We start from the raw sequence: 56066 nt of genomic DNA, 5'->3' as shown, positions 1-56066 counted from the left end.
GGTGACCCTGCGCGGTGCGCCCGGCGTCCAATTCATGGCGGGCGCCGGGGTGGGTACGGTCACGCGTCCGGGTCTGGTGCTGGCACCGGGCGAACCGGCGATCAATCCGGTCCCGCGGCGCATGATGCAGGGCCACCTGGAGGCGCTCGCCGAGGCGACCGGTTACAGCGGGGGCTTTCGCGTCACGGTTGGCGTGGATGGCGGCGAACGGATTGCCGAACGGACCATGAACGCGCGCCTGGGCATCCTCGGGGGTCTCTCGATCCTGGGCACGACCGGGATCGTGCGGCCGTTTTCCTGTGCCGCCTATATCGCATCCATCCATCAGGCCATCGACGTGGCCCGCGCCAACGCGTCTCCGCGCGTGGCCTGTTGTACCGGCGGCACCAGCGAGGCGGCGGTGCGTGATCGCTACAGCCTGGACGACATGGCGCTGATCGAGATGGGGGATCTGTTCGGGGCGGCGCTGAAGTACCTGCGGCGCCACCCCCTGCCCGCGGTGGTGCTGGCCGCGGGTTTCGGCAAGCTCAGCAAGTTCGCGGCCGGGCACCTGGATGCCCATAGCCGCAAGTCGCGCATCGATCTCGACGCCCTGGCGGGGGAAGCCGCGGATCTGGGCGCCAGCCCGGACCTGGTGGCGCGCATCCGCGCGGCCAACACCAGTGCCCAGGCCCTTGCGGACTGCCTGGAACAGGGTGTGGCGCTGGCCGACCGGATCAGCGCGCGCGCCTGGCAGCGGGCCCGCGGGATGTTGCCGGAGACCACGGCGCTGGAGGTCTGCGCGGTGGATCGGGCGGGCCGCATCGTCGGGTTTGCGGATGGTGCCGAGGGGCTCGCGCCATGACGGCCGCGGCGATTGCCCTGCAGTCGGTGGCCAAGCGCTACGCCGGTGGCCGGGTGGGGCTGGCGAACGTGGATCTGGAGGTGCCGGCGGGCCGCTTCTTCGGCCTGCTGGGGCCGAACGGGGCCGGCAAGACCACCCTGGTGGGGTTGTTGACCACGCTGGTGCGGGCGGATCGGGGCTCGATCCGGGTCTGCGGGTACGACGTGGCCACGCAGGCGGTTGCGGCGAAGGCGTGCATGGGCGTGGTACCGCAGGAGGTCAACTTCAACAGCTTCGAACCGGTGGGTGAGATCGTCGAGGCCCAGGCGGCCTACTACGGGCTGTCCCCGAGGCGGGCGCGTGAGCGAACCGGCGAGGTGCTGCAACAGGCGGGTCTGCTGGACCGGCGCGAACAGTCGGCCTGGGGCCTGTCGGGGGGCATGAAGCGGCGGCTGATGATTGCCCGGGCCCTGGTGCACCGCCCTCGCGTCCTGCTCCTGGACGAGCCGACGGCGGGGGTGGACCTGGAGGGGCGCCATGCCACCTGGGAGCTGTTGCGTGGCTTGAACGCAGATGGCGTGACGATCCTCCTGACCACCCATTACCTGGAGGAGGCCGAGACCCTGTGCGACACCCTGGCGATCCTGGACCAGGGCGAGATCGTCGCGCGCGGTGATACGGGCGAACTGCTGCACGGGCTGAACGTGCAGACCCTGGTGCTGGAACTGAACGTGCCGCTGGAAGCGGCCCCGGCGCTGGAGGGGTTGGCGATGCGTCTGACCGATCGCTGGACCCTGGAGGTCGACCTGCCTCAGGGCATGGAGGTGAATGACCTGTTCGACCGCCTGGGCGCAAGGGGGGTGCGTGTCGCGGGGGTTCGCAACAAGCGCAACCGGCTCGAGTCGCTGTTCCTGCAGCGCATCGCGGAACGCGCTGCCGCACCGCCGGGGAGGGGGACATGAGACTCGCGGCTTACGGATTTGCCTACCGCGGGATGGTGGTCAAACAGGTGCGGCGTTTCCTGCGCGCCTGGGTGCAGAACCTCCTGCCATCGGTGGTGACGACGGTCCTGTTCCTGGTGATCTTCGGTCACCTGATCGGGCGTGAGCTCGGCACCATGCGGGGTGTCGATTACGCCGATTTCATCCTGCCCGGCCTGATCATCCTGGCGGTGGCCACCAATGCCTACAGCAATGTGACGCTGGCGTTCTACGGCGCACGGCTGCAGCGACATATCGAGGAACTGCTGGTCGCGCCGCTGCCTGCCTGGCTGATTGTGGCGGGCTTCGCCACCGGCGGTGTGATTCGCGGGCTGCTGGCGGGTGCGCTGGTGGCGCTGGTCGCGATTCCGTTTACCAATCTCCAGTTGCACCACCTGGCGGCCACGCTGGGGATTGCGCTGATCAGCGCCTTGCTGTTCGCCCTGGCCGGGCTTCTGAACGGCCTGTATGCGCGCAGCTTCGACCATACCTCCGTGGTGGCCACGTTCGTGCTGACCCCGCTGATCTACCTGGGAGGCTTGTTCTACCCGGTGGAACGGATGCCGGAGCCCTGGCAGTCCCTGGCGGTGTTGAACCCGCTGTATTACATGATCGAGGGGTTTCGCTACGGTCTTCTGGGGACCGGGTCCTTCGCTTGGGCCACGACCTTCTGGGTCCTCGTGGGGGTGACCCTCGTCGTCGGCGGGCTGGCCTGGGCCCTGGTGGCGCGTGGCGTGCGGATCCGGACATGAGCGCGGGCAGGGTGAAACCATGAGTACCGATCGTTCACGGGTGCGCCGGGCCTGTCCGGGGGTGGCCGCGCCGGTGAGCACCGGGGACGGTCTGCTGATGCGGGTGCGGCACCCGATCGGGGGGCTGGATGCGGGGCAGGCGCAGACCCTCGCGGAGGTGGCGCGGCATTTTGGTTCCGGTGCCCTGGAGCTGACCAGCCGCGGCAATCTGCAGTTGCGTGGTCTGGACACCGCGGGGCTGGAACCGGCTCGCGCCGAGCTGGAGAACGCGGGTCTGGCCGACCACGATCCCGTGGTGGAGGCGGTGCGCAATGTCCTGGTGGCCCCGGTGTCGGATATCGATCCGGAGGCAGCCATAGATGTGCAGCCCCTCGCACGGGCCCTCGAACGGGCCCTGGGGGAGTACCCGCGTCTGCGGGCACTGCCGCCGAAGGTGGGGGTGCTGGTAGAGGCCGGCGGCGATTTGCCGCTGGATAGAGTGCCGGCGGACCTGCGGCTGGAGGCCTGTACGGGGCTGGGAGGGGTGTGGTTTCGGGTGGCCGTGGGCGCGTCCAGTCGCACGGCCACGGTGCTTGGCTGGACGCGCCCGGAGAAGGTCGTGGACGTTGCCCTGGCGGTGCTCGAACGATTCGTCGCATTGCGCGTAGGCGATGTGGATCCGCCGGGGCGGCTGGCTGGCGCCGTGGCCCGGTTTGGCCCCGAGGCGTTGACGCCGCCGGGGCTGGAGCGGGTGCTCCCGGGCGGCGACTGGGTCGCGGCGCGGATCCCCGGATACGCGGATGCCGGGATTGGGATGTGTCTGAACGGGCGCGCCTTCGGGATCGTGTTTCCGTTCGGGGCCTTGCGCGCCGAGGCGCTGCAGGGGCTGGCCGAGCATATCCGGGCGCACGACGGACGCTTGCGGCTGACGCCGTGGCGCAGCCTGCTTCTGACCGGGGTACCTCCTGTGGAGCCGGACCGCGTCACCGAGTGGGGTGGCGTGACCGATCCGGACGACCCGCGCCTGGCGGTGAGTGCCTGTATCGGGCAGACGGGTTGCTCCGCGGGCAGTACCGCCACGCGGGCGGATGCAGAGGCAGCCGCTGCCTGCGGGCTGCTTGGGGGGGGCGGGCAGGTGCATGTGAGTGGCTGCGACAAGCACTGTGGGCGTCCCGCGAATGCGCAGGTCCTGCTCACGGCGCGGGAAGGCCGCTATGAGCTGGCGCTGCAACGCGCCCCCGTGCGATGGGAGACCGTCCTGACGAGGCTGGAGCCGGGGCAAGTCGAGCTGGCCCTCGCGGCCCTCGATGCTATCGCCCGCGAAGAGGGTGGCGGGAGTGAGTCGAGGATCGAGGCCCTGCAACGGCTGGAGGGAACAGTGCTGACGAGACGTATGAACGCGAAGATGAACAACGGAGATTCAGCATGACGCAGAGCGATACGGCCGGGGCCGTACCCGACTATATCCGCGACGGGGCGGCCATCTACCGGGAGTCCTTCGCGATTATCCGGTCCGAGGCGGAACTGGACCGCTTCCCACAGGAGCTGGTGCCTGCGGTGGTGCGCATGATCCATGCCTGCGGCATGACCGACCTGCCGCGGGACGTCGGGTTTTCGGCCGGCGTGGCCCGGGCGGCCATTGATGCGCTGGCCGCCGGCGCGCCGATCCTGTGCGACAGCAACATGGTGGCGCACGGGATCACGCGGGCCCGGCTTCCGGCGGACAACCCGGTGATCTGCAGCCTGCGGGAGGACGGGGTGGCGGCGGCCGCCGAGCGTCTGGGCACCACGCGTTCGGCCGCGGCGCTGGAATGGTGGCGACCGCACCTGGACGGCGCGGTCGTGGCCATTGGCAATGCACCTACGGCGCTGTTTCACCTGCTGGAGATGCTGCACCAGGGCGCGCCGCGGCCGGCCGCCGTGCTCGGTATCCCGGTGGGGTTTGTTGGCGCGGTGGAGAGCAAGGAGGCGCTGGCCGCCAGCCCGCTGAACCTCGATTACCTGACCATTTTCGGACGCCGGGGTGGCAGTGCCATGGCCGCGGCGGCCATCAACGCCTTCGCGAGTGACCGGATATGACGACATCCCCCAACCTGCATGAACCCGAGACCGCGGGTTGTCTGTACGGCGTGGGCACCGGGCCCGGTGATCCCGAATTGCTGACGCTGAAGGCCGCGCGGCTGATTGCCGAGAGCCCGGTGGTGGCCTACTTCTGTCGCCGAGGCGGTCGTGGCCAGGCGCGCGCCATCGTGGACGCCCACCTGGGTACGGGGCAGCAGGAGATGCCGCTGGAGTATCCAGTGACCAATGAGATCCCGCACGGCTCCGACGAGTATCGCCGCCGCATCGAGCAGTTTTTCGACGCTGCCGCCGAGCAGCTGGCCGCCGAATTGGCAGCCGGGCGTTCGGTGGTGGTGCTGAACGAGGGCGATCCGTTCTTCTACGGATCGTTCATGCACGTCTACCTGCGACTGAAGGATCGGTTTCCCACCCACGTGGTCCCTGGCGTGACCTCGATGATGGCCTCGGCTGCGCAATTGTCGACGCCGCTGACTATGCGGGATGACCTGCTCACCGTGATCCCCGGCACGATGCCGATCGACGATCTGCGCCAGGCCCTGCAGGGGACCGATGCGGCGGTCATCATGAAGGTCGGAACCCATCGCGATGCGGTGGTCGGTGTCCTTCAGGAGCTGGGGCTGGACGAGCGCGCCTGGTACGTGGAGCGCGCGAGTACGCCGGAGGAGCGGGTCCTGCCGTTGTCCGCGATCCCGGAGCAGGTGCCCTATTTCTCGATGATCGTGATTCCTGGGCGCGGGGTTCGGCGATGAGCGGGGATGGCGATCAGGCGGTTGGTCGGTTGAGTGTGGTCGGGGTGGGGCCAGCCGGGCCGGAATGGATTACGCCGGAGGTCGCTGCCCGTCTCGAAGCGGCGACCGATCTGGTGGGATACGGGCCGTACCTGGAACGGATTGCGAGCGCCCATCACCGTGTGCACGCTTCTGACAACCGCGAGGAACTGGCGCGCGCAACCCACGCCCTGGACATGGCTGCCGAGGGGCGGGACGTGGCGGTGGTTTCGGGCGGCGATCCGGGCGTGTTTGCGATGGCAGCGGCGGTCTTCGAGGCCCTGGAAGGGGCGCAAGCTCGGCGCTGGGGGGGCGTCGAGGTGGATGTGGCCCCCGGGGTTTCGGCGATGCAGGCGGCCGCCGCGCGACTGGGCGCACCGCTGGGGAACGATTTCTGCGTGATCTCGCTGTCGGACAATCTCAAACCCTGGTCGCTGATCCAGCGTCGGGTGCGGCTGGCGGCCGAGGCCGACTTCGCCATGGCCTTCTACAACCCGATCTCGCGCGCACGTCCCTGGCAGTTGGGCGAGGCACTGGGCATCGTACGCGAGGTGCAGGGGCCGAACACCCTGGTTGTGCTGGCCACCGCGGTGGGCCGCGGCGAACGCGAAGACGTGCAGATCTCCTCCCTGGGCGAAGTGGACCCGACCACGGCGAACATGAGCACGTTGGTGATCGTGGGTGCCGCGTCCACCCGGGTGGTGGAGCGTCCGTCGGGCCGGCGTCATGTGTACACCCCGCGTTATGTCGAGTCGGCGGAATGAGGCGGGAGCCGCGTTAGCCGTGTGCGTCCGGGAGATCCTCCAGCCAGTCGAGTACCGCCTGCGGGGCGTGGAATCGTGGCACCCCGGGGGCGTCCGGCGGGCGTTCGACCATCACGACCGGGATACCCCGTTCGCGAGCCGCCTGCAGCTTGGCGGCCGTGGCATCGCCGCCGCTGTCCTTGGTCACCAGAACGTCAATCGCGTGTTCCCGCAAGAGGCACGCCTCGTCCTCGGCCGTGAACGGGCCCCGGGCGTGGATCCAGGTGACCCGCGGCAGCGCCGGCGGCGGTTCGGGCGGGTCGATGGTGCGGATCACGTAGTCCAGCTCGGGCGCGGCCTCGAAGGCCTCTAGGTGCTGGCGGCCGGTGGTCAGCAGCACGCGTCGGCCGATATCCGGAAGGGCGCGGGCGGCGGCCGCGAGGTCGGGCACGCGGATCCAGCGGTCCTCCGGCCCGGCCTCCCACGACGGCCGGGTCAGTCGGGCCAGCGGGATGCCGGTGTTGCGTGCGGCTGTGACGGCGTTGGCCGAGATCTGCCGCGCGAACGGGTGGGTCGCGTCCACCAGTGCGTCAATCGCGTGTGCGTGCAGCCAGGCGGCCAGGCCGTCGGCGCCGCCGAACCCGCCGGTGCGCCGAGGCAGCCGCGACGGCCCCGGTTTTCGGGTGCGCCCGGCCAGCGAGACGGTGGCCTGCAGCCGCGGGTGCGCATCCAGCAGCGGCTCCAGCGCTGCGGCCTCGGTGGTGCCGCCCAGCAGCAGAACGTGCCGGGGGCGAGCTGCCCTGGGGCTGGAGTCAGGAGATGAACGGGAGCTCATGAGGATGACCAGTCTAGCCACGAACAGCGAACGAACGCCATGGCTGAACATTGTCGGTGTGGGCGCGGACGGCCTGTCCGGACTGGCAACGGAGGCCCGTGAGGCCGTTGCGCAGGCGACCACGGTGATCGGTGGGGCCCGGCATCTGGAGATGCTGCCGCCGCAGCCGGGGCAGGAACGTCTGCTGTGGCCCTCGCCGCTGGAGACTGCTCTCGACTGGATCGAGGCGCGAGCGGGGAAGCCGCTGTGCGTGCTCGCCAGCGGCGATCCGTTTTGGTTCGGGGTTGGCACGACATTGCTGCGGCGTTTCCCGGTGGAAGCCACCCGCGTGTTTCCGGTGCCATCGGCGTTCAGCCTGGCCGCCGCGCGCATGGGCTGGCCGCTACAGGAGACCCGCTGCCTGTCGGTCCACGGCCGGCCCATGGAGGCGCTGCGCCCGTGGCTGCACGACGGCGCGCGGCTGCTGATCCTCAGCCGCGACGGTGAGACGCCTGGCGAGTTGGCCCAGTGGCTCGATGAATTGGGTTTCGGGGCCTCGACCCTGACCGTTCTGGAACAACTGGACGGGGCCTCGGAGCGCGTAGAGGCCGCCACGGTGGCGGAATGGAGGACATGTGGGGTGGATCCGCTGAACACGATCGCCCTGGAATGCCGTGCGTCCTCGACGGCCTCCGTGATCGCGGCGAGCGCCGGCCGGCCGGAGGATCAATTCGAGCAGGACGGGCAGATTACCAAGCGCGAGGTGCGTGCGGTAACGCTGGCCCTGCTGGCGCCCGGGCGTGGCGAGTGCCTGTGGGACATTGGCGCCGGGTCGGGGTCTGTCGGTATCGAGTGGATGCTGGCGGATCCAGCGAACCGCGCCGTGGCCATCGAGCCGCGTGCGGAGCGGCTGGAGCGGGTCCGGCGCAATGCGCGTGCCCTAGGGGTCCCGGCCCTGCAATGTATCTCCGGGCGCGCGCCGGAGGCGCTGGATGATCTGTCTGCCCCCGACGCGATCTTCATCGGGGGTGGGCTGACGATGCCCGGGCTGGTGGAACACTGCGTGGAGAGCCTGCGCCCGGGGGGGCGCCTGGTCGCCAACAGCGTGACGGTGGAAGGCGATGCGGTGCTGGCGGCGACGCGCGAGCGCCATGGTGGCGAGCTGACACGGATCAATGTGAGTCGCTCGGAACCGCTGGGCGCGATGTCGGGCTGGAAACCGCTGCGGCCGGTGACCCTGTGGTCCCTGCACCGGAGTTGAACCAGGCGGGATCCTGGGTCGTGCCAGGCGTCGGCTTTGCCTCTGCCTGTACGACGCGGGAGCTGGAGGGTCTGATTCGTGCGGTTCTGGCCGAGGCCCGCGCCATGCCGGGAGTGGAGCGTGCCGGGGCGATCGGGGCCCGGCAGCTGGCGGCGCCGGCGCACAAGAGCGACAGCGCCATGCTGGCGACGGTGGCGTGCGAGCTGGAACTGGAACTCGTATTTCTGTCCGCGGCCGCGCTGGCGGACTGCGACGGCGTAGTGCTTACGGAGTCGCGGCGGGCACGTGCAACCGCCGATGTCGGGTCGGTGGCCGAGGCGGCGGCGCTGGCGGCAGCCGGCGCAGGCGCGCGTTTGCTGTTGCCGCGTCGTCTGTCAGCGCGGGCCAGCTGTGCGGTGGCCTGGGTCGATGCCCATCACCTATCCAAGGAGTCATCATGACGGTTCATTTTGTCGGAGCGGGGCCGGGTGCCGCGGACCTGCTGACCCTGCGCGGGCGCGATCGCATTGCGGCCTGTCCGGTATGCCTGTACGCGGGTTCACTGGTACCCGAGGCCGTGCTGGAGCATGCGCCGGAGGGGGCGCGTGTGATCAACACCGCGCCGTTGACGCTGGACGCGATCATGGACGAGATCCAGCGCGCGCATGCGGCCGGTGAGGATGTCGCACGACTGCATTCCGGCGATCTGTCGGTGTACAGCGCCCTGGGCGAACAGATCCGCCGCCTGGAGGCGGCCGGGATCGACTACACCATCACCCCGGGCGTGCCGGCGTTTTCCGCGGCCGCGGCGACCCTGGGGCGCGAACTGACCGTGCCGGAGGTGGCACAGTCGGTGGTGCTGACGCGTACGCCGGGACGGGCCTCGTCGATGCCGGAGCGCGAACGGCTGGAGGCTTTCGCCGCGACCGGGGCGACCCTGGCGATCCACCTATCGCTGCACAATATCGAGACCGTGGTCGAGGACCTGCGTCCGCACTACGGCTGCGACTGTCCGGTGGCGATCGTCTTCCGCGCCAGCTGGCCGGACGAGACCGTGGTGCGCGGTTCGCTGGGCAATATCGTGGAACGGGCAGTGGCCCTGACCACGCGGCGTTCGGCGCTGATCCTGGTGGGGCCGGCGCTGGATCCGGGCGATTTCCGCGACAGTGCGCTGTACGACCCGGCGCACGTGCGCCGTTATCGGGGCATGGACGGGGACTAAGCGTCGCGTCTTCGATCTTCCGCAGGCAGGGACGATCCCGGTGAGCGTTGTGGAGGCCCCGGTGTTCGCCTGCAAGCAGGCTCCTTGTGTCTTGCGGTTCACGGCGATGTGGCAGCCTGCTTGCAGGCGAAGGTGGTTGCTTCCTGGTCAGGATTACGGAAAGGGGCCGCCAGGCGGCCCCTTGGTTCCTACCCGGTTCAGCGGCGGCGGTAGTTGTCGTGACAGGCCAGGCAATGGTGGCGCACGCCGTTCAGGGCCTCGGTGGCGCGAAGCTGGAAGTCTTCGTTCCCCAGGTCCTCGGCCGACTCCACCTTGCGCTGTAGTTGTTGGGCGGCCTCGCGGTAGGCGGCCTTGTACTCGGCGAAGTCCGGGTCTTCCCAGGCCGCGGGCAGGGCTCCGGGTTCGCCGTGCCGCGCGGGTGTCTCGCGTGCGAACCAGGTTTCGATGTCGTCGGCGCGGCGCGCCAGTTCCTCGGCCAGATCGGGCAGACGTCCGGCGAATGGTGCGCCATAACGCAGGATCTGCTCGATGCTGCGGTAGGTGGCGGATGTGCCCTGCATGCTCTGCTGACGGAAGCGCTGGAAGGCCTCGGTGGCGTCCACTGTGTCCGGGTCGTCCAGGGTCTCGCTGTAGTCGTCACCCCAGGGCCCGGGCATCGGAAGCGTCACCTCGCCGGCATGGGCGACGGTGGCGGCGAGCAGGATCAGGACAAGGCCGGTGACCCGGAGGGCCGGTGTGAAGGTGGTTCTAGTCATGTCGGATCTCCTTTCCGGTTTCAGAAGCGGAACTGGTGCTGCAAGTGCAGCTCCCAGTCTGAAGTGCCAGCGTCGCGGTCCAGCCACATCAATTGGGTCTTTTGTCGCTGGCCGCGGTGATACCAGTTGAGGCCGGCGCCCCATTCGCGCTGCCAGCGCTCGTCGGTGCCGAGGTCGTCGCCGGCGTCGTGGCGCAGCACAGCGTGGCGCGCGGCGACCTCTAGCCCCTCCCAGGGCAGTGCCTGGGCCAGCTCGAGTTCGGCGCCCAGGTCGTGGTAGGAGGGACCGTGATCGGGCGATACGTCGCGGCGGAAGGCGGCGACTGAAATGGCGGTGCGGGCAAACTTGACGACGCTGTCGGCCGTTGCGGTGACCCAGTCGGCGCGTTGCTGATTTACCTGGTTCTCCCGTCCGCGAGTCCAGTCGCGCAGGTGGTTGCGGTTCGCCGCCTGCAGGCCGACGCCGTGGGCCACCGTATGCTCGACCGGCTTGCCGACGGTCGTGTTGTCGCGCGGAAGGGTACCTACCGGTGCCCAGGCCCCCCGAGCGCTGAACAGGTGGCCGGAGGTGGACGGTCGGTCATCCCGCTGGTCAAGGCGGCCGCGACCGTCAAACACGCCGATGGCCCAGGCCCGGTCGTCGCCGTCGCCCCCCAGTAGGGTGACGCCGGTATCGCGTCCGGCCGGGACCTCGAACTGATTCCCCGCGATGCTCAACTCGGTGAACAGCCGGTTGGGGCCGCCGATGTCCCGCGGCAGACCGAAGGGCACGGTGAACTGGCCGGCGCGCAGGTCGAGGGACTCGGTCAGCGCGTATTGGAGCCAGACATCGCGCATCGAGAGCTCGCCGCTGCTGAAGTCGGGCTGCAGGCGAAAACTAAGATCGGGGTGGAAGAGGGTGCCCGTCGTATCCAGCCAGGCGCGGCGAAAGTCGAATTCGGTGGTGGTTCCCTCGTCGCCCCGCTCGATGGCGTAGCGGCCCTGGATGAGCGGGTCCAGGGTGATGGCGAAGTCGTCGGCTTCGCTTCCGAATTCGAACTGTGCCTGGAGGGGGGAAGCCCCGCCACTGGCGATCAACAGGCCGAGAAGGGTCGGGGCCGGAGCCAGGAGTGGCGGCCGGCCGGGTCGTCGGGTCGGTTTGTTCAAAGTCATTCTCCCTGGGACGCACACCCCGTGCGCCGTGGATGGAATGACGCTGGGTGGGCCAGGGGAGGTCGGGGACTATAGACACAGCGAGCCCGACCCGACCGCTTGCCCGCCGCAGCGTCAGGGTTCCTCCTGGCCGGTCTCCGGACTCGTGAAGCGGGCGGGGGTGCCCGGGCGGATCGCCTTCCCACGCCGAATTGCGGCGCAGTGGTTGTCGATCCGTTGTCTTCACCTACCGTTGCGGGGGCAGTGCCGGCATTGCGAACGGCAGTTCGCGCACCGGCTTCCCGATTATCCCCGGCGATGGAACGCCAGGGCACCTGGAGGCGGGGCGAAGGGTACTGGTGTGCAAACAGGCCGGCAAGAGGCGCGTTTGATGAGCGACCAACCGCAATGATTGATCTGGATCAACGGGCGGGCTGATTTCGCTGGTCGATCGAATACCGGGTCGATAGGGTGGGATTCAGGTGATTTGGACCGAGTCTATATCGGTCTTCGCCGACACCGATCCAATCTCAGGGAGACGCGCCATGATTCGACGTTCTTATCTTCGTAGCGCCATCTTTTCGGCCTGCACCGCCCTGGCGCTGGGCGTGGCCGCGCCCGCCGTGGCGGATACCGACTACTCGCAGTACCGGGATGTGTTCGAGCCGCTGCCGGCGCTGCCGCCGATCCCGGCGGATAACTCGATGACGAAAGAAAAGATCGAGCTGGGCAAGATGCTGTTCTTCGAGCCGCGCATCTCCAGCTCCGGCGTGATCTCCTGCGCGACCTGCCACAACCCGGCGCTGGGCTGGGCGGACCGTATCCCGCGCGCGGTGGGCCATGACGGTCAGGTCGGCGAGCGCAACACCCCGACGGTATTGAACTCCGGCTTTTTCACGGCGCAGTTCTGGGATGGCCGCGAGGACGACCTGGAAGGCCAGGCGCTGGGTCCGATCCAGGACGCGATCGAGATGGCGATGCCGCTGGAGGACGCAATCGAGCGTCTGGAAGAGTTCAACGAGTACCAGGAGAAGTTCCAGGCCGCCTATCCGGACTATGACGGTGACAACGTGATCAATGCCGATCACGTGGCCCATGCGCTGGCCACCTTCCAGCGGACGCTGAATACCCCGAACTCGCCGCTGGACCGCTGGCTGGTTGGGGACGAGGGCGCGATGAGCGAGCAGCAAATGCGCGGCATGAAGCTGTTCGCGGATAACGGCTGCGTCGCCTGCCACCGTGGCCCGGCACTCACCGACAGCCACTTCCATCGCATCCAGGTGCCGGGGTCGGAAGACGAGGGCCGTTACCTGGTGACCGGGGAGGAGAGTGATCGCTTTGCCTTCAAGACCCCGACCCTGCGCAACGTGGCGCTGACCTACCCCTATATGAACAACGGCGAGACCGCCACGCTGGACGAGGCGATCCGCATCATGGGGCAGGAGATGCTGGGCATGGAGTTTAGCGACGATGAAGTCGCGGACCTGGAGGCCTTCATGCACGCGCTGACCGGTGACATGCCGCAGTTCGAGATCCCGTCACTGCCGTAAGCGACCGGTTGCCACTGGCGATGACAAGCCCCCTCCGGGTCCGGAGGGGGCTTTTTTGTGTCGCCTATTCGACGGTGATGGTGATCTTGTCGGAGGTCACTGGCGGGTCGAAGCTGAGGTGGCGGTAGTCCATGAAGAGCAATTGCAGGGTGTGGGTGCCTGGTTCCAGTTCGATTTCGCCTTCCGTCTGACCGCCTCCGAAGTGGCGCTTGTGGTCGGAGAAGGGGAGCGAGGCATCCAGGTCGACCTCGTCCAGCGGCTGGTTCACCAACAGGTGGTGATGCCCGGTGTTGTCGGCCTCGACGCCGGCCGGGGCCACGCCCATGCCGCGCAGGCCCATCTGGATCCGCACGGGACTCTCGACGGTGTCGCCCTCCTGCGGGCTGATGAAGTACACCTCGGCCCCTTCGGGCGCCGGAACGCGGTCCGTGCTGGCCGCACTGCTTGCGGCCAGGGCGAATCCTCCAGTGACCAGAGCGATGGTCGCGAGGCGGGTGAGCGAAACGGATTTCATCACGACTCCTTCGGGCGATAGGGGCCCGTGTGTTGGCCTGTCTCGAGTATAGCCGGCGGAAACCGGGCTGCCGGGTTATCGCCCTGTAGCGTTCTGCTACCCTAGGCGCCTTTGCTCACTACCCGTAATCGAGTGTCCTGCGCATGAGTTTCCGTACCCGCTTTGCTCCCAGTCCCACCGGCTATCTCCACATCGGTGGTGCCCGTACCGCGCTCTTCTCCTGGCTGTATGCCCGCCACCATGGCGGCGACTTCGTGCTCCGCATTGAGGACACCGATCTCGAGCGCAGCACTGCGGAGTCGGTGAACGCGATCCTGGAAGGCATGAACTGGCTGGGTCTGACCTACGATCAGGGCCCGTTCTATCAGACCGAGCGCTTCGACCGGTACCGGGAGGTGATCGATCAGCTGATGGCCGCCGGGCATGCCTACCGCTGCTACTGCTCGAAGGAAGAGCTGGACGCGATGCGCGAGGAGCAGAAGGCGCGCAAGGAGAAGCCGCGCTACGACGGTCGCTGCCGCGCCCGTACCGAGCCGCGCGAGGGCGTGGAGCCGGTCATCCGCTTTCGTACCCCGGACGAGGGCGTGACGGTCGTTGACGACATGGTGCGCGGGAAGGTCGCGTTCCAGAATCACGAGCTGGATGACCTCATCATCGCCCGCTCGGATGGCTCGCCGACCTACAACCTGACGGTGGTGGTCGACGACATGGATATGGGCATCACCCACGTGGTGCGCGGCGACGATCACCTGAACAACACGCCGCGCCAGATCAACATCCTCAAGGCGCTGGGGGTGGAGCCGCCGCGCTATGGCCACCTGCCGATGATCATGGGCCCGGATGGTGCCAAGCTGTCCAAGCGCCATGGCGCGGTGTCGGTCATGCAGTACCGCGACGAGGGCTACCTGCCGGAGGCCCTGCTCAACTATCTGGTGCGTCTGGGCTGGGCGCATGGCGACCAAGAGATCTTCGGACTGGACGAACTGGTTCGGCTGTTCGACATCAAGGACGTGAACCAGTCCGCCTCCGCCATCAACCCGGACAAGCTCCTGTGGCTGAACCAGCACTACATCAAGACGCTGGACCCGGACCACGTCGCGCTGGAACTGGGCTGGCACCTGGGGCAGCTGGGGATCGATCCCTCCAAGGGGCCGGAACTGCGCGATGTGGTCATCGCGCAGCGCGAACGGGCGCGTACCCTGCGCGAGATGGCCGAGAACAGCGTGTATTTCTATCGCGAGTTCGAGGACTACGACGAGAAGGCGGCGCGCAAGCAGCTGACCGCCGAGGCGCAGCCCGTGCTGCAAACCCTGCACGATGGCTTCAGCGCTCTCGGGGCGTGGGAGAAGGAGGCGCTGCACGAGGTGGTGGTGCATACCGGCGAGCGTCTGGAGCTCAAGCTCGGCAAGGTGGCGCAGCCCCTGCGAGTGGCCCTGACCGGGGGTACGGTGTCCCCGCCCATCGATGATACGTTGGTGCTCATTGGTCGCGAGCGCGTTCTGGCCCGTATCGACCGTGCGTTGCAGAAAATTTCCGCCGCAGCGGGTTGACACATTTGGGGGTGCTGGCTACAGTACGCGCTCGCCTGACACGGGGCCATAGCTCAGCTGGGAGAGCGCCTGCATGGCATGCAGGAGGTCGGCGGTTCGATCCCGCCTGGCTCCACCACTCAGGGGTACTGCGAGTTCATTAATGCATCGTTTTGGAGTCATATCGCTCTACGTTGGATTGGTGCTGGCAGTGATCGGATTGATCGGCGGATTCGGGCTGATGCTCACCGGGGAACAGACCTGGTCGAAGCCCCTCATCGCGCTGGTGCCGGTCGGGTTTTTGCTGGTGTTCAACGGTCTGGTGACGACGCTTCTGCATCGCGCACCAGGTAGCGAGGAAGACCGGCCCAAGGGCCCACCCGAGTAAGACGGAAGTAAGAAGAAGACGTTGCCTCTACGTCCCCATCGTCTAGAGGCCTAGGACACCGCCCTTTCACGGCGGCGACCGGGGTTCGAATCCCCGTGGGGACGCCATATCCCGAAAAGGCCCGAACCGCAAGGTTCGGGCCTTTTCTTTTGTGGTGTTGGGATCACACCGGTAGCGCCTTGGCCGCCGGGCGCTTGTCCCGGCGGATGATGTCAGGCGAGGCGGGGATCGCGCTGGCGGGGTTCGTCGGGGTGCGGGCGCGGGATGATGCAGTGGTTGATGCGCAAGAGTTCGCGTTCGGCCCAGGATTGCACCTGGGGCTCGCTGGCGAATCGGGCGTAATCGAGCAGGGCCTGGCGTTCGATGTTGGGGTTGCCCTGTTCGTGGGCGATGCGGCGCGCGCTTTCTAGTTCCTGCCAGCCGTTGTCGTCTTTCCCGTCGCTGTTGGCGAGCAGGGCGACGGCGCGCAGCCGGCGGATGGCCGGTTCGAAGGCGAGGTCGCCTCGCTTGCGGCAGCCTGCCAGCGCCTCGTCGGCCATCGCCAGGCGCTGTTCGGGCGCGATGTCGCTGGCTTCCAGGGCGTCCAGCAGGATGAGCTGGAAGATGGTGTTGACGCCATCCATGATGTGGCGCATCGCCTCGACCTGCTGTTCGATGGCCTGGTAGGCATCGGCTTGGCCCTGCCGGGCCAGGGCCCAACTCTCGAGGGTGATGCCGGCGGTGCGCCACAGTGGGTAGTCGTACTCGCGGGCGATGGAGAGCGCGTGGCGCGCTGCGGGCAGCGCGGATTCCGGATCGCTGGAGTAGAAACCGAGTACCGAGCGGAAGGCATGCACGAAGGCCTCGGTAGGCCGATGGCCGAGTTGGTCTGCCTGTTGGCACGCGGCATCCATTTCGGTCCAGGCGCGCGCGTGATTTCCCAGATGGAGCAACGTCCAGGCCATGAAGCCCCGGGCGCTGATGGCCGGGTTTTCGGTATGGCGCGCCACCAGGGTTGCGTGGTCGGCGTCGCGATAGAGCTTGACCGCCCGCGTCTGGTGTTCCAGCGCCTCGCCGAAGCGGCCGGTCCAGAAGTGGGTGTTGCCCTGGACATAATGGGCCGCGATCCGCAGCAGGCGGTCGCCGGAGCGCTCGGCCAGTTGCTCCATCTCCGCGGCGAGGCGATGGGCCTCCTGGAATCCATGCCAGGAGCCGGCGCCGTGCCACAGGCCCCAGAGGACGCGGAAGTACTGCACCGGGTCCTGTTCCGGGGCGGTCAGGCGCATGGCGCGTTCGAAGATGTCGTTGACCGTGCGCGAACCGTAGCCCAGCAGGGCCAGGTTGGAGGCCCCCAGGCCGCCCAGGGCGCGCAGGGTGTCATGTTCGTGGGTCGCCGGATCGCCGCTCGCGTGGGCCTCTGGGTGGCGCTCCAGGCAGTCCAGCGCGTCCTCGAAGTAGTGCGAGGCCTCGGGCAGGATGCCGCGGGCGAAGGCGGCTTCGCCGGCCTGCAGCCAGGCGTTTACGGCTTCCGGATAGCGATCGGCGTGGTAAAGGTGGTTGGCGATGCGGCCCCAGTCGGCGGTCTGCATCCCATGCTCGCCGTCTTCCTGCATCAAGTCGGCCAGCTGGCCGTGCAGACGGGTGCGGTCGCTCAGCAGCATCGATTCGTAGGCCGCCTGGCGGAACAGGACGTGGCGGAAGCGATAGCGCACACCATCCACCATGCCGGCGGGTTCGATGAAACCCTTCCCGGTCAGGCGCGTCAGCTGGCGGCGGATGGTATCGGCGGGCTGGCCGCGCAGGCGGCTGAGGATTCGGGTATCGAAGTCGCGCCCGATGACTGCGGCGGAATGCGCCAGTTCGCGGGCACTGCCGAGCTGTTCCAGACGCGCGACCAGAAGATTGGAGAGCCCTGGCGGCAGGGTGTCCGGCAGCTGGCCGGTGCGGGCGGCCTCGAGGGCGTAACGCGTCAGTTCCTCGAGAAACAGGGGGACGCCTTCGCCGCGTTCGATCAGCTGCTCGCGCAGACCGCTCGCCAAGCGTCCGTTGGGGTCCAGGCGGTCCACTAGATCGTGCGCGGCGGCCGCGTCCAGGCCAAGCAGGCGGACGTGCTCAAGGGAAAGGTCGCGCCACGACGAGCGGAAGCTCATGCGCGCCGTCAGGATGGCCATGATCGGTCGGTGATGCAGGCGCTGGTACAGCCGCCGCAGGAATTCCGATGTACCCGAGTCCATCCAGTGCAGGTCGTCGCAGATGAGCAGTGTCGGACCATGGGCCGCCCGTCGGTGGACCAGTTCGACCAGGGTGTCGATAATGCGGTCGCGGTCCAGCCCCTCGTGGGCCAGGCTCTCGGGGCCGTCGGCTTCCGGGTGGGTCAGCCAATGGGCGAGGCGTGGTGCGAGTTCGGGAGATGTGCCCACGGTCTTGAGGGCGCCTTCGAGGCGGCGCTGGCGGGCCTCGCGCAGGCTATCGTGTCCCATCCAGGTGGCGAAGGCCTGGCGTACGGGCGCCAGGAGCTGCCGGGTACGATCCTCGCGGCACTTGAGCAGGTAGCGTGAGCGAGCCTGCCCGCGGACTTGCTGGTCGAGACCCCGGGCAAGCCGGCTCTTGCCCAGCCCGGCCTCACCCTGGACCAGCACGAAGCGGACCTCGCCGCTCTCCAGGACCTGGTCCCAGTGTCCCCGAAGCTGTTGCAGTTCCTGACCCCGCCCGGTCAGGGGCGTCAGGTCGCGCAGGCTCTGTGCATCCACCCGGTCCAGCGGGCCGGGGTCGCCGGTGACGACGTAGGCACCGGTGGCGTCCTCTGCCTCGCGGAAGCTGAAGTACCCCGAGACACGGGCGTAGGTCGGTGCGCTGACGCGCAGGGTCCCGGGATCGGCGTGTTGCGCGCAGTCGTGGACGCGGGCGGTGAGCTGGCCGGTCGGATCGGGCAGCTCAGGGTCGGCACCGGTGACGATCAGGTCGGTATCCACGGCCAGACGCAGCTGACAGTCGGCGGGGGCGGTCTCCAGCGCTTGCCAGGCGGCGTGCACGGCGTCGACCGTGGCCTCTTCGCGACCGGCCGGGTAGCCGAAATAAGCCAGCAGGCCGTGTCCGGGGGAGGGCACCACATGGCCATGATGCCTCAGCAGGACGAAGTCGACGTGTTCCAGGGCGCGGTTCACCTGCTGCTGCTGGATCTCGATGTCGGCTTCCGCGTCGGGCTGGACATGGCAGGCCACGACGGTGACCCGCCGACGTTCGGGGCGCAGGATGGCCGGTTCGGCCTCCTCGGTGTTGACGTGCTGGCTGTTGGCCTCGGCGCGTTCGGCGCCGAGGATTTCCTCGCGCGTGCGCGTCAGGAGCTCGCCGGGCGCCTTGCCGGCCTCGGCCTCGAGATGGGCATAGTGATCGAGCGCGCGCTTCGGATGACCACTGGCTGCAAGGGCCTTCATCAAGAGGTGGTGCAGGGTCTCGTCGTGTGGCTCCATCGCCAGCAGGCGGTGGAGCTCGGCGAGCAGCGGTTCGCCCTCGTTGGGCTTGGCCAGTGCGACGAGGTTGTGGGTGATGAAGACGAGCAGATTTTGCCAGTGATGGTCGCGCTGGGCCTGGGCCCAGGCGGACAGTTCCGGGAGGTCCTGCAGGGCGCGCAGGCCCTCGAGGAAGTGCCCGCGGTAGTCGCAGACGATCGCCAGGTTCGGATGTGCGGCGGTGGCTGCGCGGCTTTCGGCGGTGCGTCGCTCGGCGCGGGCACGCTCGGCAGGTGGGGCGGTCGTCTCGCGGCCCTCGACGGTGCGGCGTTCGGCGCGGGCGCGATGCAGGGTGAGGAAGTCGATGCACGATTCCGGTTGTGGCTGGAAACGCACATAGCGGGGCGTAGTGTCGAGCAGGGGCGGGTCCCCGGCGGGGAGCTGGCGCCGCAGCTGAAACAGTCCCTGACGCAGGTTGACCCGGGCACTGTCGGCGTCCAGATCCGGCCAGAACAGGCGGGCCAGTTCCTCGCGCGGGATGCGCCGGGGGGTCTCGGCGGCCACATAGGTCAGGAGCAGGCCGAGCTTGGTCCCGGAAAGTGCGGGTATGTCACGGTCCTCCACGCGTACACCAACGGTCCCGAAGGTCGTGATTTCCATATGCGCCAAAGAGGCCTCCCCTCGTCTTCTTCGGCAGTCTTTCGCTGCCATTCGTGACCCGGTCAAATGACCCGGTGACCGTGCCTCCGGCGCGATCCCGGGGCCGACCGAATGTCCGCCCGACTCGATTGTAACGGCATTCCGCGGTCGGGGTTAGTCGATGCGTATGGTCGCGTAGCCTTGGTGCTCGTAACCCATGATCGACAGGAACGTATTGCCGACCATGTGGATGCCCGGCAATAGGTCGTCTGGTTCGAGCTCGAAGCGCCGCGTGGCGATGTTGCAGGCTTCCATGTGAATGCCATCCAGCTCCAGCAAGCCCTCCAGGCGCTCATGGATATGGCGCACCGCGGAGACGTCCTCGAGCTCCAGGTGATCGGTGGAGCGGGCGATCAGGCCGGCCGCCCCGCCACGGAAGGCGAAGACCATTTCCGGCTCCAGGCCCTGGCGCTGCATGTCGTCATAGGTCTCGCGGATCACGCTGAGGCGGGCAATCAGGCGTTCCGGTTCGGCAATGGTGATGTCCCAGAGGATGCGTCCGGTGTCCATGCCGGCGATGGCGCGCTGGTCGCCGGGCTTGTCAGCGAGTGCCAGGCCGGGGATCAGCAGGGTGCACACCAGGAAGGAGGCGAGAAGGCGTTGCATGGCGTTCGTCCCTTTTGCGGATGTCCTGTCTCAAGGGTAGCAGGCCAGGGAAACACTGCATGAATGACATGCATCGGTGTTTTCCCCGATTCTGCGATGCAGGGTTCCGGGTGCGAACGTCAGGGGGGTAATGGAAGGCCGGATCGGGAAAGCGGTCCGGCCTTTACATGCCGCTCAGTGGCCGTGGTGGCCCTTGTGCAGGTATTCCACGCCGTCGAGGCTCTGGATCTCGATTTCTCGGACCGGGGTAAAGCGCGAGGCGCCCGGGCCCGTGATTTCCTCGGTGACACGGATGCGGAAGGGGGCCACGCAGTTCAGCAACTGGCCAACAAAGCGCTTGCCGTCGTGGGTCACACGCACGGGAGTGGTCTCGTCGTAGCGGCTGAAGTTGTAGCTGACATTCTTCGGGTAGTACAGATTCTGTTCGGAAAAGGTCATGGTTGGGCCTGTCTGGGTCAGTGGTTTTTTACGGCCTCGAAGGCCTCGAGTGCGGCCTGGCGGCTGGCTTTCAGGTCCACGATCGGGGCCGGATAGCCGCGCGCACCGCCGGCGCCTGGCGCGTGAATATACCGCGTTTCGACATCCTTGAGCACGGGGACGAAGCGGCGCACGAAGGCGCCGTCGGGGTCGTGGCGTTCGCCCTGGGTTTGCGGGTTGAAGACGCGGAAGTAGGGCGCGGCATCGGCACCGCAGCCGCCGGCCCATTGCCAGCCCAGGGTGTTCGCGGCGAGATCGGCGTCCACCAGCGTGTCCCAGAACCAGTGGGCCCCGTGCTGCCAGTGCAGGCGCAGGTTCTTGGTCAGGAAGGATGCGACCACCATGCGCAGGCGGTTGTGCATCCAGCCGGTCTCCCACAACTGCTGCATCGCGGCGTCGATGATCGGAAGCCCGGTCTCGCCGCGCTGCCAGGCCCGCAGGTCGCGATCGGCTTGGCGCCAGGGGAAGGCCTCGAAGCGTGGGTTGAGCGGTTGCTCCGGGGTGTGCGGGAAGTGGTAGAGCACGTGATGGGCGAAGTCGCGCCAGCCGAGTTCGCGCACGAAGGCCTCGGGGCCGCCGTTGTCCGGGTGTAGGCCGGCCTGGCGCAAGGCGCGCAGGATCTGGCGCGGCGAGATCTCGCCGAAGTGCAGATGCGGCGACAGGCGCGAGGTCCCGTCCTGATCCGGGCGGTCGCGGCCCTCGGCGTAGGCGCGCACGGCGTTGTCGAGGAATGCTTCCAGGCGCTCACGGGCCGTGGCCTCGCCCGGGGTCCAGGTGGCGCGCAGGCTGCCGGCCCAGTCGATCGCGGGCAGGAGCCCCAGCTGTTCGGGATTGAGTGAGTCGGGCCAGGCCTCGGGTCGCGGGAGATCGGCGGGTGCGGGCAGCGGGGCGCGGTCGATACCGCGTTGCAGGCAGGCCTTCCAGAACGGGCTGAAGACCTTGTAGGGGGTGCCCTGGCCGGTCGCGACCTCCCAGGGCTCGATCAGCAGGTGGGCATTGAAGCTGTGTACTTCGATGCCGTCGGCGCGCAGCCCGGCCTTGATGTCCGGATCGCGCAGGACGATGGCGGGATCGTACAGCCGGTTCCAGTAGACGGCGGTGGCGCCGGTCTCGCGGACCAGGGCCCGCAGGGTGTCGAGGCTGGGACCGGCACGCAGGGTCAGGCGCGAGCCCTGCGCACGCAGGTCGTGGTCCAGCGCGTTGATGCTGTGGTGCAGCCACCAGTTGGATGCGGCACCTGGCTGCCATGGGGCCTCTTCCTCCGGGGCGTGGATGAACACGGGGATCACCGGGCCGCCGCGTTCGCAGGCGGCCTGCAGCGCGGGCTGGTCGGTCAGGCGCAGGTCGCGGCGCAGCCAGACGAGGGTGGGGCCGGGGCTTTGCATCAGATGCGGTCTCCCTGGGCGAGAGTCTTGCGGAGTTCTCCGGCCCGGTCGCGGATGGCTTGCAGGCGTTCGGGGTCCATCTTTTCGACGTGCTTCCACTGCAGCGCGGTGCGCGGATCCCGGGCGAAGCGGTCGCGGTGGCGGTCGAGGAAGTCCCAGTACAGCGTGGTAAACGGACAGGCCTTGTCGCCCAGGGCCTCGGCCGGGTCGAACGGGCAGTGCGCGCAGTAGTTGCTCATGCGCTGGATGTAGCGCCCGGTGGCCACGTAGGGCTTGGAGGCCATGCGGCCATCGTCTGCGTACTGCGACATGCCAGTCACGTTGGGGAGCTCCACCCATTCCACGGCATCGACGTAGATGCCCAGGTACCAGGCATGGATCGCGGCAGGGCGCACGCCAAGCAGCTGGGCGAACAAGCCGGTGACCATCAGCCGCTGGATGTGGTGGGCGTAGCCCAGTTGCAGGGTCTGGCCGACGGCCTGGTGCAGGCACTGCATGGAGGTCTTGGCGTCCCAGTAGAGGGCGGGGAGCGGCTGGTCGGCCTCCAGGGCATTCCACTCGTGCCAGGCCTCGCCAAAATGGAAGTACAGCCCGCGCACGTATTCGCGCCAGCCGAGAATCTGGCGGATGAAGCCCTCGACCGCGGCCAGCGGGGCATGGCCATCGCGCCAGGCCTGTTCCGCGGCGTCGATCACCGTGCGTGGATGGATCAGGTGCAGGTTGAGGGCGGTGGACAGGCGGGCGTGGTAGAGCCAGGGCTGGTCAGTCCACATCGCGTCCTGATAGGTGCCGAAGGCGGGCAGGCGGTGCTGGATGAAGTCGTCCAGCGCCTGTTGTGCCTGCTGCGCGGTGACGGGCCAGTCGAAGTCGTCGGCCTGTCCTGGCAGGTCCGGGAGATGCCGGGCGATGTCGCCCAGGCACTCGCGGGTGAGCGTGTCCGGCGGAAAGGACAGGGGTGGCGGCAGCAGGCCGGGGCCGTCACGCCCGAAATGCCCGCGGTTGTCGGCGTCGAAATTCCATTGTCCACCGGCGGGCTCGTCGCCGTTCATCAGCACGCCCAGGGCTGTGCGCTGCTCGCGGTAGAAGTACTCCATGCGCAATTGCCTGCGGCCCCTGGCCCATTGGTGAAAAGCGTCCAGCGGGACCAGGAAATGCGGATCGTCCAGGACCTCGAGCGGGATCGCCTGGTCGGCGCAGGCGGCCTGCAGCTGGCGCAGCACGCGGTGTTCGCCCGGCTGCAATACGCGCACGTTTTGCGGTTGGAGGTGTTCGAGGTCGGCGCGCAGGGCGTCGTTCAGGGTCTGCTCGGGGCGTTCGCCGAGGTGGCGATAATGGACGGAAAAGCCGTCATCCCGGCGCTCCTTGGCGAAGTGACGCATCGCCGACAGGAACAGCGCGGTCCGCGCGATATGCGACGGGGCATGTCGGGATTCTTCGGCCACCTCGGCCATCCAGAGGTGATCCTGCGTCGGGTCCAGTCCCTGCAGACCCGGGTGGTCCGGGGCCAGCTGGTCGCCGAGCACGACCAGAAGGCTGCGCACGGCCACAGGCGAGGTGGAATCGGGCACGGGGCCGGCGCGGGTGGAGCGAGGTTATTCGGGCAGGTGGCGCGAGAGGCGAGCGGCGGCCTCCAGCGGAGGTCCGGGCAGGACCTCGATCTCGCGACCGTGTTCCATCTGCGACAGCTCGAGGGCGGCCGAGCCGGCGAGATAGCAGGGCGGGCCGGCCTGATTGAGGATCGCCTCCACCCGCGGAAGTTCGGGGCTGCGCATCAGCTGCGAGGAGCCATGGATGATCATTGCCGGCGCGCGCAGGCGACGGATCAGCGTATCAAGGCCCTCGGGACTGGTGGCATCGAACAGGGGCAGGGTCTTCATGCCGCGGCGTGCGCAGGCGAGCTGCAGCAGCATGCCGCCAACCTGCTGGTGGCCGCCGCCCAGCACCAGGCAGGGGTAGGACGGCTCGTCGCAGGCCCGTGTTGCCGAGCGCAACTGATCGGCGAAGGCCGCGGTGGACCAGGCGGCGAAGATGGCCAGGCGAACCTCGCCCTCGGCACTGTGGCGGGATTCCTCGCGCAGGCGGCGATAGACCTCGAGAAAGGCGCTCTCATGCACGCCGTCCCAGCCGTGCCGCATGACCATCCGGGTGTAGATTCGATCCAGCTGGTCGGCATCCAGGTTGGCAACCGAGGCATACAGAGCCTCGGCGATCGGATCCGTGGTGTGGGGGGCGATCCCGGGGCCGGGGCCGGGGCTGGCGCGGCGTTCGCGCTCGCCGGTGGCCTGGGTCCGGGTACCTTCGGCTTCGGGTGATTCGGCCCTGGCGGTGCTGTGTGCGGACTCGTCATTCAGCACGCGATGGACTTGCGAGACCGGGATGCCCTGTTCGAGCAGTTCCATGATCCGTTTGATGCGGGCGATGTCACTCAGGCTGTAGAGCCTGTGACCCTTGGGGGTGCGCATCGGCCGGATCAGCCCGTAGCGGCGCTCCCAGGCTCGCAGGGTGACGTCGTTGATACCCGTCTCCGCGCACACGTGGCGGATCGGGTACAACCCTTCTTCGTCTTGAAGTTCGATGTGCGTCGCGCTCGCCATGAAATAATTGTACGACATTTGTACATCGCATGTACAAGGGGGTGATGCACGATGCGATCCGCGTGATTCCGGGAAAGGGAATGAACCTTCCCTGTCTGCGCGTCCCAAAAGGGTAGCAACCTTTTCTAGATGCTGCTGGAGACTCGCATGTTTGCAACCAACGGAAACCGCTGGACCGGGATGTCTATCCCGTTGCTGCTTGTGGCACTGGCTGCACCCGGTGCGGTTCAAGCCAATCCGGAGATGGCCGACAGTGTGTCACCGTACCTGCGTCTGCATGTGGACGACCCGGTTGAGTGGCGCGCCTGGGATCCGGCGTTGCTGGAGAAGGCCAGGGAAGAACAACGCCCGCTGTTGATCTCCAGTGGCTACTACTCCTGTTTCTACTGTCACGTGATGCAGGAGGAGAGCTTCAAGGACGACGGTATTGCCGAACGGATGAACGCGAACTTCATTCCGGTGAAGGTGGATCGCGAGGTCAATGGGGCGCTGGACAGCTATCTGCTCGAGTTCCAGCGTGCAACGGCCGGTAGTGCAGGTTGGCCGCTCAATGTGGTGGTGACTCCCGACGGTCATGCCCTGACGGGCGTGGTGTATGCCCCGCGTGACCAGTTCGCCGAGTTCCTCGATGGCATCACCCAGCGCCTGGAGTCGGATTACGACCGGCTGGTGGATCTCGCCCGGCGTGGGAGCGAGGAACTCACCCAGCAACTGCGCAAGGGAGAGGAACCGCTTTCCGAGGGCCGCGCGGGCCGACTGCCGCAGGTCCTGTGGAGCCGCATGGAGCGCGAGGCCGACGACCTTCAGGGTGGTTTCGGTAGTTCCACCAAGTTCCCCCATTCGCCCTACCTGCACGCGATGCTGGAGGCCGAGCAGGCTGGCACGGCCCCAGGCTGGGTTGCGGAGTTTCTCGAGATCACCCTGGACGAGATGGCCCACTCCGGTCTGCGTGACGTGCTGGGGGGCGGCTTCTTCCGCTACTCCGAATCACCGGACTGGAACGAGCCTCACTTCGAGATAATGCTGGAGGATCAGGCACAGCTCGCACTGGTTTATCTGCGAGCCGGTGAGCATTTCGGCCGCGAGGACTGGGTGGATCTGGGGCTCGAGAACCTCGATTTCGTCAAGCGGGATATGGCCCTGCGCGAGGACGAGACGGGTGAGCAGGCGGAGGCTGCGGAGGGCGGTTTCCGCGGGCTCGCCTCCAGCCTGTCGGCCGTGGACGATCAGGGCCGCGAGGGTGGGGCCTACCTGTGGCCGGAAGAAGATCTGGAAACGGCACTCGCGGACCACGAGTACCCGGAGTTGGTGCGCGCCTGGTTCGGCATGGAGGGCAGCTCGGTCTTTGATCTTGGCTACCTGCCGCGCAGTGGCGCGGGGATCGAGCAGCTTGCGGAGCGTTTCGACCTGGCAGGGTACGAGGTTCGCGAGCAGGTGGAGTCCGGCCGCGCGGCCCTGATCCAGGCGCGCGAGGCGCGCGGCCTGCCGCGTGACGAGAAGGTGCTGACCGGGGCGCACGGGCTGCTGCTGTCCGCCCTGGCGGAGGCGTCGGCGTACGATGCGCGCTTCCTTGACGCGGGCGCGGCGGTTCAAGCCTGGCTGCTGGAGGTCGCTGCCGACCCGGCGGAGCTGCCGGCGCTGATGGGTCTGCCCGCCGAGCAGGCGGGCACCGCTACGCTCAACGATTACGCCTACGTCGCGCGTGGCCTGCGCGACTGGGAAGCCGCAACCGGCGAGGGTGAACATGGCCCGGCCCTGGCACTGCTGGAGGCGGCCTGGGAGCGCTTCCGCGATGGTGACGGCTTCCGTTCGGAGCCGGAGCCGCCGCTGCCGGGGATGATCTCCCAGCGTTTCCACCCGGCGGTGCACCGGCCGTCCCCGACGACCCTGATCTTTCGTCTCAGCGAGGAATGGGCCGAGGGCAGCGAGACGGTGGATGCCGCCTTCGCGGACTACGACCTGCGCCCGGGCCGCGCCATCGATGCCGACCCGGAGCAGCATGCCCGCCTGATCCTTTGGCTGCAGGAACGCGACTAACGGGTGCCGTCTGAATCGGGGTTGTTCGCGTTGCCGCCGCAGGTGGGCGCGAACTACGCTGGGTTCCCCAGGGCCATGCTGGTCGTGCAGGCGGACAGGCTGCGGGCAGCTCGCCCGGCGAGAGGCGTGGTCCGCCCTTCGTGGTGACGGCAATCGAGGTTCGGGCGCTCTAAAGTGAAGTGGATCGGTGCGGCGTCTGGGCCAGCACGCTGTCCTTGCCGTCCATATCCACTTCCGTCAGCGTGGCCTGCCCGGGCTTCTGGAAGCCGTCTTCAGGTTGAATCCGCGATGAAAGAGAGTCCGTCCCTGCCCCCGAGTCACCCCCTGCGGGAGTCGATTCACGACGAAGTCCATGCGCGTTTCTACGAGCCGCTGGACGCCCCTGCGACTGCCTCGTGGCTGGCGCTTTTGTCGCCGCGCGACTCCACCGAGCGCGAACGCGAACTGGTGGCGGAGCTCTGCCGTCGTTTCGGCGTGAACGAGCCGGTCCCGCAGAAGAACTTCGTCGCCTGCGATCTGGGGCCGTTTCGCTTGCGCTGGGAACGCCACAACGAGTTCTCCACCTGGTCATTCTTCGTAACCGGAGAAGCCTTCAGCGACCCGTTCGCCGACCCGGCGATCAACCGCGTGCCGGCAGACTGGCTGAGCAAGCTGCCAGGGAGCACCATCGCCGCGATCCATCTGGCGCTGGAGTCGCGTGACATGCCGGAGCGGTCCTTCGAGCAGCTGGAAGCCGTATTTGCTCCGCACCCCATCGTCGGCAACGGCGTGGCTGGCGGGGATGGCCTGGTATGGACCGATTTTCGGGTCCACGACGACGGTTTCTCCCGCTTCCTGGTGCGCGATGTCGATCTCACCCGGCGTGAGGCCGGACGTATCGCCCAGCGCCTGTTCGAACTGGAGACCTACCGGTTGCTGGCCCTGCTGGCGCTCCCGCTGGTCCGCGAGCTGATGCCGGAACTCGACGAACTCGAGGGCCGGCTGAACGACATTAACGACGAGATGGCGGGGATCACCGAGCAGTTCGCCGCATCGGACCGCGAGCAGCAGTTGCTGGCGGTGCTCTCCGACCTTGCATCCGACGTCGAGCGCCTGAGCAGCTATGCCGGCAGCCGTTTCCACGCATCCCGCGCCTATGCCTCGCTGGTGAGTAGGGGCGCTGAGGAACTGAGAACCAAGCGCATGCCGGGGCTGCAGACCCTGTGCGAATACCTGGGTTGGCGCATGGATCCGGCCATGGGTACCTGCGCGTCGCAGGCGGAGCGGCTGGAGGTGCTGTCCACGCGCATCCACCGCACCGGATCGCTGTTGCGCACCCGGGTGGACGTGGCGCTGGAACGGCAGAACCGCGACCTGCTGAGCTCGATGAACCGGCGCGCCGACCTGCAGTTGCGCCTGCAGCGGACAGTGGAGGGGCTTTCGGTGGTGGTGATCAGCTACTACCTGACCAGCCTGGTGGCCTACCTGTTACGTGGGCTGGACGAGGTCGTTGCGTTGCAGGTACCGGTGAACATGGCCATCGGCGTGGCAGTGCCGGTCGTGGTCGCGGGGGTGTGGTTCTCCCTGCGGTTGATGCGCACGCGCATCGAGCGCAAGGTCAGGCGCGGCGGGGCCTGACACCCGGCGCCCGGGGTGGGCGCGAGGCCTTCATTAGTCGGTGCGGGAGGTGGCTTCCTTTTCGGCCTTGTGCAGGCGCTGGAGCATGGCCTTGAGGACCTTCGGGTTACCCGCGACGACGTCGCCGCGGCGCATCACGTCCGGGTTGCCCTGCCAGTCGCTGACCACGCCGCCGGCTTCCTGTACGAGGAGCAGGCCCGCGGCCATGTCCCAGGGCTGCAGGCCCATCTCCCAGAAGCCGTCGAAGCGCCCGCAGGCGACCCAGGCAAGGTCCAGTGCGGCCGAGCCGGGGCGGCGTATTCCGGCAGTGCCCGGGACCAAGTGGCGCAGGCTGCTCAGGTAGCGCTCCAGGTCCTGGCCCTCGCGGAACGGGATGCCGGTGCCCAACAGCGCGCCGTTCAGGTCCTTGCGTTCGGAGACGCGGATGCGGCGGCTGTTGAGGAAGGCGCCGGCGCCGCGCGTGGCGGTAAACAGCTCTTCCTTCAGCGGGTCGTAGACCACCGCCTGCTCCAGCCGGCCCTTGTGTTTCAGCGCGATGGAGATGCCGTACTGCGGGATCTCGCGCAGGTAGTTGGTGGTGCCGTCCAGCGGATCGATGATCCAGACGAAGTCGGCGTCGCTGCCGCTTTGCTCGCCGCCTTCCTCGGCCATGATCGAGTGGTCGGGGTAGGCGCGGCGCAGGGTGCTCACGATGGCCTGTTCGGCGGACAGGTCGACATCCGAAACCCAGTCGTTACGGGCCTTTTCGCGGGTGTTCATGCGATCCGGCCGGCCCCAGGCGCGGGTGGTGATGCGTCCGGCCTCGCGGGCCGCCGATACCGCCGTGTTCAGCATGGGGTGCATGGGGTGTCTCCTGGAGTTCTTCGGGGTGTCCGGCGGGCGCGCGCACGCGCCGCGGGAAGGCCGCGAACAATACACAAGCCGCTCTTTTTTGGGAAGTCGAGAGCCCCCCTGTGTACAATCCGCGAGCTTTGATGCGGGCATGGCAACGGAGACTCCACGAATGGAAGAACGCCTGAACCGGGTGCGCGTCGTGCTGGTGGGCACGACGCACCCGGGCAACATTGGGTCCGCCGCACGTGCGATGAAGGCCATGGGAGTGACGGATCTGGTGCTGGTGGCGCCGGAGCGGTTTCCCCATGCCGATGCCACGGCGCTGGCGTCCGGGGCGGATGACCTGCTGGCGCGGGCGCGCGTGGTGGATGATGTGGCCGCCGCGGTCTCCGACTGCGTGTGGGTGGTGGGTACCAGTGCTCGGCTGCGCACCCACTCGGTACCGGTGCTGGGCCCGGACGTGGCGGCCGGGCAGGCGCTGGAGAACGCGGTCCAGGGGCCGGTGGCCTTGGTTTTCGGACGTGAACACAGTGGTCTGACCAACACCGAGCTGGATTACTGCAATGCGTTTGTGCAGATCCCGACGGTGCCGGATTTCAGCTCCCTGAACCTGGCCGGCAGCGTGCAGGTAATGACCTACGCGCTCCGCATGGCGGCCCTGACCGGAATGGATCCCGGGCAGGCGAGTGCGCCAGGCGAGGCGCGCGATCCGCTCGCGACCCAGGCCGAGATGGAGGGTTTGTTCCGTCATTTCGAGCAGGCCCTGACGACCATCGAGGTGCTCGACCCGGACAATCCGCGCAATCTGATGCGGCGCTTGCGGCACCTCTATATGCGCGCCGGACTGACCGGCAGCGAGGTGCGCATGCTGCGCGGTATATTGACGCACACGGAAAAGGGCCGCTGAGGGCGCCGGAAACCGGCGTGATAACCTAGCGGATGACTCGGGATTTGAGGCCGGCCCATGTTTGACAGGATGCGCGAGGACATTCGCTGCGTGTTTGACCGTGACCCGGCGGCACGCAACGCCTTCGAGGTGCTGACCGCATACCCCGGCCTGCATGCGCTGTGGTATCACCGCCTCGCGCACTGGTTGTGGAACCACCGGATGCGCTGGCTGGGGCGAGTGATTGCGAACTTCAGCCGCTGGGTGACCGGCATCGAGATCCATCCGGGGGCGACCCTCGGCCGACGGTTCTTTATCGACCATGGCATGGGGGTGGTGATCGGCGAGACCGCCGAGGTCGGCGATGACTGCACGATCTACCACCAGGTGACCCTGGGTGGCACCACCTGGGAAGGCGGCAAGCGCCACCCGACGCTCGGTAACGAGGTGGTGATCGGTGCGGGTGCCAAATTGCTGGGCCCGATCCACGTGGGCGACCACGCGCGCATTGGCTCCAACGCAGTGGTGCTGAAGGATGTTCCGGCGGAGGCGACCGCGGTCGGCATCCCCGCCCGGGTGCTCGGCCCGCGGCCCGAGCCCGATCCGCGCTTCCAGCAGATGGCGGATCGCATGGGCTTCGACGCCTACGGCCTGTCGCGGGACATGCCGGACCCGGTGGCCAACGCCATTCATCGCATCGTGCAGCGCGTACACGACCTGGACGAGCGCATGGAGCGGGCCTGCCAGGCGCTCAAGCGCGCCGGTATCGATCCGGGCGAGGCCCTGGGCGAGGACGATTCGGGCCCGCTGGAGGCCTGCGATCTGGAAGGTCTGGAGCCGGACGAGTGCGAGGTTCCGCCGAACGTGGCGACCCAACAAGAACGTAAACAGCAAGGGAATACTTGATCGTTTTGCTCGGGTATTGCTAAGCTTGCCGGCAAATGACTGACAAGTGCACTCAACCATGAAACTGACGACCAAAGGCCGGTACGCCGTCACCGCCATGCTCGATGTGGCGATGCACACCCGCAACGGGCCGGTATCCCTGGCCGAAGTGGCGCGGCGGCAGAAGCTTTCGCTGTCCTATCTGGAGCAGCTTTTTTCCAGGCTGCGCCGCAAGGGGCTGGTGAACAGCAGTCGCGGGCCGGGCGGGGGCTATGCCCTCAGCCGTGAACCGGAGGGGATCAGCGTGGCCGACATCGTGGTGGCAGTGGACGAGCCAGTGGACGTCACCCGCTGCGGCGGCAAGGCCAACTGCAATTCGGATTCGCGCTGCCTGACGCACGACCTGTGGACCGATCTGAGTCAGCAGGTCTATGACTTCCTCAGCACACGCTCGCTGGCGGATGTACTGCAGCGCCATCGGGAACAAATGGAAAAAGACGGCGTGCAGGAGGTCGTGATGCACGGCGCCCCTCTGCAAGCCTCGACCGGAAAAAGCCATGCGACCGCCAAAGCGGCCGCGGAAAGGAGCTAACGCGCAATGAGTGACCTGAAACTGCCGATCTACCTCGATTATTCCTCGACCACGCCGGTTGACGAGCGCGTGGCCGAAAAGATGGCCGGCTGCCTGACCAAGGACGGCCTGTTCGGCAATCCCGCCTCGCGCAGCCACAGCTTTGGCTGGAGCGCGGAGAAGGCGGTGGAGAACGCTCGCGGCCAGGTCGCCGAGCTGGTGGGCGCCGATCCCAAGGAAATCATCTGGACCTCCGGTGCGACCGAGGCCGATAACCTGGCGATCAAGGGTGCCGCGCACTTCTACCAGCGCAAGGGCAAGCACATCATCACCGTGAAGACCGAGCACAAGGCCGTGCTCGACACCACGCGTCAGCTGGAGCGCGAGGGCTTCGAGGTCACGTACCTGGGTGTGAAGGAAAACGGCCTGATCGACCTGCAGGAGCTGCAAGACGCGATGCGTGACGACACCATCGTGGTCTCGGTGATGCACGTGAACAACGAGATCGGCGTCATCCAGGACATCGAGGCGATCGGCAACCTTTGCCGTGAGCGCGGGATCGTGTTCCATGTGGACGCGGCCCAGTCGACCGGGAAGGTCGCAGTCGACCTGTCCAGCCTGCCGGTGGACCTGATGAGCTTCTCTGCGCACAAGACCTACGGTCCGAAGGGCATCGGTGCGCTGTTCGTGCGCCGCAAGCCGCGCGTGCGGATCGAGGCGCAGATGCACGGCGGCGGCCACGAGCGTGGCATGCGCTCCGGCACGCTGGCACCGCACCAGATTGTCGGCATGGGCGAGGCCTTTGCGCTCGCTGGTGCTGAGATGGGCCCCGAGCTGGAGCGCATCCGCATGCTGCGCGACCGTCTGTGGACGGGTCTCGACGGCATGGAAGAGGTCTATCTGAACGGCGATCAGGAACAGCGCGTGGCGCACAACCTGAACGTGTCCTTCAACTTCGTCGAGGGCGAGAGCCTGATCATGGCGCTGCGCGACATCGCCGTGTCCTCCGGCTCGGCCTGTACCTCGGCGAGTCTGGAACCGTCCTACGTCCTGCGTGCCCTGGGCCGCAACGACGAGCTGGCCCACAGCTCCATCCGCTTCTCCATCGGTCGCTACACGACGGTGGAAGAGGTCGACCACACGGTCAAGATTGTGCGCGCCGCGGTCGCCAAGCTGCGCGAACTCTCGCCACTGTGGGAGATGTACCAGGACGGCGTCGATCTGAGCACCGTCGAGTGGGCGGCCCACTAGGGGTCCGCTCGACACCACTAACGCAACGCGTACACACGCAACAGGAGAACGGTCATGGCTTACAGTGACAAGGTTCTGGACCACTACGAAAATCCGCGCAACGTCGGCAGCTTCGACAAGAACGACGACACGGTCGGCACCGGCATGGTCGGTGCCCCGGCCTGCGGCGACGTGATGAAGCTGCAGATCAAGGTCAACGACGACGGCATCATCGAGGACGCCAAGTTCAAGACCTACGGTTGCGGTTCGGCGATCGCTTCCAGCTCGCTGCTCACCGAATGGGTGCGGGGCAAGACCCTGGAAGAAGCCAGCCAGATCAAGAACACCCAGATCGCCGAGGAACTGGCGCTGCCGCCGGTGAAGATCCACTGCTCGGTGCTGGCCGAGGACGCCATCAAGGCGGCCGTGTCCAACTACCAGGAGCGCCACGGCGAGGCCGCGGAAGCCGAGAAGAAGTCTGCCTGAGGGTGCTATGTCGATTACAGTGACCGAACCCGCAGCCGAAAGGATCCACAACTTCCTCGACAAGAGAGGCAAGGGCGTGGGCGTGCGGCTGGCTGTCAGGACGACCGGCTGCTCCGGCATGGCCTACGTGGTGGAGTTTGCCGACGATATCGAGGACACCGATACGGTGTTCGAGGATCGCGGCGTGAAGCTGGTGGTGAACCCGAAGTCCCTCGTGTACCTCGATGGCACCGAGCTGGATTTCGGCAAGGAAGGCCTGAACGAAGGGTTCAAGTTCAATAATCCGAACGAGAAGGCCCGATGTGGCTGTGGTGAAAGCTTCAGTATCTGACTGACGATCGCATCCGGGGTGGTGCATGGCGGCCGATTTCTGGTCGTCGTCCCACCCCTTTTCTTTTGTCAGTGCGTCGCCAGTGCTTCTTGAGGCGGAGAGTTGATGAACGACCCATTCGAGCAGTTCGATCTGCCGGTCGCCTTCGAGGTGGACCGGCAACAGCTGGACGAGCGCTTTCGCCGCCTGCAGGCAGAGTTGCATCCGGACCGCTTCGTGCGCCAGGGCGACCAGGCCCGGCGCATGGCGGCGGCGGTGGCGGCCGACGTGAACGAGGCCTACGCGATCCTCGGGGATGACTACCGCCGTGCGCTGCACCTGCTGGAGCGCACGGGCGTGGCATTCGACCCGGAACGCGATACCAGCCAGAACATCGAGTTCATCGAGGCGCAGATCGAGTGGCGCGAACGCATGGAAGAGGCCGCGGCGGCCAGGGATGGTGCCGCGCTGGAGGCCGCCGGCGAGGAGCTGGAGCAGGCCCGGGCCGAGGCACGGGCAAAGGTCGCGGATGCCCTGAAGGACCCGGCGGCCCCGGCACCCGAGGCCAAGGACCGAGTGCTGGAATTGCGCTTTTTCGACCGCTTGCTGGACGAATTGAAACGAACCCGACAGAACCTGGCGCGCGGTTGATCCGCGGCCATGTGAAGGAGCCGAACACCCGATGGCGTTATTGCAGATCACCGAACCCGGAGCCGAGTCCGCGCCGCATCAGCGCCACCTCGCGGCCGGGATCGACCTCGGCACGACCCATTCGCTGGTCGCCACGGTGCGTAGTGGCGAGGCGGATACCCTGCCGGACGAGCAGGGCCGGCATATCCTGCCGTCGGTGGTCCACTACGCCGCGGATGGGGCGAGCGTGGGGTATGCGGCCGCGGAGCACGCGGCGGATGATCCGCACAACACCATCGCGTCGGTTAAGCGCCTGATCGGGCGCGGCGCGGCGGATGTCGCGCGCCTGTCCGGCGAGCTGCCGTTCCGCCTCAAGACCGGCGAATCCAGCGTGCCGCGGATCGAGACGGCCGCGGGTGACAAGACCGCGGTCGAGGTGTCCGCCGATATCCTTCACACCCTGCGCCAGCGGGCCGAAGCGACCCTGGGCGACGAACTCGAGGGCGTGGTGATCACCGTGCCCGCGTACTTTGATGATGCCCAGCGCCAGGCCACGCGCGACGCCGCGCAATTGGCGGGGCTGAACGTTTTTCGCCTGATCAGCGAACCGACTGCCGCAGCGGTGGCTTACGGGCTGGATCAGGGCGAGGAGAGCACCATCGCGGTTTACGACCTGGGCGGTGGGACCTTCGACATCTCCATACTGCAGCTGCGCCGCGGGGTGTTCGAGGTGCTGGCGACCGGTGGCGACTCGGCCCTGGGCGGCGATGACATCGACCGCAGCATCGCCGACTGGCTATTGAACCAGGCCGGGATGGGCGGCGAGAACGACCCGCAGCGCCTGCGTCGGGTGTTGCTGGCCGCGCGCCAGGCGAAGGAGGCCCTGACCGATGCCGCGAGTACTGCCGTCGAGGTTGTACGCGCGGACGGCTCCACCTGGTCCGGCGCGTTGGATCGCGAAACCCTCGTGGGACTGGCGCGTCCATTGCTGGATCGCACCATGAAGGCCTGCCAGCAGGTCCTCGCGGATGCGGGGCTGGAGACGGGTGCGATTGACGAGGTCGTGCTGGTGGGTGGCTCCACCCGGATGCCTGCGGTGCGCGAGACGGTGGAAGGGTTTTTCGGTCAGGTACCGCATGCCGGGATCGATCCGGACCGCGTGGTGGCGATTGGCGCCGCGCAGCAGGCCGACATCCTGGCCGGCAACAAGCCGGATACGGAACTGCTGCTGCTGGACGTGATCCCGCTGTCCCTGGGCCTGGAAACGATGGGTGGGCTGGTCGAGTTCATTGTCCCGCGCAACACCACCATCCCGGTCTCGCGGGCCCAGGAGTTCACCACCTTCAAGGATGGTCAGACGGCGATGTCCCTGCACGTGGTGCAGGGCGAACGCGACGTGGTGGACGCCAACCGCTCGCTGGCCCAGTTCACGCTTTCCGGCATCCCGCCGATGGTCGCCGGCGCCGCGCGCATCCGGGTGACCTTCCAGGTCGATGCCGATGGGTTGTTGAACGTGACCGCGCGCGAACAGACCCAGGGCGTGGAGGCGCATATCGAGGTCAAGCCTAGCTACGGCCTGACCGATTCCGAGATCGAGCAGATGCTGCGCGATTCGGCATCGTCCGCGCGCGAGGACATGGAGGCCCGCCGCCTGCGCGAAGAACAGGTGGAGGCCGACCGCGTGCTGGAGGCGATCGACGCCGCGCTGCAGACCGATGGTGATCGCTACCTGGAGCCGGAGGAGCGCCGGACGATCGAACAGGCGCGCGATGCCCTGCGCGCCGAACGCGAGAAGGGCGACGACCCGGACGCGATCGAGGCCGCGCGCAAGCGCGTCGAGCAGGCCTCCGAGGCCTTCGTCGCGCGGCGCATGAATGACAGCATCCGGCGGGCACTCGCCGGTCACAACGTTAGCGAATACGACGCAGGGAACTGAGAACATGCCCCAGGTAATCTTTCTACCCCACGAGGAAATCTGCCCCGAAGGCGCCTCCCTCGAGGCCCCTTCGGGCATCAGCATCTGTGATCTTGCACTGCAAAACGGCATCGAGATCGAGCACGCCTGCGAGAAGTCCTGCGCCTGCACGACCTGTCATGTCTATGTGCGTGAAGGCCTCGACAGCCTGGGTGAGGCCACTGAGGACGAAGAAGACATGCTCGACAAGGCCTGGGGGCTGGAGCCGGACTCGCGCCTTTCCTGTCAGGCCGTTGTGGCCGACCGCGATCTCGTGGTGGAACTGCCGAAGTACACCATTAACCAGGTCTCCGAGAACCACTGAGCGAGGGATAGGCGATGAAGTGGACTGAAACCCAGGAAATTGCGATCCAGCTGGCCGATGAGCACCCGGACGTCGATCCGCGCCATATCAACTTCGTGGATCTGCGCCAGTGGGTGATGAACCTGCCGGAATTCGACGACGACCCCGAGCGCTCGGGAGAACGCGTCCTCGAGGCAATCCAGCTTGCCTGGATGGACGAGGCCGACGTCGACGACTGATCGAACGGCCTGGGTCAAGGGCTTTCCTGACTCGTAATGGCGTTCAGCCAGCCGCCGGGTCGTAGGGTCGTAGGATGGGATGAGCGCAGCGAATTCCATCAAGGGACTGGCACGATGCGGGAAATGGTGCGTTTCGCTGCGCTCAGCGGCACCCAACGATCCGGCAACTGGCTGAACGTCATTGCGGATCAGGAGGGCGTCGTGGTGCAATCACGGGTTTCGGCGCTGGATTGCCGCGAAGGCGTCAGGTCGCTAGACTACGCGCCGCACGTTGCGTCCGCGTCTTTTTTGCGTTGGGAACCCGCCGTTCGGCGGGTTCTCGCGTTTGCAGCCGGGCCCAGCGACCGATATTCAATCCAAGTACCAGGAGAGCCGCCCCATGGCCGTTGAACGCACCCTTTCCATCATCAAGCCTGACGCCGTTGCCAAGAATGCCATCGGTGACATCATCAGCCGTTTCGAAAAGGCCGGCCTGAAGGTCGTTGGCGCGCGCATGATGCACCTGAGCCGCGAGCAGGCCGAAGGCTTCTACGACGTGCACAAGGAACGCCCGTTCTTCAACGATCTGGTCGAGTTCATGATCTCCGGCCCGGCGCTGGTGCAGGTCCTGGAAGGCGAGGACGCCATTGCCAAGAACCGCGACATCATGGGTGCGACCAACCCGAAGGAAGCGGCTCCGGGCACCATCCGTGCCGACTTCGCCGTGTCCATCGACGAGAACGCCGTACACGGCTCTGACGCCCCGGAGACCGCGGAGCGCGAGATCGCTTTCTTCTTTGGCGACGACGGCGTCTGCCCGCGTACCCGATAAAGCGGGCCCGCCTGCGCCAAGGGAAACGCTGATCATTGATCAGGGTTTCCCTACGGGGCCCGGTTGCACCGCACACCGGGCCCCGTAGGCAGGCATCCCTTCGGCACAGTACACTAGGGGGCTTGAGCGAACCGGTCCCTGTTATGGCACACACATCCTCCACCCCCCTGAATCTCCTGGGCTACAGCCACCAACAGCTCGTCGAGCTGCTGGCGCAGTGGGGTGAACCGCGTTTTCGTGCCACCCAGCTGATCAAGTGGATCCATCAGCGCGGGGTCACCGACTTCGAGCAGATGACCGACGTGTCGCGCAAGCTGCGCGATCGTCTGGAGCGCGAGACCGAGATCCGCGTGCCCGAGATCGGTCTGGAAAAGGCCTCCTCCGACGGTACCGTCAAGTGGGTGCTGCGGCTCCCCGACGGCAATGCCATCGAGACCGTCTTCATCCCCGAGGGCGGGCGCGGGACGCTGTGCATCTCCTCCCAGGTCGGCTGTGCGCTCGACTGCACCTTCTGCTCCACGGCCCAGCAGGGCTTCAACCGCAATCTCACCAGTGCCGAGATCATCGGTCAGGTGTGGCTGGCCATGCAGCGGCTCCCGGCGCCGGATGGCCGCAAGCGGGCAGTCAGCAACGTGGTCCTGATGGGTATGGGCGAGCCGCTGGCCAATTTCGATGCGGTGGTCCCGTCCTGTCAGTTGATGACCGACGACAATGCCTACGGTCTCAGCCGGCGCCGCGTGACCCTTTCGACCTCCGGCCTGGTTCCAGCCCTCGATCGCCTGAGCGCACATACCGATGTCGCCTTGGCCGTCAGCCTGCATGCGCCCAATGACGCGTTGCGCGACCGTCTGGTGCCGATCAACCGCAAGTACCCGCTCGCCGAGCTACTGGACAGCTGCCGCCGCTACGTGGAGGCAACCGACGCCCACAGTGGCGTGACGTTCGAATACGTCCTGCTGGCCGGCGTCAACGACCAGCCCGAGCACGCCAACGAGCTCGCCGGGCTGTTGCGGGGTATTCCCGGCAAGATCAACCTGATCCCGTTCAACCCGTTCCCGGGGGCTCCGTTCGAACGCCCGTCGGAGGCCACCGTTCTGGCCTTTGAGCGGCGCCTGCAGAAGGCCGGCTACGTGACCACCGTCCGGCGCACCCGGGGCGACGACATCGATGCCGCCTGCGGGCAGTTGGTGGGGCAGGTCGAGGATCGAACCAATCGTGGCATGCGCATGTTCCGCCTGCATGCCGAGTTGCCACAGACGGATCGGAGGGCTTCATGACTGGACGCGCGGGTTTGCGCATCGCCGGGGTTCTGACCCTGGCGCTGCTGCTGGGTGGCTGTGCCGCCACGGCCGACCGACCGGTTTCCGGCGAACGCGAGGATGCCGCCGAGGTGCATGCCGAACTGGGCATCGGCTATCTGCGCGAGGGCGAGTTCGAGCAGGCCGAACGCAACCTGCGGCGGGCGCTGGACTATGACCCCGGCTATGTCCTCGCCAATATCGGTATGGCAGCGATCTACGAGCGCAAGGACCAGCTGGACCGTGCCGAGGAACACTATCGCCGGGCCCTGCGCCGCGACGCGGACAACCCCTTTGCGCAGACCAATCTGGGCGCATTGCTTTGCGCCCGCGAGGACTTCGACGAGGCTCAGGCGTTGTTCGCCAAGGCGATTAAGAATCCGGATTACGATCGCCGCGACATCGCCCACATGAACTCCGGCGTCTGTCACGCGGACGCGGGCGATGCCGAGGAGGCCGAGCGGCAGTTGCGCCGGGCGCTGGAACTCAATCCGCAGTATCCCCGCGCGCTTCTGGAAATGGCGCGGCTGACTTATCAGGACGACCGGCCGATGCAGACGCGGGCCTTCCTGCAGCGATTGGACAGCCAGGGGGTCGAGAATGCGGAGACTCTGCTGCTGTGCTATCAGGCCGAAAGCGCGCTGGGCAACAGCCGCGCGGCCAACGCGTGTGCCGAGCGCCTGAGTCGCCATCACCCGGACAGCGACGAGATGGCCGAGCTGCGCCGGCTGGAGCGTGAAGGGTGAGCGATCCACGCGACAAGGAACCGGGCCTCGGGCGAGTCGAGGATGTCGATGATTCAACGAACAATGTCGCCTCCCTGCGCACCGAGGGTTCGGACCCCGATCCGGAGCCGTCCTTCTCCGCCGCGCATGGTCTGACCACCCGGGACCAGCCGGAGGCATCCGGACCGGAGGCGCCCCGGGGTGAGGACGAGCCCGGCGCCAGTCTGCGGCGGGCTCGTGAGGCGGCCGGTCTGGACACCGCGACCCTGGCCAGCCGCATCCACCTCGGGCGCGGCACCCTGGAAGACCTGGAAGCCAATCGCTTTCATCACATGCCACCGGCGTACGTGCGTGGCTATCTGCGCTCCTGCGCACGCGAGCTGGGCGTGGCCGCGGATCCCTGGATTCAGTCCTTCGAGAGCCACGGGATGGTCGACCCCGAACTCCGGGCCGTCGCAACGCCCTCCGCGCGCGGCCGTCAGCGTCGGCGCGGCCGCGGTATCTACTGGCTCGCCTTGCTGCTGGCCGTGATGCTGCTTGGACTTGGGGTCTATGCCTGGAGCGAGCGCACGGACACGCCCGGGTGGCCGTCGCTGAACCTGGGCGAGGCGCGGGATGCCGTCCCGAGCCTCGCCGATACCCAGACCCCGGACGCCGAAGGGCTCAGCCCGTCGATCGCCGAGAGCACCGATCCGGAGCCCGTCACGCCCGCGCCGGAGGCCCTCCCGGAGGGCGCCCAGCCGGAGCCGGCGGGTGCCGAGGGATCGGCCGGCGCCCCGGAAGCATCCTCGGAATCCACCGCACCGGCGGAGGCCCTGACCGAACGCCTGGTCGTGCCGGAAGAGCCGGTCACGCCTGAGGCCCCCGTGCGGGCCGAAAGCGAAGCCCCACTGGATGCTTCCCCGGTGATCGAGACTTCCAGTGAAGGTCCGGCGGCGGGTGAGGGCGCGCAACTGGTGCTGGAGTTTGCCGAGACCTCCTGGGTGGAGATCCGCGATGCCGCCGACGAGGTGGTTTTGACCGGCGTGCTCAGCGCGGGTGACCGCGAGGAGATTCGCCTGGATCTGCCTGGCCGGGTGATCCTGGGCAACGCGTCCGGGGTCTCGCTGACGCTGAATGGCGAGCCGGTAGACGTCGAGACGCATATCCGGAGCGACCGCACCGCGCGCTTCGATCTGGAAGGCTGACCCCGGGTCTTTCCGGCAGGCCATCACGTACAAACAAAAAGACACCATGAAAGCGATCAAGTCGATCCGCGGGATGCATGACATCCTGCCCGAGTCCATTCATGTCTGGCAGCATCTCGAAGCCACCCTGCGCGAGGTTGTGGAGGGCTACGGCTACCACGAGATTCGGATGCCGATCGTGGAGGCGACCGAGCTGTTCAAGCGCTCCATCGGCGACGTCACGGATATCGTCGAGAAGGAGATGTACACCTTCGACGACCGCAATGGCGACAGCCTGAGCCTGCGCCCGGAGGGTACCGCGAGTTGCGTGCGCGCGGGGATCCAGCACGGGCTGCTGCACAATCAGGTGCAGCGACTGTGGTACCTGGGGCCGATGTTCCGCCATGAGCGCCCGCAGAAGGGGCGCTACCGCCAGTTCCACCAGGTTGGGGTCGAGGTGTTCGGCCTGCCGGGGCCGGATGTCGACGCCGAGATGCTGGCGATGACCGCACGGCTGTGGCGCATGCTCGGGCTCTCGAACGTGCGCCTGGAGCTGAACACGCTGGGCACCCCGGAAAGCCGGCAGCGTTATCGCGACCACCTGATCGCCTATTTCGAGCAGCATCGTGACGCCCTCGACGAGGAGGCGCAGCGCCGGCTCTATGACAACCCGATGCGCATCCTCGACAGCAAGCATCCCGATACCCGCGAGGTGGTCGCGCAGGCCCCCAGCCTGATGGATGATCTGGACGCTGAGTCGCGCGCCCATTTCGACGGCTTGTGCGCGCATCTGGATGCGCTGGGCATCACGTACGAGCACAACCCGCGGCTAGTGCGTGGGCTCGATTACTATACGCATACAGTATTCGAGTGGATCACCGAGGATCTCGGTGCCCAGGGTACGGTCTGCGCCGGCGGGCGCTACGACGGCCTGGTCGAACAGCTCGGTGGCCGTGGCACCCCGGCGATCGGGATGGCAATGGGCCTGGAGCGGCTGGTCGCGCTGCTGGAGGCGCGCGAAGACGCCCCGGCAGCGCCGGGTCCGGATGCCTACCTGATCGTCGGCGGCGACGAACTGGTCGGCCCGGCACTGCAACTGGCGGACCAGCTGCGTGGCGAATTGCCGGGGCTGCGCCTGGTCCAGCACTGTGGTGGCGGCAGCTTCAAGTCGCAGATGAAACGTGCCGATCGTCTGGGGGCGCAGTATGCCCTGGTGCTCGGTAGTGACGAGCATGCCGCGGGCACCGTCACGGTGAAGCCGTTAAGATCGCAGGGCGGCGAGCAGGTGGCCGTCGACCGTGCAGCCCTCGCCGACCATCTGCGCACGGCTCTGCAAGAGCGCTCGTAGTCAACGCAAGGATAGAGAACACGATGAGTTATCTCACCGACGAAGAAAAAGCCGAACGCATCAAGCAGTGGTGGGCGAACAACGGCATGGCGATTGTGGCCGGCCTGGTTCTCGGGGTCGGCGGCCTGTTCGGTTGGAACTGGTGGAGCGATCGCGAGGAATCGCGCGCCCAGGTGTCCTCCGAGATGTATCAGGCCCTGCAGGTCGCCGGTCAGACCGGCCAGACCGATCGCGCGCTGGAACTGGCCGATGCGGTGATCGAACAGGGACGGGGTACGCCCTACCGCGCGCTTGCCTGGGTCTACCGGGCCGATGTGGCGATCGCGCAGGACGACACCGATACCGCGATCGACGCGCTGCAGGCTGCGCGCGACGCGGCCCCCGATCGCGGCTATCGCGAGGTGCTGACGCTGCGTCTTGCGCGCCAGATGATCCTGGCCGAGCGCCTGGATGATGCCGAGGCGACCCTGGCGGACGTTCGCAGTGATGCCTTCACGGGGCTGAAGCGCGAGCTCGAAGGGGATCTGGCCCGCGCCCGTGGCGATCGCGAGCGGGCCCGCGAGCATTACGAGGCTGCACTGGATGCGGGGCACAGCCCCGAGTACCTGCGTCTGAAATATGAAGAACTTTCCGTTTAGAGGACCCGTCGCCTGATGTCTGTGCCTTCCCTTGCGAGTCCGGTCGTGCGCCTGCTGATTGCCAGCGCGCTGATCCTGTCCCTGAGCGCCTGCGGTCTGTGGTCGCGCGATACCACCGAGCCGCCGGCGGACCTGCCGGAGTTCGAGGCCGAAGCGCAGCCGGAGCGGCTGTGGTCGCGCTCGGTGGGCAGCGGTGGCGAGCGCTTCCTGTGGCAGATCTATCCCGGAATCACCGACGACCTGGTCGTGATGAGCGACGCCGCCGGGCGGGTTTCCGGTCTGAATCCCGACGGTGGCAGCCAGCGCTGGCAGGTGCGCCTGGATGATGCCCGGGTCTCCGCGGGGGTCGGCGTCGGTGACGGCCTCGCCGTGGTCGGCACGCTGGACGGCTACGCCATCGGCGTGGATCTGGATGGCGATGGCGAACGCTGGCGTGCTGCGCTCTCCAGCGAGGTGCTGGCAGTCTCGGATGTGTCCGGCGGCCTGGTCATCGTGCGTACCAACGACGGCCGCATCCATGCCCTGGACGCCGACTCCGGCGCCACCCAGTGGACCGCGCTGCGCACCACACCCTCGCTGAGCCTGCGCGGGGCCCAGCGCCCGCAGATCACCTCCGGCCGTGTGCTGGCCGGGTTCGACAACGGCCGCCTGCTGATGCTGGGGCTCAACCGCGGCAACGTGCTGTGGGAGACCACCCTGGGGGTCCCCACCGGGCGCACGGAGGTCGAGCGCATGGTGGACCTGGACGGGCATATCCCGATGTATCGCGGCGCTGCCATTGCGGCCACCTACCAGGGAAGGCTCGCGGCGCTGGATCTCAACTCCGGCGAGATCTTCTGGGTCCGTGATTTTTCTTCCTATCAAGGCGGGGATGTGGATACGCGTTCCGATGTCCTGGTCGTGACCGATGCCGAGAGCCACCTGTGGGGCCTGGAACCCCGCAGTGGTGGTGACCTGTGGCAGATGGATGGCCTGCGCCTGCGCGGTGTGACTGCGCCGGTGGTGGTCGGCCAGCACGCCATCGTCGGTGATTACGAGGGCTACCTGCACTGGGTCGACGTCGAGGACGGGCGCATTGTCGCCCGGCTGCGCGCCGGTTCCGGTTCCGTGGTTACGCGTCCCACCCTGGTGAACGGCACGCTGTATGTCGTCACCGACAACGGGCAGCTGACGGCCGTGAATCCCTCAATCCGGGGTGACGAGTGAGCCACAAGGTTTCAGGGCGCCGGGTTCTCCGCGCAGGGCGCAGCCGCAGATGATTCCGGTTATCGCCCTGATCGGTCGGCCGAATGTCGGCAAGTCCACGTTGTTCAATCAGCTCACGCGCTCGCGCGATGCCCTGGTGGCGGACGTCGCCGGACTGACGCGTGATCGCCAGTACGGCATTGGCAAGGTCGGCGACTTTCCCTATCTGGTCGTGGACACCGGCGGGCTCTCGGGCGAGGGCGCGCAGATGGACCGCGCGATGGCCGAACAGACCCAGCGCGCGGTGGCCGAAGCGGATCATGTGCTGTTCATGGTGGATGCTCGTGACGGCCTGACGCCGCAGGATCAGGCGATTGCCGATCAGCTGCGTGGCGCCGGGGTAAAGGCGCGGGTCGTGGTGAACAAGACCGATGGTCTGGATGCCGATTCCGTCAGTGCCGAGTTCTATGCGCTCGGGCTGGGGCAGGTGACCTCCATTGCCGCGGCACACGGGCGCGGCGTGCAGGGCCTGATGCAGGCGGTGCGCAAGGACGTGGCGGCCGCACGCCGTGCAGCCAGTGAAGATGCCGAAGACGACGAGGGCGCCAGTGACGGCCTCGACGAGGCGTCACAACAGGCGGCGCTGGATGACTGGCCGGGCATTCGCGTCGCGATCGTCGGACGCCCCAACGTCGGCAAGTCGACCCTGGTGAATCGTATCCTGGGCGACGAGCGCGTGGTGGCCACGGAAGTGGCCGGTACGACCCGCGACAGCATCTTTGTCCCGTTCGAGCGCGACGGTCAGGAGTACACCCTGATCGATACCGCCGGTGTACGCCGCCGGGGCCGGGTCCACGAGGTGATCGAGAAATTCAGCGTCATCAAGACGCTGCAGGCGATCGAGTCCGCCCACGTGGTGGTCCTGGTGGTGGACGCCCATGCCGGGCTGTCGGATCAGGATTCGCACCTGCTGGGGATGGTCATCGAGGCCGGGCGCTCGCTGGTGCTGGCCGTGAACAAGTGGGACGGCCTGGACGACCACGCGCGCGAGCGCATCCGCGACGAACTGGACCGGCGCCTGGGGTTTGTCGATTTTGCCCGCATGCGCCTGATCTCGGCCTTGCACGGCACCAATGTCGGGCACCTGCTGGACGACGTGTGCGAGGCCCACGCCAGTGCCTTCCGCAAGATCTCCACGCCGGAGCTCACGCGCCTGCTGGAGGCCGCGGTGGCGGAGCACGCGCCACCGATGATCAGCGGCCGGCGCATCAAGCTGCGCTACGCGCACCAGGGGGGGCAGAACCCGCCGGTGATCGTGATCCACGGCAATCAGACCGATGCGCTGGCCGGGAGCTACAAGCGTTACCTGGAAAACTTCTTCCGCAAGCAGCTCAAGCTGGTCGGGACACCGTTGCGGCTCGAATTCCGCTCCGGGCGCAACCCCTACGCGGGCCGGCGCAACAAGCTCACGCCGAGACAGCAGTACAAGCGCAAGCGTCTGATGCGGCACGTGCGCCGCTGATCGCGCCGGTGGTCCCGGGGCATCCCGCCAATCCGCTGCGTGACCCGGCGCTGTCCGGCTTCTCCGAGGTGGTGGAGCCGTTTCGGGTGATGGACATCCTGGCGCGGGCCCAGGCGGCCGAGCGCTCCGGGCGCGACATCATCCACCTGGAGGTCGGGGAGCCGGATTTTCCGACGCCGCCCCTGGTGATTGCGGCCGGGCGTGCCGCGTTGGCAGAAGGGGATACCCGCTACACCCCGGCGCACGGAACCCAGGCCTTGCGCGAGGCGATCGCCGCCGACTACCGGCGGCGTCACGGGGCCGCGGTCGATCCGGACCGCATCGTGATCACCGCGGGTGCCTCCGCAGCCATCCTGCTGGCGCTGGCGGCGGGGGTGAATCCGGGCGAGGAAGTCCTGCTGCCGGACCCGGGCTATGCCTGCAACCGCCAGTTCGTCGCCGCGCGTGGGGCGACCCCCGTGGGCCTGCCCGTCCAGGCAGAACATGCCTTCCAGCCGACCGCCGAGTCGATTGCCGCCGCGTGGGGCGCCAATACCCGGGCCGTGCTGCTGGGGTCGCCGGCGAACCCGACCGGGACCTGCCTGTCGCGTGATCGGCTGGCTGCGATCGTCGAGGTCGTGCGCGAGCGCGGAGGCCTGGTGATCATGGACGAGATCTACGCCCAGATCGTCTTCGATACCCCGGAGCCCAGTGCCGCGGCCGGCTTCCCGGATGTGGTGGTGATCAACTCGTTCTCCAAGTACTTCGCCATGACCGGGTGGCGTCTGGGCTGGATGGTGGTGCCGGAGACCTGGGTGGACCCGGTGCGGCGCCTGGCACAGAACCTGTTTGTGGCCCCGGCCAGCATGGCCCAGACGGCGGCGCTGGCGGCCTTTGCGCCCGAGACCGAGGCGTTGCTGCAATCGCGGGTGCGCGAGCTGAAACGCCGTCGGGACGTGCTGCTGGAGGCGCTGCCGGGGCTCGGGTTGGAGGTCCAGGCGCGGCCGGAGGGCGCGTTCTACATCTATGCCGACTGTACCGCCCACGGCCCGGACTCCGAGGCCCTTTGCGCACGCGTCCTGGACACGGCCGGTGTGGCCCTGACGCCGGGGACGGATTTCAGCCCCAGCAGGGGCCGGGACTACCTGCGTATCGCCTATACCCAGTCCGAGTCCCGCCTGCGCGAGGCCGTCGAGCGCCTGCGGGGCTTGCTGTGATCCCCCTGGCCGGGTCGCGCTATATCCAACCGGCCAGATTCAACAGGAGTGCACCCAGCCCGATCGGCGCCACATAGCGGAGCACGAAACGCCAGATCGTGAACGCGAAGGGGGCCAGGGCGAGTTCGTCGCGGGCCACACGGGTATGCACAATCCAGCCGGCAAATACCGCGATCAGCAGGCCCCCCAACGGGAGCAGCAGGTTGATGGCCACGTGTTCGATGGCGTGGTAGAGGGTCGGGATCTCGCGGCCCAGCAGGGTGATGTCCAGGCGTGTCCAGGCCGCGCCGCTGAACGAGAACACACTGGCCAGGCTCAGCAGCCAGACCGCGCCGCCACACACCAGGACCGCGAGCACGCGTGACGCATGCAGGCGCTCGTGAAACAGGTGCACGAAGGCCTGAACGTTGGTGATCATGGTGCTGAATGCGGCCAGGCTCAGGGTGGCGAAGAACAGGGTCGTCAGCAGGACGCCGGCGGGCACCGCCGCCAGTGCCAGCGGCAGGGTCTGAAACATCAGCCCGGGGCCTTCGGCCGGGTCGAGCCCGAAACCGAACACGATGGGGAAGATCGCCAGCCCCGCGATCAGGGCGACCGCAGTATCCGCCAGTGCCACGCCAATGGCAGTGCGGCCGATGGACGTGTGCTGCGGCAGGTAGGCGCCGAACATCATCAGCACCCCGGAGGCCAGCGTCATGGTGAAGAACGCATGGCCCACCGCGATCAATACACCGTGCGAGGTCAGCGCGGAGAAGTCAGGCCGCAACAGGAAATCCATCGCCTGGCGGACATCCCCAATCCACCAGGCGCTGGCCAGTGCGGTCAGCAGCAGGACCAGCAGCACCGGCATCAGCACATGCAGCCAGCGTTCCAGCCCCTGGCGCAGGCCCAGGGCGACGATGCCGAAGGCCAGGGTGACGGCGAGGGTGCTCCAGGCGAGCATCTCGGCGGGGGAGGCCGTCATGGCGGCGAACACTCCCGCCACCTGGTCGCCATCGGCGCCGACAAAGGCGCCGGTGGCGGCCTTGTGGACGTAGGAGAAGGCCCAGCCGGTGATCACCACGTAGAAGCTCATGATCAGGAAGGCGGAGAACAGACCCAGCCAGCCGACCAGCTGCCACAGGTCGTGGGCGCCGCTCTCGCGAGCCACTTCGCGGGCCGCGTAGCCAGGCGAGCGGCGGCCCCGGCGACCGATCATGACCTCCGCCATCATGATCGGAATGCCGATCAGGACGATGCAGCCGAGGTAGACCGCGAGAAAGGCGCCACCCCCGTTCTGCCCGAGGATGTACGGAAACTTCCACACATTCCCCAGCCCCACCGCCGAGGCCGTGGCTGCGAGGAAGAAGGCATAGCCGTGGCTCCAGCGCTGCGCAGTGGCAGTGATCGTCATCCGTCAGGTGATGACGTCGGGCTTCTCGCGGCGAGTCAGGCCGGGGATGTCGCCCAGGCGCGATGCAGCGTCAATAAGCGGTCCCAGCAGTTCCTGGGGGTCGGCATCGAGGTGTTCGGGATGGGTCTCGTGCTGCTCGATATACAGGCGCAGGGTGGCGCCCTCGGTGCCGGTGCCGGACAGGCGGAAGACGATGCGGGCACCGCTCTCGAACAGTACCCGCAGGCCCTGGTGCTCGGTCAGGCTGTTGTCCACCGGATCGCGATAGGCGAAGTCGTCCGCCTGGGCGACGCGCATGCCGGCCAGGGACTGGCCCGGCAGTACCGAGAGCTGCTCGCGGATGCGCGCCATCACCTGTTCGGCCCGCTCGCTCTCCACCGCTTCGTAGTCGTGGCGCGTGTAGTAGTGGCGGCCGTACTGGCGCCAGTGATCACGCACGATCTCCTCGACCGACTGGCGGCGTACGGCTAGCAGGTTCAGCCAGAACAGCACGGCCCACAGGCCGTCTTTCTCGCGTACGTGATCGGAACTGGTGCCAAAGCTCTCTTCGCCGCACAGGCGGATGCGCCCGTCGTCCAGCAGGTTGCCGAAGAATTTCCAGCCGGTGGGGGTCTCGAAGCAGGGGACGGCCAGCTTCTCGGCGACCACGTCCACGGCCTGGCTGGTGGGCATGCTGCGGGCCACGCCCTTCAGGCCGTCGGCGAACGCCGGGATGTGATGGGCGTTGGCGGCCATGATGGCGAGGCTGTCCGACGGCGTGACGAAGAACCGGCGCCCGAGGATCATGTTGCGGTCGCCGTCGCCGTCCGACGCGGCCCCGAAATCCGGGGCATCCCGACCGAACAGGGCCTCGCTCAGTTCACGCGTGTGGGACAGATTCGGGTCCGGGTGACGGCCGCCAAAGTCGGCCAGCGGTTCCGCGCGCAGGATGGTGTCGGCCGGGGCGCCGAGGCGGTTGATCAGGATCTCTTCGGCGTACGGGCCGGTGACCGCGTGCATGGAATCGAAGCGCATGCGGAAATGGTCGGATCGCAGCAGTTCGCCGATGCGGTCAAAGTCGAACAGCGTGGCCATGTAGTCGGCGTAGGTGCCCACGGGGTCGACGACCTCGATGTCCATGTCGCCCATCTGTACGGCGTGTAGATGATCGATGTCGACATGCTCTGCGCCGTTGGCGATGCGGTAATGGCTGATGCGGGTGCTCTGCTCGAAGATCGCGTCGGTCACCGAGTGCGGGGCCGGGCCACCGTTGGCGGTGTTGAGCTTGACGCCGAAATCCCCCTCCGGCCCGCCCGGGTTGTGGGAGGCGGACAGGATCAGGGCGCCCGTGGCCCCCCGCGACCGGATCAGGTACGAGGCGGCCGGCGTGGACAGCAGTCCGCCATACCCGATGGCGACCTTCTGTACGCCGTTGGCTGCGGCCATGCGCAGGATGACCTGGATCGCCTCGCGATTGTGGAAGCGCCCGTCGCCGCCGACCAGCAGTTCGCCGTTCTTCAGGTCCGGGCAGGCATCGAAGACGCTCTGGATGTAATTCTCCAGATAGTGCGGCTGGCGGAACTGCCGGACGCGCTTGCGCAGACCGGAGGTGCCGGGTTTCTGGTCGGGAAAGGGTTGGGTCGTGACGACACTTATGTCCATGGGTCGCTCATCCTTGTTGTCCGGGGAGACGCTGAGCAATGCGGACGCTCGCGCTCGAGTCGATACTGTGTGCTGACATGGCGTGGTGACTGGCGTGTAGTCGCTCGGCACAAGGGAGCCGTTCTGCGGGCAACGGGCCCGTTTTCATCCAGCACGGGCGGCCGAGTCCCGTTTTTCGATGCCTTGTGAGGATGGTGCCCCGTGTTCCGCAATCCTGTGTTGCGCCTTGATGAGGACAAGAATGGGCCGGTAGCACCACCACCGGACTGCGTGCCGGGCCGGGTCTCGGAGAACATGGACACCAACGCGTGCGAGTACAACATTGCTCGGCACCTCCCCTGTCGACGTTACCAAAAAGCCCTGGGGGTGTCCTGCTCTGGATGCGGACAATCGGTGTCCCGCGAAACGGTGCTGTTAGACTGCGCGACATGTTGCTGGAGCGTAAGACCCCGTCCCATTTGGAGCCCAGGCCCGAGAGCTTTGCGGCGCTGATGGAGATGTACGAGGAGAACTATCTCGCCCTGCGGCGTTTGTGCCCCGAGCTCGAGCGGCAGCCGTTGCGGTCGGTCTCGCGGGTGGAGGGTGCGCTGGATCTGTATCTGGAGGTGCTGGAGCGCACCCGCTACACGACCACGCTGCACCTGACCTACCGGTTCGACCACCAGGGCGAGCGTCGGCAACAGCCGGACATGCGCGTACGCATGTTCCATGATGCGCGGCAGGCGGAGGTGCTGGAACTGCACTGCCGCACGATGGGCGACGGTCGCGCGCCGGAGATGCTGACCGGTCACCCGGGCCTGGTCTGCCGCTGGAGGCATAACCGGTTCCTGTACAAGTGGCTGCGCTACTGCCTGCGCCAGGGACACCGCTTCCTGGCCGATGCGGCGCCTGAGGTGGTCGCGGCCGATTCGTAGGGACACGCAATGGAGTCGCAGCGTCTCCCGGGTTGCCGGAGAGGCTACTGGCAGGTAGTGGGTGCGGCGAAGAGGGCCTCGTTCTCCAGCAGGGTATGCAGTGGCGCCGGCTGGCCGAACAGGAAGCCCTGAATCATCGGGCACTCCAGGTCGCGCAGATAGTCGCGGTGGGCCTCGGTCTCGACCCCCTCGGCCACGATGTTCATCTGCAACCCGCGGGCCATGGAGATGATCGCGTTGACGATGCAGGCCTCGTCCTCGCGGCAGATCGTATGGGTAAAGCTGCGGTCGATCTTGAGCGTGTGAATCGGCAGCTTCTGCAGGTAGCTTAGCGACGAATAGCCGGTGCCGAAGTCATCCACCGCGATCTGCACGCCGGCGGCCCCTAGACGGTTCAGCTTGTGCACCGTGTCCGGGGTGTCGCTCATCAGCAGGTTCTCGGTGATCTCGACCTCCAGCAGGTCGGGCGGGAAGCCCGTCTCGCCCAGGATGCCGAGGAAATCCTCCACGAAGTCGTCACGCTCGACCAGCACGGGCGACAGGTTCACCGCCAGGCGCAGTTCCGGGTAGCCGTCGCGGCTGTGGCGCTGCATTTCGCGGATGGCGGTGCGCAGGGTCAGACGGTCGAGGTCCACAATCAGGCGGGTCTCCTCGGCGACCGGGATGAACTCGGCCGGGCCCAGCAGCCCGAGCGTGGGGTGATCCCAGCGGATCAGGGCCTCGACGCCCACCATATGCCCGGTTTCCGTATCCACCTGCGGCTGGTAGAGGATATGAAACTCGTCGCGCTCGAGTGCGCGGCGCATGTCCTGTTCCAGTTGCAGTCGCCGCGGCGGATGGCCGCCCATGTCCGGGCTGTACACGCGCACACCCGTCTTGCCACTGCTCTTCTCGCGGTACATTGCGATATCCGCATTCTTGATCAGGGCCTCGAGGTTGTCGCCGGCATCCGGGTAGATCGCGATGCCGATGCTGGCCCCGACGAACAGCTCCTGGTCGCCGATCTTGAACGGGGCCTGCAGGCTTTCCAGGATCTTGTCGGCTACCTGGATGGCGGCCTCGTTGCTGGCCAGTCCCGGGATCAGCAGCGTGAATTCGTCGCCGCCGAAGCGTGACAGCGTGTCGCCCTTGCGGGTGCAGGCTTGCAGCCGTTGCGCGACCTCCTGCAGCAGGCGGTCGCCCACGGTGTGACCGAGGGAATCGTTGATCACCTTGAAGCGGTTCAGATCGATGAACAGAACCGCCAGCTGGGTGCCCGAGCGGTGCGCATGCGAGATGGCCACATCCACCCGGTCGCGGAACAGGGCCCGGTTGGGCAGTCGGGTCAGGAGGTCGTGATAGGCCTGGAAGTTGATGAAGGCCTCGGATTCCTTGCGGTCGGTGATATCCCGTGCCGTGCCGTAGATCAGCGTTTCGCCGTTGTCCGTGTCGTCGCTGTTGCTGGACGGCCACACCGCGACCTCGAAGAAGCGGCGGCTGCGCGAAGGCGTGCCGGGCTGCAGGGCCAGTTCCACCGAGCGGATGTGGGGGTGCTGGCTGGCGGCCTGTTCGAAGAAGTATTCCGCCTTGTCGCGATCCTCGGGTTCGACGAGGTCGAACACCGAGCGGTCGATCAAGTCGCGGCGGGCATAGCCCAGTAACTCGTGTACACGTGAATTGACGAAACGGAAACGATGGTCGGCGCCGAGAACGAAGACAATATCCGGGGAGTTGTTGACGATCACCCGGTGCAGGCGCTCGGACTTCTCCAGGCGGGCCCGCATGGTCCGATTGGCGTCCTCCAGCGCCTTGTGGTGCAGGGCATTGCGGACGGTGGCCAGTAACTCGGCGGGTTCGTAGGGCTTTTTCAGATAGTCGTGGGCGCCCTCGCGCAGCGCCCCGGCGACATCCTCCACCGTGCTGTTGCCACTGACGACCACGGTGAGGGTCTCGAGCCCGGCGGCCTGCATGAAACGCAGCACGTCCAGTCCGTTGAGTTCCGGCATGGTGAGGTCGAGCAGCAGCAGGTCGTAGTGCTTTTCGCGCAGGGCCTCGATGGCCGCGCCACCCCCCGCGGCCGTCCGCACGGGGTAGCCCTGAATGGTCAGGAGTCCGCGCAGGCTCTCGAGCAGGCCGGGATCGTCATCGGCAATGAGGATTTTGACGGATTGCGGGTCGATCGGCGCGTCGCGTTCGGGCATCGGGGTCTCGTGGTCAGTAGCGAATCATGGTCGCGTCGTCCCTGATGCGCTCGCCAATCCCCGTGACGCGTGGGGCAGTGCGATCTCGAAGCGCGTCCCTGCGCTCCCGCTGGTGAATGAGAGTCCCGCACCGATCTCCTCGGTCAGGCGTTTGACGATGCTGAGCCCGAGCCCGGCATGGCCTGTGCCCTTGGTCGATGTCACAGGCGCGAATGCCGCGGCCTGGACCTCCGCAGGGAGCCCGGGCCCCTTGTCCTCTACCGACAGGGGCACAACCCTGCGGCCGTTCACGGTGGTTGGGGCACGGGTGGCGATGGTGATCTCCCCGCCGGATGCCTGGGCCTCGGCCGCGTTCTTCAGAAGATTGATGAGGATCTGCCGGAGGTGATCCGCGGGGGCCGACAGCGGTGGATCGGAGGGGGTCAGATCCAGGTGCAGGCGGACGCCTCGTGTGCGACAGAGTGAGCCGTCCACGATATCGGCGACCTGGCGGACCAGTGCATTCAGCGAGGCCGGTCCGGTCTCCTCGTTCCCGGCAGCCTGCGGATCGCGCAGGCGCAGCAGGATGCGCCCGACCCGGTCGATTTCCTCCTTGATCAGGCCCAGCTCGTGGCGCGCTTCGTGTTCTTCGCCGAGCTTGTGGTTCAGCACGCCCAGGTAGTTCTGGATGATGCTGAGCGGGTTTCCGGCCTCGTGCACCGTGTCGCGGATGCGCTGCTCGGCGGTGCCGTCCGGGGCATCCGCCGGCTCGGGTGTGGCGACCAGCGCCCGGGCGATCTCGCGTGCGAGGGAGCCGATAAAGTCCGAGCGGGCCTCCAGGGCCTGCGCCTGACTGCGGGCAAGGCCCAGGATCAGCACCCCGGCGGGTTCCTGGCCGTCGGCGAGCAGCGGAAAACTCCACAGGATTTCGGCTTCGCAGAGCCGGAACAGTTGCTGGTCGATCACGGGCAAGCCGGAGGCGTTCTCTTCCTCGTGGAGCTGAATCTCGCGATCCAGCAGCGTATCGGTCACCAGGCTGCGCCCGGGTAGCAGCGGCAGGGTGAAATCGGGGGTCTCGTCGTCCTCCACCCAGGCGGCGACGGACTGGTGATCCGGGTCGATCAGAAACAGCAGGCTGTGGTCTATGCCCAGCGTCAGGTACAGGGTGCGGCGCGCGGCGGTGCAACGCTCCTGCAGGTCGGCCGCCCTGGCCAGCTCGCCATTCATGCGTTCCAGCTCGGTCAGATCACGGACGCGGGCGGCCAGTGCGCGCTCCGCCGCGTGATCGGTCTCCTCCGGGTTTTGATCCGCCGTGGTCCGGGTCGGGCCCAGATCGATTTCCAGTGATCCGGCAATTCGCCGCACGTCCTCGGCCACGCGCCCGCGCAATTCGCGGGTCAATCCCTCGTTGAGGCCGAAAAGGGCATCCGCCGCGGCCAGGGCGATCTCGTTGCACCCGGCGGCGGAATCCTGTGCGCCGGAGCCCGGCAGACAGCCCATTGCATGCGACAGGTTGACCAGCTTGACCAGGTGATGGGCGTCGCGCACGCGCTCGGCCGGTTCCAGGTGGTAGCGCACGGCATCGGCCATGAATGGGCCCAGCCCCCAGGCCTCGAGGCATTCGCCGCCCAGTTCCCCGTAGTGTTGACTGTAGGTTGTGCGTTCGGTCTCGATCAGGTGGGGGTCGTCTTCGGCGGTCTGCAGGATGGGCCAGTAATGCCCCTCGTCACCGACCAGGCGGACCAGGCGCCCGATGTCGATCAGCAGCCCGGCGAGATAGGCCTCCTCGGGCCGCGGATAGCGGGTGAGGGTGGCGAGGACCTGTGCCAGGTTGGCGGTGGTCAGCGCCCGTTGCCAGATGGTGCGCAGGTAGTCGCGATGGCGTGGGCCGAACTCGCCGAACAACTGCTGGATCGACGCGGTCAGGGCCAGGCTGCGCACGGTATCCAGGCCCAGGCTGAACAGGGCGCGGTCAATGGTGCGGCAGGTGGAGCCGCGATAGTAGAAGGGCGAGTTGGCCGCCTGCAGCAGGCGGCTGGACATGCCCGCGTCCTGCATGATCGCCCGGGCCAGGGACTGGAAATCGGCCTCGTTGGCCTGGGTGGCGTCGAGCACCGGGATGAGCGCCTGGGGCAGGCTCGGTAGACCGTCCGTTGCCGTATTGACGCTCGTCATGCTGCTCCCCGGTCGCGTGCAGTCGGCCTGCCGCGCCTTTTGCCCTGTGTGCGTGTCCGGAACCGAAAGTCTGATGCAGTCTGCCGGATCACCACTGGTTCCTGACTATACTGAGTGGTATTGCCCCGCGCCACCGAATGGGGTAGACCGACCGTGAGTTCGCCGTCATTCTTTCCCCATGCCGATGAGTGCCATGCAGGAAGCCGCGATGTCCCGTCACAGCGCCTTGACGGATACCCGTTCCGGGGTCGCCACGCGCCCGCGGGTCCTCGTCGTGGCCAGCGGCAAGGGCGGGGTGGGCAAGTCCAGCATTGCGGTGAACCTGGGGATCACGCTGGCGCGGCGCGGGCGGCGGGTCGGCATCCTGGATGGGGATACCGGCCTCGCCAACGTGAACATCCTGCTGGGGTTGCGCCCGCAACAGGGCCTGGCGGAGGTCCTGGCGGGCGAATGTGGAATCCGCGATATCCTGCTGGAAGGGCCGCACGGCCTGAAGATCATCCCCGGCGCCAGTGGTATTCGCGAATATGCGGAGCTCTCCGGGGCGCATCAGCAGCGGCTGGTGGAGGAACTGGCGAACATCGAGGCGGATTTCGACGACCTGCTGCTGGATACCGCCGCGGGCATCGGTGATACCACGCTCGATTTCCTCGCGGCCGGGCACCAGGTCCTGCTGGTGCTGACGCCGGAACCGACCTCGCTGACCGATGCGTTCTCCCTGCTCAAGCTGGCGTTGCGGCGTCAGGCCCTGGACGTCCGCGTGATCGTGAACATGGTGGCGGATGTCGCCGAGGCCCGCAGCGTCTTCCAGCGGTTTTCCAATGCCGTCGAGAAATACCTGCATACCCGGGTCGAATTTCTCGGCTTCGTCCAGCGCGACGAAAGCCTCCGCTCGGCCGTCACACTGCAGCACCCGGTCGCCCTGTTCGCCGAGAATGACCCCTCGGCGCGTCCGTTCCAGCGCCTGGCGAATGCCCTGGAAGACAGCCTTCCGCATGAAGACGCGCCAGCATTCAGCCTTTTCTGGTGGCGTCGTCTGCAGCTGGAGAGTCCGGCTGCGCATACGCCGTTGGAGGATGCCCGTCCACAAGCCCCGGCGCTCGCTACGGAGCCGCCCCCGGTCGACCATGCTTCGGAAGCCTCGGACGGCTTGGGCAGCGAAGAGGGTGTGCTCGGGCGCTTGCGCGCGGCGTTCGACGTGGCCCTGGAGGCCTCCGAGCCCGAGGCCCTGGCGGTTGAATTGGACGCCATGCACGAAAAGTACCGGGCGCGAACGGGCTGCGCTGCGATCGATCTGATGGCACTGATGGACGCGCTACAGGCGGATCCGGAGGGCCATGCCGGGTTGCTGGGCCGTTTGCGTGCGCGGCTTGCGCCCGCGATGGACGAACCCAGGGACGTAGCGGCTCCGGCGACCGTGCAAGCCGAGGACGGTCGACGACCCGGGGCTGACCG

At 67.3% G+C, this 56066-nt stretch carries 51 protein-coding genes, 2 tRNA genes and 1 riboswitch (2 of these 54 running past the window's edge); of the genes, 38 read left to right on the top strand and 15 right to left on the bottom strand.

The features are described from left to right. The 7 genes in view from D575_RS0111255 to cobJ are tightly spaced (at most 19 nt apart) and all read left to right on the top strand, a layout consistent with a single transcriptional unit that may run on beyond the window. Window positions 1–844 carry the 3' portion of a cobalt-precorrin-5B (C(1))-methyltransferase gene (locus tag D575_RS0111255; RefSeq protein WP_018146016.1) on the top strand. The gene continues 266 nt to the left of window position 1, outside the view, so only the last 844 of its 1110 coding nucleotides appear in the window; the start codon falls outside the window, past its left edge; it ends in the stop codon at window positions 842–844. After that, window positions 841–1785 carry an ABC transporter ATP-binding protein gene (locus tag D575_RS0111250; protein ID WP_018146015.1) on the top strand — a complete coding sequence of 315 codons (945 nt, stop codon included), beginning with the start codon at window positions 841–843 and terminating at the stop codon, window positions 1783–1785. The genes D575_RS0111255 and D575_RS0111250 overlap by 4 nt, the downstream gene beginning before the upstream one ends. Next, window positions 1782–2555, top strand: coding sequence for an ABC transporter permease (locus D575_RS0111245; protein WP_081612133.1), 774 nt, complete (start codon window positions 1782–1784; stop codon window positions 2553–2555). Before D575_RS0111250 ends, D575_RS0111245 begins: the two co-directional genes overlap by 4 nt. Window positions 2556–2574: 19 nt before the next feature. Then, a complete protein-coding gene (cobG, locus tag D575_RS0111240) occupies window positions 2575–3963 on the top strand; it encodes a precorrin-3B synthase (RefSeq protein WP_018146013.1) in 1389 nt (462 codons plus the stop codon). Next, entirely contained in the window at window positions 3960–4613 is a 654-nt protein-coding gene (locus D575_RS0111235; RefSeq protein WP_018146012.1) for a precorrin-8X methylmutase, read from the top strand. Before cobG ends, D575_RS0111235 begins: the two co-directional genes overlap by 4 nt. Next, window positions 4610–5365: a precorrin-2 C(20)-methyltransferase gene (locus tag D575_RS0111230; RefSeq protein ID WP_018146011.1), complete on the top strand. Its 756-nt coding sequence runs from the start codon at window positions 4610–4612 to the stop codon at window positions 5363–5365. Before D575_RS0111235 ends, D575_RS0111230 begins: the two co-directional genes overlap by 4 nt. Then, window positions 5362–6147 carry a precorrin-3B C(17)-methyltransferase gene (cobJ, locus tag D575_RS0111225; RefSeq protein ID WP_018146010.1) on the top strand — a complete coding sequence of 262 codons (786 nt, stop codon included), beginning with the start codon at window positions 5362–5364 and terminating at the stop codon, window positions 6145–6147. The genes D575_RS0111230 and cobJ overlap by 4 nt, the downstream gene beginning before the upstream one ends. A 13-nt stretch (window positions 6148–6160) precedes the next feature. Here cobJ and D575_RS0111220 read toward each other — a convergent pair whose 3' ends face one another. Then, on the bottom strand, window positions 6161–6961 hold the full coding sequence (locus D575_RS0111220) for a cobalt-precorrin-6A reductase (RefSeq protein ID WP_026182138.1): 801 nt from the start codon (window positions 6959–6961) through the stop codon (window positions 6161–6163). Window positions 6962–6965: 4 nt separating this feature from the next. On the opposite strand from D575_RS0111220, the gene D575_RS0111215 reads away from it, so the two are divergent. The 3 genes from D575_RS0111215 to cobM are packed head-to-tail and all read left to right on the top strand — an operon-like array spanning window position 6966 to window position 9402. Then, window positions 6966–8201 carry a bifunctional cobalt-precorrin-7 (C(5))-methyltransferase/cobalt-precorrin-6B (C(15))-methyltransferase gene (locus D575_RS0111215; RefSeq protein WP_026182137.1) on the top strand — a complete coding sequence of 412 codons (1236 nt, stop codon included), beginning with the start codon at window positions 6966–6968 and terminating at the stop codon, window positions 8199–8201. Next, window positions 8198–8641 carry a cobalamin biosynthesis protein gene (locus D575_RS0111210; protein ID WP_018146007.1) on the top strand — a complete coding sequence of 148 codons (444 nt, stop codon included), beginning with the start codon at window positions 8198–8200 and terminating at the stop codon, window positions 8639–8641. The genes D575_RS0111215 and D575_RS0111210 overlap by 4 nt, the downstream gene beginning before the upstream one ends. Then, on the top strand, window positions 8638–9402 hold the full coding sequence (cobM, locus tag D575_RS0111205; protein ID WP_017942390.1) for a precorrin-4 C(11)-methyltransferase: 765 nt from the start codon (window positions 8638–8640) through the stop codon (window positions 9400–9402). The genes D575_RS0111210 and cobM overlap by 4 nt, the downstream gene beginning before the upstream one ends. A gap of 197 nt (window positions 9403–9599) precedes the next feature. On the opposite strand, the gene D575_RS0111200 is transcribed toward cobM, so the two are convergent. Continuing rightward, the gene (locus D575_RS0111200; RefSeq protein WP_018146006.1) at window positions 9600–10157 is read right to left on the bottom strand and encodes a cytochrome c; all 558 of its coding nucleotides are present in this window, start codon (window positions 10155–10157) and stop codon (window positions 9600–9602) included. A gap of 20 nt (window positions 10158–10177) precedes the next feature. After that, window positions 10178–11308, bottom strand: a complete 1131-nt coding sequence (locus D575_RS0111195) for a porin (RefSeq protein ID WP_038032275.1) — start codon at window positions 11306–11308, stop codon at window positions 10178–10180. Between the two features lie 110 nt (window positions 11309–11418). Continuing rightward, window positions 11419–11641, bottom strand: a riboswitch (cobalamin riboswitch). Window positions 11642–11832: 191 nt separating this feature from the next. Between D575_RS0111195 and D575_RS0111190 the strand changes: the two genes are divergently transcribed. Further along, window positions 11833–12837, top strand: a complete 1005-nt coding sequence (locus D575_RS0111190; RefSeq protein ID WP_018146004.1) for a cytochrome-c peroxidase — start codon at window positions 11833–11835, stop codon at window positions 12835–12837. A gap of 64 nt (window positions 12838–12901) precedes the next feature. Here the strand turns inward: D575_RS0111190 and D575_RS0111185 are convergent, their stop codons facing one another. Then, window positions 12902–13351: a DUF4399 domain-containing protein gene (locus D575_RS0111185; RefSeq protein WP_018146003.1), complete on the bottom strand. Its 450-nt coding sequence runs from the start codon at window positions 13349–13351 to the stop codon at window positions 12902–12904. A 143-nt stretch (window positions 13352–13494) separates the two neighbouring features. Between D575_RS0111185 and gltX the strand changes: the two genes are divergently transcribed. From gltX to D575_RS0111165, 4 genes are all read left to right on the top strand, one after another. Further along, window positions 13495–14901, top strand: a complete 1407-nt coding sequence (gltX, locus tag D575_RS0111180) for a glutamate--tRNA ligase (protein ID WP_018146002.1) — start codon at window positions 13495–13497, stop codon at window positions 14899–14901. Window positions 14902–14943: 42 nt separating this feature from the next. Beyond that, window positions 14944–15019, top strand: a tRNA-Ala gene (locus D575_RS0111175). 24 nt (window positions 15020–15043) lie between these two features. Beyond that, window positions 15044–15268 (top strand): hypothetical protein, encoded by a 225-nt coding sequence (locus D575_RS0111170; RefSeq protein ID WP_019568239.1) that lies wholly within the window; start codon window positions 15044–15046, stop codon window positions 15266–15268. 31 nt (window positions 15269–15299) lie between these two features. Continuing rightward, window positions 15300–15375, top strand: a tRNA-Glu gene (locus D575_RS0111165). Between the two features lie 105 nt (window positions 15376–15480). Here the strand turns inward: D575_RS0111165 and D575_RS0111160 are convergent. From D575_RS0111160 to D575_RS0111135, 6 genes are all read right to left on the bottom strand, one after another. Next, complete coding sequence (locus D575_RS0111160) at window positions 15481–19356, bottom strand: AAA family ATPase (RefSeq protein WP_018146000.1); 3876 nt, start codon at window positions 19354–19356, stop codon at window positions 15481–15483. A gap of 153 nt (window positions 19357–19509) precedes the next feature. Next, a complete protein-coding gene (locus D575_RS0111155) occupies window positions 19510–20001 on the bottom strand; it encodes a hypothetical protein (protein WP_018145999.1) in 492 nt (163 codons plus the stop codon). Between the two features lie 174 nt (window positions 20002–20175). Further along, window positions 20176–20439 carry a hypothetical protein gene (locus D575_RS0111150; RefSeq protein WP_018145998.1) on the bottom strand — a complete coding sequence of 88 codons (264 nt, stop codon included), beginning with the start codon at window positions 20437–20439 and terminating at the stop codon, window positions 20176–20178. 17 nt (window positions 20440–20456) lie between these two features. Beyond that, window positions 20457–21863, bottom strand: a complete 1407-nt coding sequence (locus D575_RS0111145) for a deoxyribodipyrimidine photo-lyase (RefSeq protein WP_018145997.1) — start codon at window positions 21861–21863, stop codon at window positions 20457–20459. Beyond that, window positions 21863–23410, bottom strand: a complete 1548-nt coding sequence (locus tag D575_RS0111140) for a cryptochrome/photolyase family protein (RefSeq protein WP_018145996.1) — start codon at window positions 23408–23410, stop codon at window positions 21863–21865. The genes D575_RS0111145 and D575_RS0111140 overlap by 1 nt, the downstream gene beginning before the upstream one ends. Window positions 23411–23455: 45 nt before the next feature. Further along, complete coding sequence (locus D575_RS0111135; protein WP_018145995.1) at window positions 23456–24475, bottom strand: MerR family transcriptional regulator; 1020 nt, start codon at window positions 24473–24475, stop codon at window positions 23456–23458. Between the two features lie 129 nt (window positions 24476–24604). Here D575_RS0111135 and D575_RS0111130 point away from each other — a divergent pair, with 129 nt between their 5' ends. Continuing rightward, complete coding sequence (locus tag D575_RS0111130) at window positions 24605–26494, top strand: thioredoxin domain-containing protein (protein WP_018145994.1); 1890 nt, start codon at window positions 24605–24607, stop codon at window positions 26492–26494. Window positions 26495–26782: 288 nt separating this feature from the next. Next, window positions 26783–28111: a DUF3422 family protein gene (locus tag D575_RS0111125; protein ID WP_018145993.1), complete on the top strand. Its 1329-nt coding sequence runs from the start codon at window positions 26783–26785 to the stop codon at window positions 28109–28111. 33 nt (window positions 28112–28144) lie between these two features. On the opposite strand, the gene D575_RS0111120 is transcribed toward D575_RS0111125, so the two are convergent. Further along, window positions 28145–28954, bottom strand: a complete 810-nt coding sequence (locus D575_RS0111120; RefSeq protein ID WP_018145992.1) for an inositol monophosphatase family protein — start codon at window positions 28952–28954, stop codon at window positions 28145–28147. A 160-nt stretch (window positions 28955–29114) separates the two neighbouring features. Here D575_RS0111120 and D575_RS0111115 point away from each other — a divergent pair, with 160 nt between their 5' ends. The 19 genes from D575_RS0111115 to D575_RS0111025 all read left to right on the top strand — a co-directional run bounded on the left by D575_RS0111115 (window position 29115) and on the right by D575_RS0111025 (window position 46329). After that, window positions 29115–29852: an RNA methyltransferase gene (locus tag D575_RS0111115; protein WP_018145991.1), complete on the top strand. Its 738-nt coding sequence runs from the start codon at window positions 29115–29117 to the stop codon at window positions 29850–29852. Window positions 29853–29909: 57 nt separating this feature from the next. Then, window positions 29910–30737 (top strand): serine O-acetyltransferase, encoded by an 828-nt coding sequence (gene cysE / locus D575_RS0111110; protein WP_196799420.1) that lies wholly within the window; start codon window positions 29910–29912, stop codon window positions 30735–30737. A gap of 58 nt (window positions 30738–30795) precedes the next feature. Beyond that, window positions 30796–31308 carry an Rrf2 family transcriptional regulator gene (locus D575_RS0111105; RefSeq protein ID WP_018145989.1) on the top strand — a complete coding sequence of 171 codons (513 nt, stop codon included), beginning with the start codon at window positions 30796–30798 and terminating at the stop codon, window positions 31306–31308. Window positions 31309–31314: 6 nt separating this feature from the next. Next, the gene (locus tag D575_RS0111100) at window positions 31315–32538 is read left to right on the top strand and encodes an IscS subfamily cysteine desulfurase (RefSeq protein WP_018145988.1); all 1224 of its coding nucleotides are present in this window, start codon (window positions 31315–31317) and stop codon (window positions 32536–32538) included. A 54-nt stretch (window positions 32539–32592) separates the two neighbouring features. Beyond that, the gene (gene iscU / locus D575_RS0111095) at window positions 32593–33003 is read left to right on the top strand and encodes a Fe-S cluster assembly scaffold IscU (RefSeq protein ID WP_018145987.1); all 411 of its coding nucleotides are present in this window, start codon (window positions 32593–32595) and stop codon (window positions 33001–33003) included. 7 nt (window positions 33004–33010) lie between these two features. Further along, window positions 33011–33334 (top strand): iron-sulfur cluster assembly protein IscA, encoded by a 324-nt coding sequence (gene iscA, locus D575_RS0111090; RefSeq protein WP_018939093.1) that lies wholly within the window; start codon window positions 33011–33013, stop codon window positions 33332–33334. Window positions 33335–33439: 105 nt separating this feature from the next. Beyond that, a complete protein-coding gene (gene hscB, locus D575_RS0111085) occupies window positions 33440–33964 on the top strand; it encodes a Fe-S protein assembly co-chaperone HscB (protein WP_018145985.1) in 525 nt (174 codons plus the stop codon). A gap of 31 nt (window positions 33965–33995) precedes the next feature. After that, window positions 33996–35879: a Fe-S protein assembly chaperone HscA gene (hscA, locus tag D575_RS0111080; RefSeq protein WP_018145984.1), complete on the top strand. Its 1884-nt coding sequence runs from the start codon at window positions 33996–33998 to the stop codon at window positions 35877–35879. A 4-nt stretch (window positions 35880–35883) separates the two neighbouring features. Next, on the top strand, window positions 35884–36222 hold the full coding sequence (gene fdx / locus D575_RS0111075; RefSeq protein ID WP_018145983.1) for an ISC system 2Fe-2S type ferredoxin: 339 nt from the start codon (window positions 35884–35886) through the stop codon (window positions 36220–36222). 14 nt (window positions 36223–36236) lie between these two features. Next, window positions 36237–36440 (top strand): Fe-S cluster assembly protein IscX, encoded by a 204-nt coding sequence (gene iscX / locus D575_RS0111070; RefSeq protein ID WP_018145982.1) that lies wholly within the window; start codon window positions 36237–36239, stop codon window positions 36438–36440. A gap of 379 nt (window positions 36441–36819) precedes the next feature. Continuing rightward, window positions 36820–37251, top strand: coding sequence for a nucleoside-diphosphate kinase (gene ndk / locus D575_RS0111065; RefSeq protein WP_018145981.1), 432 nt, complete (start codon window positions 36820–36822; stop codon window positions 37249–37251). Window positions 37252–37394: 143 nt separating this feature from the next. Then, a complete protein-coding gene (locus tag D575_RS0111060) occupies window positions 37395–38528 on the top strand; it encodes a bifunctional tRNA (adenosine(37)-C2)-methyltransferase TrmG/ribosomal RNA large subunit methyltransferase RlmN (RefSeq protein ID WP_018145980.1) in 1134 nt (377 codons plus the stop codon). Continuing rightward, the gene (gene pilW, locus D575_RS0111055) at window positions 38525–39295 is read left to right on the top strand and encodes a type IV pilus biogenesis/stability protein PilW (protein ID WP_018145979.1); all 771 of its coding nucleotides are present in this window, start codon (window positions 38525–38527) and stop codon (window positions 39293–39295) included. The genes D575_RS0111060 and pilW overlap by 4 nt, the downstream gene beginning before the upstream one ends. After that, a complete protein-coding gene (locus tag D575_RS0111050; RefSeq protein WP_018145978.1) occupies window positions 39292–40461 on the top strand; it encodes a helix-turn-helix domain-containing protein in 1170 nt (389 codons plus the stop codon). The genes pilW and D575_RS0111050 overlap by 4 nt, the downstream gene beginning before the upstream one ends. Before the next feature lie 46 nt (window positions 40462–40507). Further along, on the top strand, window positions 40508–41788 hold the full coding sequence (gene hisS, locus D575_RS0111045; RefSeq protein ID WP_018145977.1) for a histidine--tRNA ligase: 1281 nt from the start codon (window positions 40508–40510) through the stop codon (window positions 41786–41788). Between the two features lie 23 nt (window positions 41789–41811). Beyond that, the gene (locus tag D575_RS0111040; protein WP_018145976.1) at window positions 41812–42426 is read left to right on the top strand and encodes a tetratricopeptide repeat protein; all 615 of its coding nucleotides are present in this window, start codon (window positions 41812–41814) and stop codon (window positions 42424–42426) included. A gap of 45 nt (window positions 42427–42471) precedes the next feature. Beyond that, on the top strand, window positions 42472–43632 hold the full coding sequence (gene bamB, locus D575_RS0111035) for an outer membrane protein assembly factor BamB (RefSeq protein WP_018145975.1): 1161 nt from the start codon (window positions 42472–42474) through the stop codon (window positions 43630–43632). A 49-nt stretch (window positions 43633–43681) separates the two neighbouring features. Continuing rightward, complete coding sequence (gene der, locus D575_RS0111030; protein WP_018145974.1) at window positions 43682–45133, top strand: ribosome biogenesis GTPase Der; 1452 nt, start codon at window positions 43682–43684, stop codon at window positions 45131–45133. 35 nt (window positions 45134–45168) lie between these two features. After that, window positions 45169–46329, top strand: a complete 1161-nt coding sequence (locus tag D575_RS0111025) for an aminotransferase class I/II-fold pyridoxal phosphate-dependent enzyme (RefSeq protein WP_026182135.1) — start codon at window positions 45169–45171, stop codon at window positions 46327–46329. A 19-nt stretch (window positions 46330–46348) separates the two neighbouring features. Here the strand turns inward: D575_RS0111025 and D575_RS0111020 are convergent, their stop codons facing one another. Beyond that, a complete protein-coding gene (locus D575_RS0111020) occupies window positions 46349–47722 on the bottom strand; it encodes a sodium-dependent transporter (RefSeq protein WP_018145972.1) in 1374 nt (457 codons plus the stop codon). A gap of 3 nt (window positions 47723–47725) precedes the next feature. Next, window positions 47726–49363 (bottom strand): alpha-D-glucose phosphate-specific phosphoglucomutase, encoded by a 1638-nt coding sequence (locus tag D575_RS0111015; RefSeq protein ID WP_018145971.1) that lies wholly within the window; start codon window positions 49361–49363, stop codon window positions 47726–47728. A gap of 428 nt (window positions 49364–49791) precedes the next feature. Here D575_RS0111015 and D575_RS0111010 point away from each other — a divergent pair, with 428 nt between their 5' ends. Next, window positions 49792–50277, top strand: coding sequence for a DUF1249 domain-containing protein (locus tag D575_RS0111010; protein ID WP_018145970.1), 486 nt, complete (start codon window positions 49792–49794; stop codon window positions 50275–50277). A 44-nt stretch (window positions 50278–50321) separates the two neighbouring features. On the opposite strand, the gene D575_RS0111005 is transcribed toward D575_RS0111010, so the two are convergent. Beyond that, entirely contained in the window at window positions 50322–52457 is a 2136-nt protein-coding gene (locus tag D575_RS0111005; RefSeq protein ID WP_018145969.1) for an EAL domain-containing protein, read from the bottom strand. A 24-nt stretch (window positions 52458–52481) separates the two neighbouring features. Continuing rightward, window positions 52482–54611 (bottom strand): HDOD domain-containing protein, encoded by a 2130-nt coding sequence (locus D575_RS0111000; RefSeq protein ID WP_018145968.1) that lies wholly within the window; start codon window positions 54609–54611, stop codon window positions 52482–52484. A gap of 208 nt (window positions 54612–54819) precedes the next feature. On the opposite strand from D575_RS0111000, the gene D575_RS0110995 reads away from it, so the two are divergent. Next, window positions 54820–56066, top strand: the 5' portion of a protein-coding gene (locus D575_RS0110995; protein WP_018145967.1) for a MinD/ParA family protein. Its footprint extends 193 nt past the window's final position; only the first 1247 of its 1440 coding nucleotides appear in the window; its start codon is at window positions 54820–54822; the stop codon falls past the right edge of the window.

The sequence above is a fragment of the Thioalkalivibrio sp. AKL6 genome (assembly GCF_000376905.1).
Taxonomy (GTDB): Bacteria; Pseudomonadota; Gammaproteobacteria; order Ectothiorhodospirales; family Ectothiorhodospiraceae; genus Thioalkalivibrio; species Thioalkalivibrio versutus.
This window is presented reverse-complemented; position numbering and strand designations above follow the sequence as displayed.

Excerpts from the sequence above, each read along its gene's own strand:
- D575_RS0111250 (WP_018146015.1), top strand. The coding sequence starts at position 841 with ATGACGGCCGCGGCGATTGCCCTGCAGTCGGTGGCCAAGCGCTACGCC.
- D575_RS0111245 (WP_081612133.1), top strand. The coding sequence starts at position 1,782 with ATGAGACTCGCGGCTTACGGATTTGCCTACCGCGGGATGGTGGTCAAA.
- cobG (WP_018146013.1), top strand. The coding sequence starts at position 2,575 with ATGAGTACCGATCGTTCACGGGTGCGCCGGGCCTGTCCGGGGGTGGCC.
- D575_RS0111235 (WP_018146012.1), top strand. The coding sequence starts at position 3,960 with ATGACGCAGAGCGATACGGCCGGGGCCGTACCCGACTATATCCGCGAC.
- D575_RS0111230 (WP_018146011.1), top strand. The coding sequence starts at position 4,610 with ATGACGACATCCCCCAACCTGCATGAACCCGAGACCGCGGGTTGTCTG.
- cobJ (WP_018146010.1), top strand. The coding sequence starts at position 5,362 with ATGAGCGGGGATGGCGATCAGGCGGTTGGTCGGTTGAGTGTGGTCGGG.
- D575_RS0111220 (WP_026182138.1), bottom strand. The coding sequence starts at position 6,961 with ATGAGCTCCCGTTCATCTCCTGACTCCAGCCCCAGGGCAGCTCGCCCC.
- D575_RS0111215 (WP_026182137.1), top strand. The coding sequence starts at position 6,966 with ATGACCAGTCTAGCCACGAACAGCGAACGAACGCCATGGCTGAACATT.
- cobM (WP_017942390.1), top strand. The coding sequence starts at position 8,638 with ATGACGGTTCATTTTGTCGGAGCGGGGCCGGGTGCCGCGGACCTGCTG.
- D575_RS0111200 (WP_018146006.1), bottom strand. The coding sequence starts at position 10,157 with ATGACTAGAACCACCTTCACACCGGCCCTCCGGGTCACCGGCCTTGTC.
- D575_RS0111195 (WP_038032275.1), bottom strand. The coding sequence starts at position 11,308 with ATGACTTTGAACAAACCGACCCGACGACCCGGCCGGCCGCCACTCCTG.
- D575_RS0111190 (WP_018146004.1), top strand. The coding sequence starts at position 11,833 with ATGATTCGACGTTCTTATCTTCGTAGCGCCATCTTTTCGGCCTGCACC.
- D575_RS0111185 (WP_018146003.1), bottom strand. The coding sequence starts at position 13,351 with ATGAAATCCGTTTCGCTCACCCGCCTCGCGACCATCGCTCTGGTCACT.
- gltX (WP_018146002.1), top strand. The coding sequence starts at position 13,495 with ATGAGTTTCCGTACCCGCTTTGCTCCCAGTCCCACCGGCTATCTCCAC.
- D575_RS0111170 (WP_019568239.1), top strand. The coding sequence starts at position 15,044 with ATGCATCGTTTTGGAGTCATATCGCTCTACGTTGGATTGGTGCTGGCA.
- D575_RS0111160 (WP_018146000.1), bottom strand. The coding sequence starts at position 19,356 with ATGGAAATCACGACCTTCGGGACCGTTGGTGTACGCGTGGAGGACCGT.
- D575_RS0111155 (WP_018145999.1), bottom strand. The coding sequence starts at position 20,001 with ATGCAACGCCTTCTCGCCTCCTTCCTGGTGTGCACCCTGCTGATCCCC.
- D575_RS0111150 (WP_018145998.1), bottom strand. The coding sequence starts at position 20,439 with ATGACCTTTTCCGAACAGAATCTGTACTACCCGAAGAATGTCAGCTAC.
- D575_RS0111145 (WP_018145997.1), bottom strand. The coding sequence starts at position 21,863 with ATGCAAAGCCCCGGCCCCACCCTCGTCTGGCTGCGCCGCGACCTGCGC.
- D575_RS0111135 (WP_018145995.1), bottom strand. The coding sequence starts at position 24,475 with ATGTCGTACAATTATTTCATGGCGAGCGCGACGCACATCGAACTTCAA.
- D575_RS0111130 (WP_018145994.1), top strand. The coding sequence starts at position 24,605 with ATGTTTGCAACCAACGGAAACCGCTGGACCGGGATGTCTATCCCGTTG.
- D575_RS0111125 (WP_018145993.1), top strand. The coding sequence starts at position 26,783 with ATGAAAGAGAGTCCGTCCCTGCCCCCGAGTCACCCCCTGCGGGAGTCG.
- D575_RS0111120 (WP_018145992.1), bottom strand. The coding sequence starts at position 28,954 with ATGCACCCCATGCTGAACACGGCGGTATCGGCGGCCCGCGAGGCCGGA.
- D575_RS0111115 (WP_018145991.1), top strand. The coding sequence starts at position 29,115 with ATGGAAGAACGCCTGAACCGGGTGCGCGTCGTGCTGGTGGGCACGACG.
- cysE (WP_196799420.1), top strand. The coding sequence starts at position 29,910 with ATGTTTGACAGGATGCGCGAGGACATTCGCTGCGTGTTTGACCGTGAC.
- D575_RS0111105 (WP_018145989.1), top strand. The coding sequence starts at position 30,796 with ATGAAACTGACGACCAAAGGCCGGTACGCCGTCACCGCCATGCTCGAT.
- D575_RS0111100 (WP_018145988.1), top strand. The coding sequence starts at position 31,315 with ATGAGTGACCTGAAACTGCCGATCTACCTCGATTATTCCTCGACCACG.
- iscU (WP_018145987.1), top strand. The coding sequence starts at position 32,593 with ATGGCTTACAGTGACAAGGTTCTGGACCACTACGAAAATCCGCGCAAC.
- iscA (WP_018939093.1), top strand. The coding sequence starts at position 33,011 with ATGTCGATTACAGTGACCGAACCCGCAGCCGAAAGGATCCACAACTTC.
- hscB (WP_018145985.1), top strand. The coding sequence starts at position 33,440 with ATGAACGACCCATTCGAGCAGTTCGATCTGCCGGTCGCCTTCGAGGTG.
- hscA (WP_018145984.1), top strand. The coding sequence starts at position 33,996 with ATGGCGTTATTGCAGATCACCGAACCCGGAGCCGAGTCCGCGCCGCAT.
- fdx (WP_018145983.1), top strand. The coding sequence starts at position 35,884 with ATGCCCCAGGTAATCTTTCTACCCCACGAGGAAATCTGCCCCGAAGGC.
- iscX (WP_018145982.1), top strand. The coding sequence starts at position 36,237 with ATGAAGTGGACTGAAACCCAGGAAATTGCGATCCAGCTGGCCGATGAG.
- ndk (WP_018145981.1), top strand. The coding sequence starts at position 36,820 with ATGGCCGTTGAACGCACCCTTTCCATCATCAAGCCTGACGCCGTTGCC.
- D575_RS0111060 (WP_018145980.1), top strand. The coding sequence starts at position 37,395 with ATGGCACACACATCCTCCACCCCCCTGAATCTCCTGGGCTACAGCCAC.
- pilW (WP_018145979.1), top strand. The coding sequence starts at position 38,525 with ATGACTGGACGCGCGGGTTTGCGCATCGCCGGGGTTCTGACCCTGGCG.
- hisS (WP_018145977.1), top strand. The coding sequence starts at position 40,508 with ATGAAAGCGATCAAGTCGATCCGCGGGATGCATGACATCCTGCCCGAG.
- D575_RS0111040 (WP_018145976.1), top strand. The coding sequence starts at position 41,812 with ATGAGTTATCTCACCGACGAAGAAAAAGCCGAACGCATCAAGCAGTGG.
- der (WP_018145974.1), top strand. The coding sequence starts at position 43,682 with ATGATTCCGGTTATCGCCCTGATCGGTCGGCCGAATGTCGGCAAGTCC.
- D575_RS0111020 (WP_018145972.1), bottom strand. The coding sequence starts at position 47,722 with ATGACGATCACTGCCACTGCGCAGCGCTGGAGCCACGGCTATGCCTTC.
- D575_RS0111015 (WP_018145971.1), bottom strand. The coding sequence starts at position 49,363 with ATGGACATAAGTGTCGTCACGACCCAACCCTTTCCCGACCAGAAACCC.
- D575_RS0111010 (WP_018145970.1), top strand. The coding sequence starts at position 49,792 with ATGTTGCTGGAGCGTAAGACCCCGTCCCATTTGGAGCCCAGGCCCGAG.
- D575_RS0111005 (WP_018145969.1), bottom strand. The coding sequence starts at position 52,457 with ATGCCCGAACGCGACGCGCCGATCGACCCGCAATCCGTCAAAATCCTC.
- D575_RS0111000 (WP_018145968.1), bottom strand. The coding sequence starts at position 54,611 with ATGACGAGCGTCAATACGGCAACGGACGGTCTACCGAGCCTGCCCCAG.